At 45.0% G+C, this 42,495-nt stretch carries 46 protein-coding genes (1 of these 46 running past the window's edge); 16 read left to right on the top strand and 30 right to left on the bottom strand.

Annotation, left to right across the window (positions count from 1 at the left end; all coding sequences use genetic code 11):
* Positions 1-77: 77 nt before the first annotated feature.
* The 11 genes from DB520_RS20255 to rpmB form a co-directional block, all read right to left on the bottom strand.
* The gene (locus tag DB520_RS20255; RefSeq protein WP_114751589.1) at positions 78-536 is read right to left on the bottom strand and encodes a DUF4252 domain-containing protein; all 459 of its coding nucleotides are present in this window, start codon (positions 534-536) and stop codon (positions 78-80) included.
* Between the two features lie 4 nt (positions 537-540).
* Positions 541-1,086, bottom strand: a complete 546-nt coding sequence (locus DB520_RS20250; RefSeq protein ID WP_114751588.1) for a DUF4252 domain-containing protein — start codon at positions 1,084-1,086, stop codon at positions 541-543.
* Positions 1,079-1,513 (bottom strand): hypothetical protein, encoded by a 435-nt coding sequence (locus DB520_RS20245; protein WP_114751587.1) that lies wholly within the window; start codon positions 1,511-1,513, stop codon positions 1,079-1,081. The genes DB520_RS20250 and DB520_RS20245 overlap by 8 nt, the downstream gene beginning before the upstream one ends.
* A complete protein-coding gene (locus DB520_RS20240) occupies positions 1,503-1,994 on the bottom strand; it encodes an RNA polymerase sigma factor (protein WP_114751586.1) in 492 nt (163 codons plus the stop codon). Before DB520_RS20240 ends, DB520_RS20245 begins: the two co-directional genes overlap by 11 nt.
* A gap of 143 nt (positions 1,995-2,137) precedes the next feature.
* On the bottom strand, positions 2,138-3,205 hold the full coding sequence (locus DB520_RS20235; protein WP_114751585.1) for an agmatine deiminase family protein: 1,068 nt from the start codon (positions 3,203-3,205) through the stop codon (positions 2,138-2,140).
* Positions 3,195-4,070: a carbon-nitrogen hydrolase gene (locus DB520_RS20230; RefSeq protein WP_114751610.1), complete on the bottom strand. Its 876-nt coding sequence runs from the start codon at positions 4,068-4,070 to the stop codon at positions 3,195-3,197. The genes DB520_RS20235 and DB520_RS20230 overlap by 11 nt, the downstream gene beginning before the upstream one ends.
* 154 nt (positions 4,071-4,224) lie before the next feature.
* Positions 4,225-5,382, bottom strand: coding sequence for a hypothetical protein (locus tag DB520_RS20225; protein ID WP_114751584.1), 1,158 nt, complete (start codon positions 5,380-5,382; stop codon positions 4,225-4,227).
* A gap of 209 nt (positions 5,383-5,591) precedes the next feature.
* Positions 5,592-6,548 (bottom strand): signal recognition particle-docking protein FtsY, encoded by a 957-nt coding sequence (gene ftsY / locus DB520_RS20220; protein WP_114751609.1) that lies wholly within the window; start codon positions 6,546-6,548, stop codon positions 5,592-5,594.
* Between the two features lie 95 nt (positions 6,549-6,643).
* Entirely contained in the window at positions 6,644-6,796 is a 153-nt protein-coding gene (locus DB520_RS20215; RefSeq protein ID WP_114751583.1) for a DUF4295 domain-containing protein, read from the bottom strand.
* A 35-nt stretch (positions 6,797-6,831) separates the two neighbouring features.
* Positions 6,832-7,014: a 50S ribosomal protein L33 gene (gene rpmG / locus DB520_RS20210; protein WP_114751582.1), complete on the bottom strand. Its 183-nt coding sequence runs from the start codon at positions 7,012-7,014 to the stop codon at positions 6,832-6,834.
* A gap of 32 nt (positions 7,015-7,046) precedes the next feature.
* Positions 7,047-7,289, bottom strand: a complete 243-nt coding sequence (rpmB, locus tag DB520_RS20205; protein ID WP_114751581.1) for a 50S ribosomal protein L28 — start codon at positions 7,287-7,289, stop codon at positions 7,047-7,049.
* 235 nt (positions 7,290-7,524) lie between these two features.
* Here rpmB and rocD point away from each other — a divergent pair, with 235 nt between their 5' ends.
* Both rocD and DB520_RS20195 read left to right on the top strand, forming a co-directional pair.
* On the top strand, positions 7,525-8,802 hold the full coding sequence (gene rocD, locus DB520_RS20200; RefSeq protein WP_114751580.1) for an ornithine--oxo-acid transaminase: 1,278 nt from the start codon (positions 7,525-7,527) through the stop codon (positions 8,800-8,802).
* Positions 8,803-8,804: 2 nt separating this feature from the next.
* Positions 8,805-9,476 carry an HAD family hydrolase gene (locus tag DB520_RS20195; protein ID WP_114751579.1) on the top strand — a complete coding sequence of 224 codons (672 nt, stop codon included), beginning with the start codon at positions 8,805-8,807 and terminating at the stop codon, positions 9,474-9,476.
* A gap of 888 nt (positions 9,477-10,364) precedes the next feature.
* On the opposite strand, the gene DB520_RS20190 is transcribed toward DB520_RS20195, so the two are convergent.
* From DB520_RS20190 to DB520_RS20145, 10 genes are all read right to left on the bottom strand, one after another.
* Positions 10,365-11,006 (bottom strand): response regulator transcription factor, encoded by a 642-nt coding sequence (locus DB520_RS20190; protein ID WP_114751578.1) that lies wholly within the window; start codon positions 11,004-11,006, stop codon positions 10,365-10,367.
* Positions 11,007-11,031: 25 nt separating this feature from the next.
* Positions 11,032-11,790 (bottom strand): sensor histidine kinase, encoded by a 759-nt coding sequence (locus tag DB520_RS20185; RefSeq protein WP_114751577.1) that lies wholly within the window; start codon positions 11,788-11,790, stop codon positions 11,032-11,034.
* Positions 11,771-12,454 carry a hypothetical protein gene (locus tag DB520_RS20180; protein WP_114751576.1) on the bottom strand — a complete coding sequence of 228 codons (684 nt, stop codon included), beginning with the start codon at positions 12,452-12,454 and terminating at the stop codon, positions 11,771-11,773. Before DB520_RS20180 ends, DB520_RS20185 begins: the two co-directional genes overlap by 20 nt.
* A 14-nt stretch (positions 12,455-12,468) precedes the next feature.
* A complete protein-coding gene (locus tag DB520_RS20175; protein ID WP_114751575.1) occupies positions 12,469-12,819 on the bottom strand; it encodes a hypothetical protein in 351 nt (116 codons plus the stop codon).
* A 352-nt stretch (positions 12,820-13,171) separates the two neighbouring features.
* Positions 13,172-13,774 (bottom strand): alpha/beta hydrolase, encoded by a 603-nt coding sequence (locus DB520_RS20170; protein WP_114751574.1) that lies wholly within the window; start codon positions 13,772-13,774, stop codon positions 13,172-13,174.
* Between the two features lie 3 nt (positions 13,775-13,777).
* Entirely contained in the window at positions 13,778-14,725 is a 948-nt protein-coding gene (locus DB520_RS20165) for a ring-cleaving dioxygenase (RefSeq protein ID WP_114751573.1), read from the bottom strand.
* 80 nt (positions 14,726-14,805) lie between these two features.
* The gene (locus tag DB520_RS20160; protein WP_114751572.1) at positions 14,806-15,333 is read right to left on the bottom strand and encodes a YceI family protein; all 528 of its coding nucleotides are present in this window, start codon (positions 15,331-15,333) and stop codon (positions 14,806-14,808) included.
* 62 nt (positions 15,334-15,395) lie between these two features.
* A complete protein-coding gene (locus DB520_RS20155; RefSeq protein WP_198675400.1) occupies positions 15,396-15,845 on the bottom strand; it encodes a MarR family winged helix-turn-helix transcriptional regulator in 450 nt (149 codons plus the stop codon).
* 778 nt (positions 15,846-16,623) lie between these two features.
* Entirely contained in the window at positions 16,624-17,835 is a 1,212-nt protein-coding gene (locus DB520_RS20150; RefSeq protein WP_114751571.1) for a GTP-binding protein, read from the bottom strand.
* Entirely contained in the window at positions 17,807-18,265 is a 459-nt protein-coding gene (locus DB520_RS20145; RefSeq protein ID WP_198675398.1) for a hypothetical protein, read from the bottom strand. The genes DB520_RS20150 and DB520_RS20145 overlap by 29 nt, the downstream gene beginning before the upstream one ends.
* A gap of 246 nt (positions 18,266-18,511) precedes the next feature.
* Here DB520_RS20145 and DB520_RS20140 point away from each other — a divergent pair, with 246 nt between their 5' ends.
* The 6 genes from DB520_RS20140 to DB520_RS20110 all read left to right on the top strand — a co-directional run bounded on the left by DB520_RS20140 (position 18,512) and on the right by DB520_RS20110 (position 23,491).
* Complete coding sequence (locus DB520_RS20140; protein ID WP_114751570.1) at positions 18,512-20,275, top strand: MutS-related protein; 1,764 nt, start codon at positions 18,512-18,514, stop codon at positions 20,273-20,275.
* Between the two features lie 68 nt (positions 20,276-20,343).
* The gene (locus DB520_RS20135; RefSeq protein ID WP_114751569.1) at positions 20,344-20,496 is read left to right on the top strand and encodes a lmo0937 family membrane protein; all 153 of its coding nucleotides are present in this window, start codon (positions 20,344-20,346) and stop codon (positions 20,494-20,496) included.
* 192 nt (positions 20,497-20,688) lie between these two features.
* Entirely contained in the window at positions 20,689-21,831 is a 1,143-nt protein-coding gene (locus tag DB520_RS20125) for a 5-(carboxyamino)imidazole ribonucleotide synthase (protein ID WP_114751567.1), read from the top strand.
* Positions 21,832-21,834: 3 nt separating this feature from the next.
* Entirely contained in the window at positions 21,835-22,350 is a 516-nt protein-coding gene (gene purE / locus DB520_RS20120) for a 5-(carboxyamino)imidazole ribonucleotide mutase (RefSeq protein WP_114751566.1), read from the top strand.
* A 161-nt stretch (positions 22,351-22,511) separates the two neighbouring features.
* On the top strand, positions 22,512-22,886 hold the full coding sequence (locus DB520_RS20115; RefSeq protein WP_114751565.1) for a hypothetical protein: 375 nt from the start codon (positions 22,512-22,514) through the stop codon (positions 22,884-22,886).
* 53 nt (positions 22,887-22,939) lie between these two features.
* Complete coding sequence (locus tag DB520_RS20110; protein WP_232835070.1) at positions 22,940-23,491, top strand: Clp protease ClpB; 552 nt, start codon at positions 22,940-22,942, stop codon at positions 23,489-23,491.
* Here DB520_RS20110 and DB520_RS20105 read toward each other — a convergent pair.
* From DB520_RS20105 to DB520_RS20085, 5 genes are all read right to left on the bottom strand, one after another.
* Positions 23,454-24,521 (bottom strand): DUF3810 domain-containing protein, encoded by a 1,068-nt coding sequence (locus DB520_RS20105; protein ID WP_114751564.1) that lies wholly within the window; start codon positions 24,519-24,521, stop codon positions 23,454-23,456. The two genes, DB520_RS20110 and DB520_RS20105, sit on opposite strands and share 38 nt — an antisense overlap.
* A 31-nt stretch (positions 24,522-24,552) precedes the next feature.
* Positions 24,553-25,137: a NifU family protein gene (locus DB520_RS20100; protein WP_114751563.1), complete on the bottom strand. Its 585-nt coding sequence runs from the start codon at positions 25,135-25,137 to the stop codon at positions 24,553-24,555.
* Between the two features lie 71 nt (positions 25,138-25,208).
* Positions 25,209-26,540, bottom strand: coding sequence for a dicarboxylate/amino acid:cation symporter (locus DB520_RS20095; protein WP_114751562.1), 1,332 nt, complete (start codon positions 26,538-26,540; stop codon positions 25,209-25,211).
* Between the two features lie 32 nt (positions 26,541-26,572).
* Positions 26,573-27,649, bottom strand: a complete 1,077-nt coding sequence (gene aroC / locus DB520_RS20090; protein WP_114751561.1) for a chorismate synthase — start codon at positions 27,647-27,649, stop codon at positions 26,573-26,575.
* A 3-nt stretch (positions 27,650-27,652) separates the two neighbouring features.
* The gene (locus DB520_RS20085; protein ID WP_114751560.1) at positions 27,653-29,104 is read right to left on the bottom strand and encodes a BatD family protein; all 1,452 of its coding nucleotides are present in this window, start codon (positions 29,102-29,104) and stop codon (positions 27,653-27,655) included.
* 126 nt (positions 29,105-29,230) lie between these two features.
* On the opposite strand from DB520_RS20085, the gene DB520_RS20080 reads away from it, so the two are divergent.
* Positions 29,231-29,422, top strand: a complete 192-nt coding sequence (locus DB520_RS20080) for a hypothetical protein (protein WP_114751559.1) — start codon at positions 29,231-29,233, stop codon at positions 29,420-29,422.
* On the opposite strand, the gene queG is transcribed toward DB520_RS20080, so the two are convergent.
* Positions 29,411-30,382 carry a tRNA epoxyqueuosine(34) reductase QueG gene (gene queG, locus DB520_RS20075; RefSeq protein ID WP_114751558.1) on the bottom strand — a complete coding sequence of 324 codons (972 nt, stop codon included), beginning with the start codon at positions 30,380-30,382 and terminating at the stop codon, positions 29,411-29,413. The two genes, DB520_RS20080 and queG, sit on opposite strands and share 12 nt — an antisense overlap.
* 3 nt (positions 30,383-30,385) lie before the next feature.
* Positions 30,386-31,420 (bottom strand): Holliday junction branch migration DNA helicase RuvB, encoded by a 1,035-nt coding sequence (gene ruvB / locus DB520_RS20070; protein WP_114751557.1) that lies wholly within the window; start codon positions 31,418-31,420, stop codon positions 30,386-30,388.
* A 156-nt stretch (positions 31,421-31,576) separates the two neighbouring features.
* On the opposite strand from ruvB, the gene DB520_RS20065 reads away from it, so the two are divergent.
* From DB520_RS20065 to DB520_RS20035, 7 genes are all read left to right on the top strand, one after another.
* The gene (locus DB520_RS20065) at positions 31,577-32,659 is read left to right on the top strand and encodes an FAD:protein FMN transferase (protein ID WP_114751556.1); all 1,083 of its coding nucleotides are present in this window, start codon (positions 31,577-31,579) and stop codon (positions 32,657-32,659) included.
* A 9-nt stretch (positions 32,660-32,668) separates the two neighbouring features.
* Positions 32,669-33,406, top strand: a complete 738-nt coding sequence (locus DB520_RS20060; RefSeq protein ID WP_114751555.1) for a ZIP family metal transporter — start codon at positions 32,669-32,671, stop codon at positions 33,404-33,406.
* Positions 33,407-33,596: 190 nt separating this feature from the next.
* A complete protein-coding gene (locus DB520_RS20055; protein ID WP_114751554.1) occupies positions 33,597-33,860 on the top strand; it encodes a DUF4212 domain-containing protein in 264 nt (87 codons plus the stop codon).
* 10 nt (positions 33,861-33,870) lie between these two features.
* Positions 33,871-35,556, top strand: coding sequence for a sodium:solute symporter family protein (locus DB520_RS20050; protein ID WP_114751553.1), 1,686 nt, complete (start codon positions 33,871-33,873; stop codon positions 35,554-35,556).
* Positions 35,557-35,628: 72 nt separating this feature from the next.
* Complete coding sequence (gene acs, locus DB520_RS20045) at positions 35,629-37,527, top strand: acetate--CoA ligase (RefSeq protein WP_114751552.1); 1,899 nt, start codon at positions 35,629-35,631, stop codon at positions 37,525-37,527.
* Between the two features lie 94 nt (positions 37,528-37,621).
* Positions 37,622-39,571 (top strand): DUF294 nucleotidyltransferase-like domain-containing protein, encoded by a 1,950-nt coding sequence (locus tag DB520_RS20040; protein ID WP_114751551.1) that lies wholly within the window; start codon positions 37,622-37,624, stop codon positions 39,569-39,571.
* Positions 39,571-40,245 carry a 3'-5' exonuclease gene (locus DB520_RS20035; protein WP_114751550.1) on the top strand — a complete coding sequence of 225 codons (675 nt, stop codon included), beginning with the start codon at positions 39,571-39,573 and terminating at the stop codon, positions 40,243-40,245. The genes DB520_RS20040 and DB520_RS20035 overlap by 1 nt, the downstream gene beginning before the upstream one ends.
* A gap of 1 nt (position 40,246) precedes the next feature.
* Here the strand turns inward: DB520_RS20035 and DB520_RS20030 are convergent, their stop codons facing one another.
* Both DB520_RS20030 and DB520_RS20025 read right to left on the bottom strand, forming a co-directional pair.
* Positions 40,247-41,656, bottom strand: coding sequence for a DUF4403 family protein (locus DB520_RS20030; RefSeq protein WP_157972175.1), 1,410 nt, complete (start codon positions 41,654-41,656; stop codon positions 40,247-40,249).
* A gap of 256 nt (positions 41,657-41,912) precedes the next feature.
* A protein-coding gene (locus tag DB520_RS20025; RefSeq protein WP_114751548.1) for an FHIPEP family type III secretion protein crosses the window boundary here: on the bottom strand, positions 41,913-42,495 show its final stretch. It continues 884 nt past the right edge of the window; 583 of the gene's 1,467 nt are visible here — the last part of the coding sequence; its start codon lies off the right edge, out of view; its stop codon occupies positions 41,913-41,915.

Below are 42,495 nucleotides of genomic sequence, written 5' to 3'. Positions count from 1 at the left end.
CTTAAGCTTAGAGCCAGCACCTCTGCGGAAATCCGTGAAATCCGCGGGAGAGATTTTTACCCTACTTTAGAAAATTATCAATTCCCGAATTTGGACAACAACTCGGGATCAAAATCCCCCAACATTTCGAAAACCATTAACTCCTCGCTTTGGACCAGTAAAACCAAGTCCTTAATACGATTACCACCCTTGGCATAGATAGCGACTCCGTCCGATGGTTTACCTGCTTCCAACAACAACTCAAAATTTTCCCTCTTCAACCCTTTTACCAGGTTGTCGAGGTCTTTAGTGCTATTGGCTTTTGGGAATTTGTACATCATTACTTTTTCCATGGATTTTGTGAGGGATTGGCTCAGGTCCTTATCCAAGTTGAAATTGAAGGAGTTGGCTAATCCCAGGAAATTCCCCCCAAGATCCAAATGGAACAGCTCTGGGTGGTCCTTATATTGCTGATAGAGCTTGTCAACACTTTTGCTTTGGCAAAATGCCTGCTGCGAAAAGGTCAAAATGAGTAAAGAAATGAGTAACTTTTGCATATGTTTAGTTTTTGTTTTTTCCTTTATTGTATTCTTGCATACCCGGCATGTTCGTTTTATCGGCTAAGGTGTTTAGGTCCTCATAGGTAAAGCTGCCTATTAAACTGAGTAGGGCAAAACTGTCCTTAGAGCCCGTCAGCATCAAAAATTCACGGATTTTTCCTTTCTCCTCCCTTACCATAAATTTCACATTGGAGTCCTTGTCTTTTATGTCCATAAGATCTTCATAGCGCTGTATTTCTAGGGTGGACATTGCTTCCCGATAAAGCTTTTGGCCATCCACCTTTTCCCCGCTCAGGATGCGAATCCCGTTTACCTTGCTGATTAACTCCCCCAGCTTTTGGGCTTCCTCATCCGATACATCCCCGGCTGATCGGAGAAATCCGCCAGCCATTTTCATCATCTTTGGGCTGATATATACGCGGGAGAACCGCTCGTCTTCCATATGGTGGGAAAAGAAACTGGAAATGGCATCATCCTGTGCATAGAGGAGTGTGGGTAGCCCCAGGATGAAGGAGATCGCTGCTAAATAAATGCTTATCTTATTCATGATTGGATTCGATTAGGGGGAATATTTCGTTTGGTTTGTTAAGATGTCTGAATTCATCCATCAGATATAGGTTTTGAGTGCCTTTTTCCATGTTTTCCTGAATTAGCGAAAAGGCTTCCATCACTTGTTCATAGGCCTGCTTCTCTGCAATTTTCTGAAAATAATCTACGGTCAGCCAAGAAAGGGCAAGAAAGGCCAAGAGCACCGCTGCCCACCGATTCCAACTTTGGATAAGGCTTCCCTTGTTTTTTGGATGGACAAAGTCAGGGTTTTCCATTTTTGAAAGTTCTTCCAGCCCAAAAAAAAGTTCTCTTTCCGGAGAATGAACATCAGAAGCTGTCATTAGGGCCCTGAGCTCCCTTTCTTCTTCGAGACTGCTTTCGCCTTTCCAGTATTTTTCTAATAATTCATCTTTTCTATGTTGCATGACGGTAGTTGATAAGATGAGCTTTTAACTTTATTCTCGCCCTGTGTAGATTTACTTTTACCTGCTCAAGGGGGATGTCCATAAAGTGAGCGATTTCATCATAGGTTAGCCCTTCGATCTCCCTGAGCTGAAAAACCTCCTTTTGCTTTTCAGGCAGCTTTTCCATAAAGGCCAATACCTGCTTAATAGACTTCGAATGGTCTTCTCCTTCTTCTTGCGGAAGTGCTATGCTGTCAGCTATTTCCCCCAACTGCATTTTACGCATATGTCTAAAATGGCGAAGGGATTCGGTTTTCAGGCACTTGACCACCCATCCTGTGGGGTTGTCCATTTCCTGAAGCGAACGGCGTCTCTCCCAAGCTTTGGTCAAGACCTCTTGAACCGCATCCTGGGAAGCGGCCTTGTTTTTAGTCCATCCGTAGGCAAGTCGGTATAGCTTTTGCCTCAGGGGCCAAATATGTGCTTCAAAAAAAGACATCATCCATGAAGATGAGCATTGGAAAGATAAAAAGTTACAGATATTGTGTGTTTTTTTCGCTGATTTTTTTCACCCAGTTTTAGCAAGGGTCATTGGTATTTCTGGACAGCACTTCCTAGTAAATCTGTGCGATCCACGGGAGTTTTTTAAATCTCAGGTTCTTGCTGACTGAGGCAATGGAATGAACCCAATCCCCAAATGATGTCCAAGCTGTCAATCCCAATTGCATGTCTATTTGGGAAACAGGCCCCTAGGATTTCAATTGCTTTTTCGTCGTTGCTGTCCCTGAAGGTAGGGACTATTACGGCATGGTTACACACATAGAAATTGGCGTAGGAGGCAGGGAGTCTCGTGTCCTCATAAATCACAGGCGCCGGCATGGGCAGCTCCACGATGTTCACCTGCTTCCCTGAAAGCAATTTCATTCCTTTTAGGGAGGTGAGGTTTTCCTGTAGTGGTTGGTAATTTTCATCCTGGGGGTTGGTTTCCACCACGGTCACCACGGTATCCTCATTGACAAAACGGGTGAGGTCATCGATATGCCCATCAGTGTCGTCCCCCACAATACCGTCCTTGAGCCAGAGCACTTGGGAAATACCATAATAATCAAACAGGTACTTTTCGATTTGGTTTTTATCCAAATGTGGGTTTCGGTTGGGATGGAGTAGGCAGGACTCCGTAGTGATCAGAGTGCCTTGTCCATTGAAATCCACAGAACCCCCTTCCATAATGATTTCAGGATAAAAGCAGGGGAGGTCCAGGTATTTGGCTATTTGAACAGGTATTTCATTATCCAGGTCATAGGGGGGATATTTATCTCCCCAGGCGTTGTACATCCAGTTTACCACTGCTTTTTTGGGGCTGCCGTTTGCATTTACCACAAAGGCAGGGCCGTGGTCCCTACACCAAGCATCATTGGTGGGAAAAAAATGGAAATGTACCTGATCCATATTGACATCCGCTCTTATCAAGTGGTTTTCTGCATCAGATCGCATGGTTTCGTCCTTTACATGGATATGGACTTTTTCACCCATAGCAATGTACTTTACGAATGCAGCATAGGAGGGATAGATGCTGTCGATTTTTCCGGGCCAGGAGGCTTCTTTATGCGGCCAACTTAACCAGGTGGCGGCATGAGGCCCAAATTCAGCAGGGAAATGGTACCCAAGGCTAGCAGGGGTATTGATTTCGTTAATTTGAATGTTAGTCCTCATCGATTAGCCGTTTGAGTATGGGGGAATAGGAATCGATGCGCCTGTCTCTCAGGAAAGGCCAATGAGTCCGGTAACGGTCCGATTGCGCAAGGTCAATTGGGACTACTTTTACTTCTTCCTTTTCGTAATCGGCTTGGCAAAGCAGTTTACCAAAAGCATTGGTGACAAAGGATCCGCCCCAAAACTTCATTTCCCCTTCAATTCCCACCCTATTGACCGATATCACAGGGATGCCATTAGCCACTGAATGAGAGCGCTGAATGGTTTGCCAGGCTTGGTATTGCTCATCGTTGGTGGCACTGTCCTGGTCCTTATGCCAGCCGATAGCCGTAGGGTAAAAAAGCATTTCCGCACCCATCATGGCGGTAATCCTGGCAGCCTCCGGGTACCATTGGTCCCAACAAATCAGCACACCTATTTGCCCAAACTTGGTCTTGAAGGTTTTATAGCCGGTGTCACCGGGGGTAAAGTAAAATTTTTCATAATATCCGGGATCATCCGGGATATGCATTTTTCGGTATTTGCCCAGGTAGCTGCCGTCCGCGTCAATTACAGCGGTGGTGTTATGGTATAAACCCTCTGCCCTTTTTTCGAAAAGGGAGGCTATGATGACCACATCCAGTTCTTTACCAAGTTCACACAAAACCTCTGTGGTGGGGCCGGGGATTTTTTCCGCCAACAAAAAATTGTCATGATCCTCCACGTCACAAAAATAGAGGGATCTAAAAAGTTCTTGGAGACAAATGATCTGGGCACCCTGTTGGGCTGCCTCACGTATGCCCTCCTGGGCTTTCAGCAGATTTTCTTCCGGGTCTTTTGAACAGGCATGTTGTACAAGCCCTACGTTTATGGTTCTATTTTTCACAGGTAAATTTTGGTTAGGCAACGAAAATTCAGTATTAAAGGTAAAATTAAAACAAATTTTTTGAAATTTAATCCAGATTGAATTGTGCTTAGCCTTATTTTCAAAGTAAAGAATTGATGAGTAATATCTGGATTATTTTTAAGGGTTTAAATGCCTATTTTTTTAGTTCATAAAGGTAGATGGTATGAAAATCGTCTTCTTTTCCCAAATACTCTTGATTTTTTATCCCTGCGAGCTGGCCTTTATCCGTGAATTGGAACCCATATGGCAAAATTTCCTTGGGAAAAGGCTTATCTACCATTATTGGGTTAAAATCATGATCAAAAACCGCAAATAATTTAGGGATTTTTTCCAACAGTTTATCCCTTTCTATGCCGTCGTCAACATTGTATTGGGACATCACTTCCGAGGGGATTCCATTTGAATAATTTATTAGGGTATGTCTATTCATTTTTCCGAAGGAATTTACCCCAGGAATAAATCCTAGATTTCCATTTGCCTTAAAATAGCTTTCGTGCTCTTGAATAGGTACAGGCTTATTCAAAATAGGAGCTTTGACTGGGATTTCCACGCTATTTTGAAAACTCAGACCCGACTCCTCCTCTTTATACACATAAAACTCAAAAAGATTTGGCACCGTCATTAACCATGTGTTTTGATTTCTATAGATTATCGGAATAGGATAACCATTAAAAAATCCATTCTCAAAGTTGTTGTTTGATGGAAAGGCCATAGTTCCTTTCGTTTCCTGGGTTCTTGGGTCAAGTGTTTCTATAATGTGGCCCCCATTTATGATTTTTTGATAGTAGGCTATAAAATCCCTAGGGTTGGCTGAATTTTCTGGTTTGGGATATGCATATTTTCCATCTATTTCAAAAAGGATATTGGTGGAGCCCACTACATGGTGGTAAAAGTCATAAGGTAAAGATTGCTTCTTTAACAACTTTCCCTTCCTGTCCACTTCATATACCGCATCAGTAAACGCCCCTATGTTTCCGTTTATAAACCTTGGATTAAGTGCGTATCCGGTGACTGCATCAGGGCCATCATCGGAAATAGTGAACTGCTCCAAAATTGCTCCTTCCATATCGAAAAGTATAAGCTCCCGCTTACTGCCGTTGAAGGCCAAGAATACACCTGTTTCAGCGTCAAAATCATTGAGCACAAGATTATCCAGATAATCCACCTTTATGGAATCTACCAAGACTAACTGATAGTCGAAGGAGGAAGTGTCGTCTCCCCCCGTTTGGTTTTGACAGGCAGTATAAAGGAAAAACAAGAATGGGCAAATAAAATGGTGGGGACTTTTCATTGGACAAGTGCATTTTAACTTCAAAAATAGGTTAAAACCTTATCTTTAAATTAAAGTTAAAATTTTAGTTTATCAAGATCAGCTGGGGAAAAAATCCTTAAATCTTATTTTACAAAAAAGAGCTTTAGAAAGAAAGTATCGGGGAAGTTTACACGGAAAAAAACTAAAACAACATCAATCATCAACCCATCACTCCTTAATCAAAAAAATCACTTCTTCTTAAATAGCGAGTCCACAAATTCCTTGCGGTTAAATACCTGAAGATCAGTCATTTTTTCACCAACCCCTATGTATTTGACGGGGATTTTAAATTGGTCGGAAATGCCTATCACCACTCCTCCTTTGGCTGTGCCGTCCAGTTTGGTGATGCCCAGGGCCGTAATCTCGGTGGCCTTAGTGAATTCCTTGGCCTGGATAAAGGCGTTTTGGCCTGTGGATCCATCCAACACCAGGAGTATTTCATGTGGAGCTTCGGGGATGAATTTTTGCATTACTCTTTTGATCTTTCCCAGTTCATTCATGAGGCTCACTTTGGTGTGAAGCCGTCCTGCAGTGTCCACGATCACCACATCCGCATTCATTTCCACTCCTTTTTTCACCGTGTCGAAAGCCACCGATGCTGGGTCAGTGTTCATTCCATGCGAGATTACGGGTACATCCACCCTTTCTCCCCAAAGCAACAGTTGGTCTACCGCGGCGGCTCTAAAGGTGTCTGCTGCACCCAATACCACGGATTTGCCCGCCTGCTTGAATTGGAAGGCGAGTTTACCAATGGTAGTGGTCTTGCCCACCCCGTTTACACCTACCACCATGATGACATAAGGTTTCTTTTCCTTGGGCAAGTCGAAATCAGACAGGTCCTCGGTGTTGTTTTCGGCAAGCAAGGCCGTGATTTCCTCCCTGAGGATCAAATCCAACTCGGCGGCATTTACATATTTGTCCCTGGCTACCCGTTCTTCTATCCTGCGAATGATCTTGATGGTGGTGTCCACTCCCACATCGGAAGTGATGAGAATCTCCTCCAATTCATCCAGGATGTCGTCATCCACCCGGGATTTGCCCACAATAGCTTTTCCTAGTTTGGAAAAGAGGTTCTCATTGGTCTTCTCAAGACCCTTGTCTAATGTTTCTTTTTTCTCCTTGGAAAAAAAACCGAATATTCCCATTTCCTTGCTTGAATATGACCCCGAATATAACGAAAAATCCCTTTCGAAAAGCATCGAAAGGGATTTTATACTGTATCACCTAATTATTGTTGTGATTATTTTTTCAAGGTTTCCTGTACCATGACACTAGGCACCATCTCCTCCTTGAAGGAATAGGAACCCGTCTTTTCGTTTTTTACGGCTCTTATCACTTTAGCATAAGTGACTCCACCTTCTTTTTTCAGCGTTGCAACTACTTTCTTTGCCATAACTTAACTGTTTTTGCCGGGGTTTTCCGGGTAGTTTACTTGATTTCTTTATGAACGGTCATCTTTTTTAATATGGGGTTGAACTTCTTCAACTCCAGCCGCTCCGTGGTGTTTTTACGGTTCTTGGTGGTGATATACCTGGAAGTGCCGGGCATGCCGCTTTGCTTGTGCTCGGTGCATTCCAAAATTACCTGAACCCTGTTACCTTTCTTAGCCATTGCTTGGTAAATTTATATAATGAGGTAATTGCCTATTTGATTACGATGTTTCCTTTTTTCTGAGCCTCTTTCAACACAGCAGAGATCCCTTTTTTGTTGATGGTCCTGAGCGCTCTGGTAGATACCTTTAGGGTGATCCATGCATTCTCCTCAGGAACAAAAAAGCTCTTCTTCTGCAGGTTAGGGTAAAACTTACGCTTGGTCTTGTTGTTGGCGTGCGATACGTTATTCCCTACCCTAGGCCTTTTTCCGGTGATGTCACAAACTCTTGCCATGATTAAATGTATCCTGTGTTAGTAAAGACTTTTTAAAATTGAGTTTGCAAATATCGGAAGTTTTGCTGGAATTACAAAAATGCCCCCTCAAATATTTTTCTAAATCATTGAATTCCATCTTTTTGGTTTTCGTTAATGATTGCAAGGGGCTTTTCTTATATTTGCCTTTTATTAAAAAGAGGTCATTTCTCGGAACAGGCCAATTTAGTTTATTTATTTTAAAATACGTTGACGTATGTTGGATGCAATCACTTCAAGTGAACAAGCCATAGCTCTGGAAGACAAGCACGGAGCACATAATTACCACCCCCTTCCGGTAGTACTGACCCGGGGTGAGGGGGTTTACCTCTGGGATGTGGAGGGCAAAAGGTATTTTGATTTCCTTTCTGCCTATTCTGCAGTAAACCAAGGCCATTGCCACCCCAGGATAAAAGCTTCCCTGCTAGAACAAGCAGAGACGCTTACCCTAACCTCCAGGGCTTTTTACAATGATATCCTGGGCCCTTACGAAAAGTACGTTACCGAATATTTTGGCTTTGACAGGGTGCTTCCCATGAATACCGGGGTGGAGGCAGTGGAGACCGCCATAAAAATAGCTCGCAAATGGGGACATGAGGTAAAAGGAGTCCAAGAAAGCGAAGCCACTATTGTGGTGGCCAACAATAACTTCCATGGAAGGACCACCACTGTCATCTCCTTTTCCAGCGATGAGAATGCGAGAAGAAATTTTGGTCCCTACACCCCAGGATTTATTAACATCCCTTATGATGACGTGGAAGCCTTGGAGAAGGTGCTGGAAGAAAACCCCAACGTGGTAGGGTTTTTAATAGAGCCCATACAGGGAGAGGCCGGTGTGAACACCCCTGCCGACGACTATATTCCAAGGATATCCGAAGCCTGCAAAAAACACAATGCCTTGATGATAGCGGACGAAATCCAAACCGGCATAGGCAGAACGGGCTCCCTACTAGCGGTATGTGGGAATTGTAGCTGCGAGGGACATTGTGAAAAGCAAGATACCTATATTAAACCGGATATAGTGATCCTGGGTAAGGCCTTGTCCGGTGGCTTTTATCCCGTATCTGCCGTGTTGGCGGACAATCCCATCATGGAGGTGATAAAGCCAGGTCAGCATGGATCCACATTTGGGGGCAATCCCCTGGGAGCTAAGGTCGCAATGACTGCCCTAGAAGTGATAAGGGATGAGAAGCTCACCCAAAATGCCAGAAAATTAGGCCGGATTTTTAGGGAAAGAATGGAAAGCCTGGTAAAGAAATCAGAATGGGTGACCTTGGTAAGGGGAAAAGGCCTGCTGAATGCCATCGTAATCGACCAGCCCGAAAACGGGGATGTGGCTTGGAGGATATGCCTTGCGTTACGGGACAATGGACTCTTGGCAAAGCCCACCCATGGCAATATCATCCGGTTTGCACCTCCTTTGGTGATGACCGAGGAGGAGCTACATATCTGTTGCGACATTATAGAGACCACCATCCTAAACTTTAAGGCATAGCAATGGAACAGAAAGAGAAAGCGGTAATATTTGATATGGATGGGGTGATATGCCACACCAACCCCTACCATTCCCAGGCCTTTCAGGTGTTTTTTGGTAAGAGGGGCCTGAACCCCACTGAGGAAGAGTTTGCCCAGCATATGTATGGGAAAAGCAACAAATATATTTTCAGCCATTTCCTGGGCCGGGAGGTGGTAGGGGAGGAATTCGAAGCTTTGGAAAATGAAAAGGAGGGTTTGTTTCGGGAGATATATGCCGACGTAGCCATTCCCATAGAGGGTTATCTGCCATTTCTTTCTTCCCTTAAAGAAGCTGGCTTCCGCACAGGTGTAGCCACTTCTGCCCCCTATGCCAATTTGGCCTTGATTATGGAAAAATTGGGATTTGAGCCCCATATGGAGTCTGTATTGGCCAGTGAAAATGTGAAGAAACACAAGCCTGATCCCGAAGTTTACCTGACTTCCGCAGAGAACCTGGGTGTTTCCCCGGAGCACTGTGTGGTGTTTGAGGATTCCTACTCCGGGGTAAGCGCCGCCATCAATGCCGGCATGAAGGTGGTTGGTGTGCTTTCCTCCCATACCAAGGAAGAACTTCCCCCATGCAACCTTTATATCCGGGACTACCGAGAGCTTTCTGTGGACACCATTAGAGAGTTGCTTTTGCAGGAGGTGTAGAGGGTGTTGCGCGGCTCCGGAAGGTTTTAGCCACAAAGTACACGGAGGGGGCACAAAGGACACAGAGTGACGAAGTGACATCGGGACGAAGAGACACGTACGGATTATTTTGGACGGTGCCGTTAGGCACCTAATGCGGGTAGAAAATGGTAACCCGACAAATATCCCGTCCCGTACGGGACGGAACTTGGCCGCCGTGTTGCTACCCATCTTGTCCCTACGGGACAGGCTACCCACTATAACCTGCCCGCCTTAGTGATGGGTAAGGAGGGCGAGCCCTCAAGAAATTATACCTTTGGATCATTCTAGCGAAAGGCCAGACAGTGGGGTGGGGCAAATTCGCAGGCCATAGTAAACGTTAGAGTCTCGGCCAGTCCCTAAAAAGTTGGGGACGGAGTGGTTTGAAGGGACTACCACTAATTTTGTGCACGGGTTCAACCCCAGCCAGGGTTGTAGGCGAAATCACTTTCTTTGAATCCCGGGTCTATTTAGGATGATAGCCCTTTTGATATGGATAAGGCTCATCCCTTTCTTCCAATAATTCAGCTATTGTTTATTGACGAAAAAGCGAATTTGATCGTTCTTTTTGTTTATTGATAACCTAAAGGCTATACGTTTTGGAATTTGCAAATCTGTGTTTTGGCCAAAAATTGTATTTCGCACAAACACCAATCCCCAAGTCACTCAGTCACTCTGTCTCCAACCGATCAGCTCTAATCATCACCACAAAACTCTAAATTCCAAAACCCTCCGTGTCCTTAGTGCCTTCTTCGCGTCCTTTGTGACCAAAACCTTCCGGATTCCAATCTATAAATCGCACCAGCACCAATCCCCAAGTCTCTTAGTCCTTCAGTTTGTGACTTAAACCTTACGGAGATTAAACAACATTCACCCCAACCCCATGTCTATGGCTTTTTTGATCAGCTCGGCGGAGGTGGAGACCTTAAGCTTGGTATAAATGTGCTTTCTGTGGGTTTCCACCGTGTGTATGCTGAGGTGGAGCATATCGGCTATATCCTTGTTGCTCATGCCCTTGGCCAGGTACTTAAGGATTTCGAATTCCCTCTTGGAAAGCTTGAACTTGAGCTTGTACACGTCTAGGTCATGGTATATGTCGTCTTCGGCTTGTTCAAGGACACGCTGGAAATGGGCAACATGGCGATTTTCGATCACTTCCCGGATGGTGTAGATCAACTCATCGGGGTCTGCGTTTTTCAATACATAGGCATCCACGCCCTGCTTGATGCATTTCTTGAATATTTCCTCCTCGTCGTACATGGATAATACGATGATCTTCAGTGAAGTCTTCTCCTTTTTGATATGTTGGATAAGGCTAAAACCATCCATTCCCGGCATGTTCATGTCAGTAATCAGGAGGTCGACTGGTGCGTCAGTGAGTTGCTGAAGTACCTGTTTGCCATTGTTGAACACGCCTATCACCTTTAAATCCCTCTCTTTTTTGAGGAGGTTTTCTATGCCTTTCGCGAACATGCGGTGGTCATCCGCCAAAATTATCCTGATTTCCTTCATATGCGGGAAGTTACTGTATTGTGCCTTACATCTCCAAGGACATTTGTATGCTGGTGCCTTTTTCGGGTTGGGAACGGATATGGAGGTCCCCTGATATGGAGGTCATCCTGGACTTGAGGTTTCTCAGACCAAGACCTGCACTCTGGGCTTGGGTGTCAAAGCCCTGTCCGTCATCGGTGATTTTAAGGGACAATAGAGGTTTGTCATAGGTTAGGATAATATCTATATGTTCGGGTGCGGCATGCTTGATGGCGTTGTTGAGGCATTCCTGCACCAACCGGATCAAGATCAGCTTCTTGTTGTCGTCAGAAAAGGAAGGTAGTTCCCCTTGCACCTGTAAAGAAGTCTTGCAAAAGCCGCTTCCTTCAATTTTTTGGAGTTCCTCAGCCAAAAAGTCCTCAAACCCTACATCTTTGATGTAATCCCTGTTAATGGACTTGGATAATGCCCTTACTTCCTTGATGATCTGGTTAATGATTTTTTTGCCTTCTGCCACACTTTCAGGATCCGGGTTGTTCAGCACCAGTTTTGCCAGAGAGAGCATTTGGCCTACGTTGTCGTGTAATTCTTGGCTTACATAATGCAGGGTGTCCTCCCTGATTTCCTTCTCCACGTTCAATACGGTTTTTTCAAAGTCGGCCTTCATGATTTCCATCTTGTGCTTGTCCTTAACCTGCCTTTGTCGGTGGATCAGCACCATAGACACTACGAAAGTGGACATGATGATCATCAAAAATAGGCTTGCCGCCAGTGTAACAAATACCTCAAATGAGTTGCCTTCCATTTTTAGTGCTAAACAGAACTGTTGAAAAGTGAGAGAAGCCGATCACTACATACATGATCGATGCTATTGTACGATTGATACCTCCAAAGATATCCATGGTGCTTTGTTCCATAAGATTTGGAATGCCCAAAAAGAGGAAGTATATAAATCCAGAGGAATAAAACACAAGCAGTGCAGCGACTATCCAAAATTGAGGTAATCCCATCAATGACTCCGATGGATAGCTGTTTTGCCTAAGTAGGTTGTAAAAATAATAAACACAGCAAAGAATAATTCCCCCTGCTCCTACTATATAACTGTAAGTTTGTGGCAATTTGCCAATGGGTTGGAAAAGTACGCTGTTTATCGCCCCCCAAATCAAGAAAAACATAACATATCCTAAAAGAAGACTTTTTATGGGTTTTTCTTCAAATAAGCTGTGAAAAAAGTAATAAATCACTAAGGACTGAATATACACATAGAATACATTATAATACCCATTATTGTTAGGATATCCACTTTTGTAGAGATAGATGCAAAAATTTTCGAAGGCAAATACATAAGAAACCAAAAAAAACGTCAGGTAGAAGGTATGGGGATAGGGTTTGTCCTTCACCAAAACAAAATAGAGGAAAGCTCCAAGCACCCCCAGTCCTATGGTTCCTAAATAGACCTCTAAACCCATAACTCATTTTTGTGTTATCCGCAATCCGGGGGACAAGTTTTTCCGAAATTCACCAATTGGGATTCTTCCCTGGGGTCTTCATTATTGTTAGATGCCGCCAAAATAACAGTCAGCCTACCCTCATAATCTTCCTTCTTCACTGGGGATTCAAAGCCCTCTATCGTCTCTTCATCATATTGGCCAAAAAATAGTTTAATTCCACCTGTTCTTGGATCGGTTTGTTCTAGTAGTTTCTCGATCTTTTCCCTGTCTATCCAAACCGAACGGGTCTGTTGAATTGGAGAATCCCTATGAATCAACCTCTCGGCTTCCTCGATATAGGTGTCATAGGTCTTTTTAAGTCGCTCAAAAGTCTTGAAATCCATCTTTATAGAATTAAGGTGATGTAAGGATTTCAAAAATACGAATTAAAGTGGATTTCAAAAGATTTCAGAATAAAATTGGCCGGCAAACTTTAATGGAAGACGGGTTTTCGGAGCTGTTCGGGATTTTCAATCCCTAGCCACAATTAAAATGGATTTGCAATCCATGGAACAATATCCGGAACCTAACTCTCCGAAAAGGCAAGCAAACCAGTAAAACGGAGAGCCAAATAGCCAACTGGAATTGGCAGATCTCAAGCATGCTAAACACATCTTCGGAAGTGCGGTAGGCGTATTACAAATTCACACTATCTGTAAACGCAGTTACATTTTTCGAGACGCGGAGAAGCGGGAGTTAACAGAGTATATGCTCATTTACCCAACTGATTTCTTCCTCCCTGATGGTATGGTGTGGGTCTTTAAAGATCAGTGTATTTACCTTCGCTCCCATATCTTCCAGCATATTTGCGGACTCCTTTATTCGGGAAAGGGGCACATGTACATCCTCGTGACTGGCGCCAATAAAGATGGGGCTGCCATTAAAATTTCCATGATAGTGTTCCTGATAGATTTTCTCCCCAATCAGTCCACCGGTAAAAGCAATTACCCCTCCAAACTCACTGGCATTTCTTGCCGCGTATTCCAGACTTAAACAGGCACCCTGGGAGAAGCCGATCAAAAATATTTCGGACGTGGAAAAACCAGAAGCCTTACATTGCTGAAAAGCACCATCCAGGATAACTAAGGCCTTGTCCAGGCTGGGTTGGTTGTCCTTAAGAGGAGCCATAAAACTATAAGGATACCAAGAGCCTAAGGTAGCACTTGGAGCCAAAAGGGCAAAATCATCGAGAAGCAGATGGTCGCTGAGGGTAATTATCTGCTCTGCATGTGAGCCCCTTCCATGTACGAGGATGGCCACTTTTTTTGCTTTTTCAAAGGGTAGTCCTGCTTGAATCATTGCTTATTGGGTTTGACTTTTTACGGATACTTTGGGAAGTTTTTGTTCGATCTCCACCCTGTTGGGTTCCGCCCATTCCGGCAACCTAAGCGTGGTTCCAAGTTCTTCCACCGTTTCGTCGATGGCGAATCCCGGCTCATCGGTGGCCACCTCAAACAAAACTCCGCCAGGTTCCCGGAAATAAATGGACTTGAAATAGTTCCTGTCCTTTACTTCAGTTACCATCTGACCGGATTCCATCAATTTTTGCTGCACTTCAAGTTGACTTTCTTCATTGGCAGTGCGAAAGGCAATATGATGCACCGAACCTGCACTTTGCATGGACCTGGTGTTGGGTTGCTGGATGAGGATGTCCAAAATATCCCCGGCTTTTCCTTTGGTTCCATATCGGAACCTGCCGTTTTCCTCACCTATCCATTGGTAATCCAGCGATGCCAGCAACAACTCCTCCGTAGGGGCTTTATCCCGGAGGTTTAGGGTGGTACTGTGGAAACCCCTAATGGCTTCATCGGTACCCACATCTCCATTGGACCAGCCTTTTCTTTCATCATCTGAACTGGTGATCAATTCTATTCCCATGCCATCATGGTCCTCAAATCGCATAAGCTGCTGGCCAAAACGTTCTTGAATATCCGAAACTGGAAACCCGAAGCGGTTTATCCGCATTTTCCAAAATTCCAACGAGTCCTCAGGCACACTGAAGGCAGTGTGGGTGGCTTCTCCTATGCCTTTTTGACCCCTCCTTGCTCCCTTAAAGGGAAAAAAGGTAAGTATGGTGCCGGGGGATCCTACCTCGTCTCCAAAATAAAAATGATAAACATCCGGTGCGTCGAAGTTGATGGTTTTCTTTACCAACCTCAAGCCCAGTACCTCAGTATAAAAATCAATGTTCTTTTGAGGATCGCTTGCAATCGCGGTAATATGATGAATTCCTGTGATGAGTGCTGCCATGATAGGGTTAGCTTTTGGGAGTGTTACAAGATAACCCTAAGCCGCAAAATTACAAAGCGGCCTAGGGATTATATCCGCGCTTATTGTTTTACCAACTGCACACTGGCCAGGATGCGAACATCGTCACCTACCACCACGCTTCCGGCTTCGGTTACAGCGGACCAGGTGAGCCCAAACTCTTTCCTGCTGATCTTACCACTAAGCTCAAATCCAGCCTTGGTTTGTCCATATGGGTCTCCGGCCACTCCGCCAAAATCCACGTTAAGACTGGTTTTCTTCGTGTTTCCACGGATGGTTAGGTCTCCGGTAAGTTTGTACTCTCCATTAACCTCCTCCAAAACCCCATTGTCAAAGACCAACTGGGGATGGTTTTCGGCATCGAAGAAATCACCTGACTTGAGGTGGGCATCCCTGTCCGCCTGGTTGGTGTCAATGCTGTCGATGTTTGCCTTGAAGCTCACATTGGCCCCTTTGAAGTCTTTACTTTCGGAGCTTGCTTCTCCTTCGAACTTCTTGAAGTAGCCTGTTACTGTGGAGATAACCAAGTGTTTTACTTTAAAAGAAATTTCTGAATGTGTGGGGTCAATAACCCATTTCGTAGTGCTCATAATTTTAATTAATTTATTTGTTTAGACAATTTATGTTTATACATTAAAATAGATAAATTTTTTTACCCTCTCAATTTATCCAACAGTTCGTTAAGCTGCTCTACTTCCTTTTGATCTAGCCCAATGATTCTATGGTTAAACCTGTTTATCTCCTCTTCTAGGATTGCCAGTAGTTCAAGTCCCTTGTCGGTGATACTCACATCCACTTGTCTACGGTCAGACGGGCATTCCTTTCTTTCCACCAGTTCCTTTTGCTTCAATTTTTCCACCAGCCTGGATGCATTGGACATTTTGTTCAACATCCTATCCTGAATAGAGGACACAGTAATGGGGCTTGGGTGCTGTCCCCTTAAGATACGAAGTACATTATATTGCTCCGGAGAAATGTCGTGAGGCTTAAATAGCCTGTTTTGTCGGGTCACCACATAGCTATGGGTGTAAAGTATATTCACCACCGCCTTGTTGTAGGGATCATTGAACGCTTTCTGCTGTATGGCTTCCTCTAATTTCATCAACATATATTTCAGTTGTATATAATGTATATACATGTAAATGGATAAAAATGTTCATTTTTACCTGAATTTTTTTCATATACTTTTTAAGGTAAATGAACAAAAACATGTAAATAGCTCAAAATCAATAAGGTTAAACCCCTTCTTTGTTTGCGGAAATTATTTCATCTGTTTATAATTTCTTCTAAGCGGTCAGATGGAATGCCCAGAATAATCATCCCCCTGTGTGAGAATTCTTTCCCATGGGCATTTCATCTGTTTATAATTGTCTTTTCACCGGTCATATAGCCTGCCCCTGCCTGCCCCAAACTCGATTCGGGGAACTTGTTTCGGGGGAATCTCGCAGTCTAAAATCATCCCAGTGTGTGACGTGCTCGTCATGCCCTGACTGCCGTCAGGACAGGCTCGATTTCATCTGCTCATCTGCCTATTCCCAAGTAGTGGGCATGAGCTAATCGGTTTGTGACCTGCTAGGCTTTCTTGGTTCATAGCTCAAAGTCGTTACCCTTATCATGGATTTCCCCTCCTCACCATTTTAGGTTCATAGTTTTTCCTTTTCCCGCTATTTAATTGGGAATAAAAGAGCATTTTTTCTTACTAGGAGCAGGGAAATGGCAAATGCCATGAGCTTGGGATGAAAATTCGTTACATTTGGTTGAGCAAAGTCCAAAAACACGAGATTGGATACCTTTCCATTTGGTTTGGTTATGTCTGGTATGCAAATGTGTTTTTAAAAACTTCCATCCCTGGATTTATTGGAGTAAACACCGGAGTTTCTTTAAACCGGCCAGTTGTCGGTAAAGCGCTCCCCGTCCAAAAATGCCTGTGTCTCCAGCCCATTTAAAAGACATTCTCTAAGTTCTTTTGTGATATGCTCCGGATCCAAGTCCTGGCCGATGATTACCAACTCATTCATCCTATCCCCAAAATTCTTGTCCCACTTGGATTCTATCATTTTTTGGTTATCCAGGTAAGATGCATAGCGAATTCGCTGATTAAAAGGCATGCTGGCCCACCATACCCCAGCAGGTTCGGCCTTGAGGGATCCCCCTGCCTGGGACCAGGTCATGGCCACATCTTTTCTGGAGGCCAGGTAAAAGAGCCCCTTGCTTCTGATTATGGTGGCGGGCCAGTTTTCGCTGATATAGTTCCAAAACCTCTCAGGATGGAAGGGCTTCTTGTTACGGAAGACAAAGGAACTGATCCCGTAACTTTCCGTTTCCGGGGTATGTTCCTGCTCCAGCTCATCCAGCCAGGCCTGGGTCCCTGATGCCTCCTCCAAGTCAAACAAACCCGTGTTTATGATTTCTTTGGGTGCAATATTGCCATTGGTACAGGTGCGGATATGGGCCTTCGGATTGAGTTTTTTGAGTATGGCTTTTAGTTCCTCCAGTTCGGGTTTGCTTACCAAGTCTTCTTTGTTGATCAGGATAATATTCGCAAATTCAATTTGATCAGTAAGCAGGTTGACGATTGCCCTTTGGTCTGAGGGATCCTCGTTTAGGTTTTTGCTGAATACCGTTTCTGCAGTGCCAAAATCCCTGAGGAAGTTTTTTGCATCTACCACTGTGACTAAGGTGTCTAGTTGGCTGTATTTGGACAGGTCGATCCCGTTTTCCTCATCCACGAAACTGAAGGTTTGGGCTACTGGCAATGGTTCTGATATGCCCGTGCTTTCGATCAACAAATAATCGAATTTTCTCTCCTTGGCCAATTTCTCTACTTCCTGCATCAGGTCCTCCCTGAGTGTGCAGCAGATGCATCCATTGCTCATTTCTACTAGCCTTTCCTCGGTTCTGGATAGGGTGTTGCCACTTTTTATCAATTGAGCATCCACATTGATTTCGCTCATGTCGTTTACGATCACGGCGACCTTAAGGCCTTCTTTGTTGTGCAGAACGTGGTTCAGCAGGGTGGTTTTACCGGCTCCCAAGAAACCACTTAGTACGGTAACCGGCAGTCTATTTGTCGATTTTGAGGATATGGGCATTTCTAATTATAAAATTGAGTTCTTCTACATCGTTTTCGTTGAGCTCAAGTTTTCCTTTTACCTTCAGGATATCGTCCATCTTCAGTCTTTTCGAGGGTTTTTCCTTGAGGTAGACCACCGCCACACTTTCAGGCCCAGCCCCTCCGCAAAAAAAGCATTCTGCCATGGGGTACTTAGAAATCACCAACATACTCGCATTGCTTACTTCCAGTGGAATGTAAAAACCGCTTAGTTCTACCTCTTTTCCTTCTAGGGCTTCTAGTTCTGGGGGAAATGCGGGATATAGAAAGTACATGGAGAATTGCCGGTTCAGCTTCTCCACAAATCTGGTTTTGGAAAATAGTGCCCACAGATCAGGTTCCACAGGGGCAAAAGCAGTACCTAGGAACATAAGGATAATCAAGGAAAGTATTGCACCGATTTTCTTCATAGACCATTTTTACGGAAAAAGACTCCGGTTTCCCGGAGTCTCTGCTGTGTCAACCAACTTTTCTTATTGATAAGAAAAACTTGATGATGTAAATGTACGAAAGTTTTTTTTTAATATGCAACAATGTTGCAATAAAAACTTTTAGAAAAGTCCAGCCTTTATACGATCGGAACCCGAGACGAACCCTAGCTTCCCATTCAAATTTGCTATCTTTGGCATTACTATACTTCAATATAAAATAATTTCATGTTTGAAAACCTAGACTTTTCCCAACCTGAGGCAGGTTTGGTAAAGATCAGGAAAGTGACAACCGGCCTTTCCATTGCACGTTTTCTGGTATTTTTAGCATTATTGGCGGTACTCGTGGTCGGGATCTCAGACCAAAACGCGGTCTTTTTTTTATTTATCCCCCTAGCTTTCTTGTTTATCTGGCTAATCGTGAAATTTAATGAGAAAAAGGACGAAGAAGGTTTGCTAAAAAGTGTGGTTCTGATGAAGGAGGCAAGGGAAAAAAGAATGAGGAGAGAGCTGGCTGGCTTTGACAAGGGGGAGGAGTTTTTGGACAAAAGTCATCCTTATGCCAGTGACCTTGACTTATTTGGTGCCCATTCCCTTTTTCAGTTGCTGGATCATACGGTAAGCCCTGGGGGCAAGAGTAAGTTGGCGAATTTTATGCTTCATCAAGCCACCCCAAAGGTTGCCATGGAAAGACATGAAGCCTTAAAGGAATTAAGTGGGAAAGGTGAATTTTTATTGCTGTTTGAAGGTTTAGGAAAGGCCTTTTTGAAAAACGAAAAAGAAAAATCCCGATTTTTTGATTGGTTGGCCAAACCAAATGCCTGGAAGAAAGGATATTGGATCCCGGCAATTCTCGGTCCCACAGTTGGGCTTGCGGTATTGGTATATACTTTTCTTCTTGGGTATCCCTATGTTTACCTGAGCATGTTTATTGGTGTAGGGTTGCTCCTGCTGAGCTTGGTGTTTAGGCCATTGATGGAGGCCATGAAAAACCTTCCTAATGAGCAGGACCTTAAAACCTATCGGCTTTGGGCAAAACTCTTGGAAAACCAAAGTTTTAAGCATCCGTTGCTGCAGAAATTTCAAAAGCCCTATGTGAGTGATGGGTTTAAAGCATCCAAGGCTTTAAAGGCTTTGGAAGGGCAGATTTTTGTTGTCCAAAACCGGGCAAACCTGATGTATTTGGTGTTCAATCTCTTTTTTTGGCTGGATTTTTTGGTGTTATTCCGCCTGGAAAAATGGAAAAGAAGGTATGGGGAGCATTTCAGTAAGTGGCAACAGACTTTTGACACCTGGCAGGCCTTGGCATCCCTAGGGGCATTTACCGCCGAGGAACAATTGGACGGGGAAATTATCTGGGAGGAGGGGCAGGTTTGGGAAGGCAAGGGGATTAAGCACCCTTTGATCCGGGAAGAAAAATGTGTGGATAACGACTTTGAGTTACCTATGGGGAAGAAAATCATCCTTCTCACAGGATCAAACATGTCTGGCAAGACGACTTTTATGCGCACCATGGGCATCAACCTGGTGATGGTTCATATGGGACTTTCCCCCATGGCCCGTTCGTTGAGGATAGGGAATTTCAAATTATATACCAGTATGAGAAATACCGATAACCTTGGGGAGAGTGTAAGTTCATTTTATGCGGAATTGAGCAGGATCAAGGGGTTGTTGGAGCAAACGGATATGGGAGTGCCCGTTTTTTTTCTGCTCGACGAAATATTGAAAGGCACCAATACTAAGGACAGGATCATGGGTAGCGAGGCCCTGATCCGTCAGTTAATGGATAAGGAAGCAATGGGTATTATTTCTACCCATGACATTGAACTTAGCGAACTTGAGGCCAAATTGCCTGCCTTAGGAAATAGAAGCTTTCACCATCTTATAAAGGAAAACGAAATTCTTTTTGATTATAAAATAAAGCAAGGGCCTTGCCCGGACTTTAACGCCAACAAGCTGATGGAACTCATGGGGATCAATTTCAAACCTTGAAAATTGTATTTGGCATGGGAATTGGTTAAATTGAAGAAATCATGTATAAATTTTAAATTTTACCCACTATGAGTTCTTTATTATATATCATCGCAGTTATCCTTGTAATAGGATGGATTTTTGGAGCCTTTGTTTATAGCGTAGGCGGATTGATTCACATTCTGCTTGTACTAGCTGTCATTGCAGTGCTATTTAGGCTTATTGGAGGCCGAACGGTTTGACCTATGATGGATCAAATTGACCAAACCTAGCCCGGAAGGGCAGTTGACCAACTTTATTGCACATTTTGGGAAAGGGAACAGAAAACCAACTGTTCCCTTTTTCTATGCTTTCTGCCACCAGTTTTTGGTATGCTCGGGGTTCATATCTAAAAATATGCTTAATTTTGGCAACCAAAAGCTCACCCATCTGACATGACACAAGAAAACTACCAGCAAAAAAAACTCGGAATTTTAGGGGGAGGACAGTTGGGGCGCATGGTGATACAGGCGGCCATCAACTATAATTTGGAGATACACATCCTGGACCCTGACTCCAACGCTCCTTGTAAGCACCTATGTCAATCCTTTTCCCAGGGGGATTTAAAGGATTTTGATACCGTATATGCCTTCGGCAAAGCGTGTGACGTCATTACGATAGAAATTGAGCATGTCAATACCGAGGCATTAGAAAAACTACAGGAGGAGGGAAAAAAGGTGTTTCCCCAACCACATATCATCCGGCTAATACAGGACAAGCGCTTGCAAAAACAATTCTATAAGGATAAGGGAATACCCACAGCCCCATTTTTGCTTACCGCAGATAAAGAGGCAGTGCGGGAGCATTCCTCCTTTTTGCCTGCCGTGCACAAGTTGGGCAGGGAGGGCTATGATGGAAGAGGAGTGCAGCTTATTAAATCAGAAAGGGATCTGGATAAGGCCTTTGAGGCTCCCGGCCTTTTGGAGAAGTTTGTTGATTTCGAAAAAGAATTGGCCGTAATTGTGGCCAGAAACGAAAAAGGGGAGACCAAAACCTTTCCCGTGGTGGAGTGTGCCTTTCATCCTGTACATAATCTGGTGGAATTCCTGTTTTCACCAGCAGAAATAGCGCCTTCCCTTGAAAAAGAAGCCAGGATCCTTGCCGAGAGGGTGATTGACCAACTTGGGATGGTGGGGATACTCGCGGTAGAGCTTTTTCTAACAAAGGAAGGGGAGCTTCTGGTCAATGAAATAGCGCCCCGCCCCCACAATAGTGGGCACCATACCATAGAAGCCAACTGGGTGAGTCAATTTGAACAGCATTTCAGGTCAGTCATGAACATGCCACTGGGCCACACTGAGGCAAGATCTCCCGCTGCCATGGTGAATGTACTTGGAGAGGAAGGCTATACCGGCGAAGCCCTGGTGGAAGGCATGGATGAGTTACTTGCCTCGGAGGGTGTTTTCATACACCTTTATGGAAAGAAATTGACCAAGCCCTTCAGGAAGATGGGCCATGTGACTGTTTTGGATGAAAACCTTTCGTCTTTAAAGGCAAAGGCCCAATTCATCAAGAAAACTATAAAAATAAAAGCCTAAAACATGAAGATACAAGTGGGGATTATCATGGGAAGTCAGTCGGACTTGCCCGTTATGGCCGAAGCGGCTAAAGTATTGGAAGAACTGGAAGTGGGCTATGAAATTACCATCGTATCTGCTCACCGTACACCCTTGCGAATGATTACCTATGCTGAAAAGGCAAAGGAAAGGGGAGTTAAAGTGATTATAGCGGGAGCAGGAGGAGCGGCCCATCTTCCTGGTATGGTAGCCTCCCTCACCACCCTGCCTGTGATAGGGGTACCCGTAAAGTCCTCCAACTCCATTGATGGCTGGGACAGTATTCTATCCATCCTGCAGATGCCTGCAGGGATTCCCGTGGCCACTGTTGCACTAAACGGCGCAAAAAATGCGGGGATTTTGGCCGCATCTATGGTGGGTGCCTACGAAGAAAAGGTGGGAGAAAACCTTTCCAGGTTCAAAGAGGGGCTTAAAATTAAAGTGGAGGAGACCGCCCAAAACCTGGAGGAAAAGGGGTGGAAAAGCCTTCTTGGAGAATAAAAAATATCCTCGTTGTGTCCCTTTGGCTGTATAAAACTTTTAGCCTAAGAGACTGCAAGGGGTATGGATGGTTGATTATTTCAGATTAAAAATTCAACCTTTTTGTTAAATTGGTGTACTTGGTTTATCTTTTATGCAGATTAACTCAAAATACCCCCTCAATGAAAGAAAGAATAAACACATCCTTGCATTCCATTAGCCTGGCATTGGTTTTTGCCTTATGTGCTTGGTATTTTATCGCTGCGGACATCGCTTTTTCCTATTTGCTTGTCCTTCTGGTGGTGGGTCTGATTATCATAGAAATCATTAGCCTGAGTATTATCTCCAGGGTTTACCCAGAGAAACACACCTCATTTAAGATAGGGATCATCGCTACACTTTTTATCCTGTTGGGAATCAAGTCCATGTTTCCTTCGTTTTTTGTGCCTCTTACCATAACGGTGATAGCCATTAATTTTCTTTATAATTTCTATACCAACAATAAGCGCAGGAAAGGGGCATTTAAACGTAGAAACCCCAGACGTAAAAGGTTTTAGGCATGAAATTTGGAGAATGGTATTTTTTAGGTCGGAAAATTGTAATTATGCAGATGAAATCTTCTCTAAATTTTGGAATAAGGGTTAGTTTAGTTCCCTTATTTCTATTGCTTATAATGGTAGGTATGCCTACCTTCAGCCATGGGCAGGAAAAGCTGAATAGGTTGGTAGAAGAAAGGGAACAACTACATAGGTCTTGGCAAGCCTCCGAGGAGCAAAAATCCGGTATTTTTGGGAACCGCACCAAAAAAGACATGATTACAACCAACGAGTGGATGGAAAGGATCATTAAGAAGGACAATCAAATTATGGCGGAACTGGAAATGTTGAAAAACATAGAGACAGCCGAGATTAGCAATGAAAAGGAGGATTATAAATACATAGCGCAAAAGCAGCAACATGATATTGATGTGCTTAAACGATCTTTAGCCAATAAGGAACAGGTTATTGCTGAAATTAAAGCCTCCAAAAGAAGCTATGAATGGGCGGTTTTTTTGCTCTCCCTCGCCGTCTTGGCAATGGGGATCTTGCATTACAGAAAAGTGAGAAAATCCAGGGAAAGCGTAATTATTTCAACAAATTTTTCCAGGCATAAACAAGCATAGGAAGTTCAGCGTAACTTTTTACCCCGGACTTTACCCCCTGAGTTTTCAGGTAGAGGTCGTTGGATCTTTTGGTCAATTCCAGAAACAGGGGGCGTATGGAAAGTACATTTTCCCTGATGGAAAGCAAGTCGTTGCGAATTCCGGGAGGTATATTTTCCACAAACGCCAAATAGCTGTTCTCGTTAATCCGGTAAAGGTCGTTGAGCTGATACCTAAAGAGCCTTAAATGCCCCGTATATTGTAACAAGGTGGAAGAACTGTTGGTACAGATGATCCAGGCTATGAAATTTGCCTCACCTTCATCGGTAATGCCGTAACTGTGGGCCATTTCGTGGGCCACAGTAAAGGGTTTTTCCAGGGGATGCAAACTTGGATCAATGTAACTCTCACCCGTAAAGGGAAAATAGATGCCATATATCCCCATTCTTCTCATAAATCCCGATGGGAAAAATTCCCTGGCTCGAGGCGAACCTGTATGGTTTAGTCCCAAAATGAGTAAATTACTTCCCATTTCCTCTCTCACGAACCTTTCCAAATCCGGGTAGGGAAGTATGTCTTCTATGGGAAAGGTATCCCTTTTGATGATAGGCCTGAGTTGTGTGAGTTGCTGAAGGGTAAATTCGATTTCCTCCACAAGTTTTTCCTCCCCCAAAGGCTCTGGGAAAATCCCCACTTGTTCGTACACCGGAACACGCTGATAATTATATCCCCAGAGGATCAAGAAGAAAAATACCAACAAGCCCAGCCCGTTGAGGCAATTCCTAAGGGCAAAGACAGCCTTATTCCTGATATCTGGGAGGTTTGCCAGACGATTAAGGCACAATACAAAAACAGCGAGCACCGAAAATAGAAATAGGTACACCGTTGGAAAAGGGAGCTTTGCCAGGGTAGCGTCAATTACATTCCTAATTACCGGAAAAAATGTCCGTGAATAATAGGCCTCAGTTATTTCGGGATTAAGCCTTGCCAGCCAGCGTAACAGCAATGCAGCCAATCCCAGAAATGCCCAAGTCCAGTTTCCCTTCCACATACCCTCCTCTGCCTCTAACTATCTTTGTCCATCAGACACCCTCGGCTTCCACGCCTTTCACCTCGTCTGGTAACATACGGGTGAGCAAGTTCTCTATCCCTGCTTTTAAGGTGACAGTACTGGAAGGACATCCGGAGCATGCTCCCTGCAGCAAGACTTTGACAATACCATCTTGGAAACTATGGAAAACAATAGCCCCGCCATCCTGCTCTACAGCGGGTCGGATATATTCATCCAAAATACCCTTGATTTTCTTTACCGTTTCTGAATCACTTTCATCAAACAAGGGGTCTTTGTCAAAATCCGCATTCACCACTTCTTTCCCATCCTCCAGATAGGACTTGATGTGGTTTCGGATCACATCCTGAATCTCCTGCCAGCTTACCTCCTCGCTCTTTGTGACCGTCACAAAGTTTGCCGCAATAAAAACCCTTTCCACTGAGGCGAAATTGAATAATTCTTGGGCCAAGGGTGAGTTTTTGGCGCTTTCTTGATCCGGGAAGTCAAAACTAATCCCATCTTCGGCCAACATGAAATTGGCCACAAACTTCAGAGAGTTTGGATTAGGATTGGCTTCCATATAGAGGTGTACAGGTCGCTTCTGTGCTTGTAGCATGTCTCAGATTTTGATGATTAATATATGGGCTTAACGCACCTTTTGGGCTTTGGGTTCATTGATAGTTGGGATTATGCTTCTGTAGTGGTAAGGGGGTTGGATTTACGGATCAGGCCATCGGGTAACTCCCCCTCGGTGGAGGCAACCACAGTACATACCATCGCGTCTCCCGTCACATTTACGATTGTCCTGAACATGTCCAAAATCCTGTCTGGTGCCAAAATAAGTGCTATTCCTGCCGCCGGAACCGAAATGGATTCCAACACGATGATCAACATGATGATACCCGCACCGGGCACACCTGCGGTGCCTATAGACGCCAATGTTGCGGTAAGCACTATCATAAGCTGTTGGGTGAGGCTGAGGTCAAGCCCCAGTGCCTGTGCGATAAATACAGCGGCAACACCTTGATACAAACTGGTGCCATCCATGTTAATGGTGGCTCCCAGGGGAAGCACAAAGCTGCTTACCTCTTCCGAAACCCCTAGTTCTTCTTCCACTTGTTTCATCGTAACCGGTAGGGTTGCTGAACTGGAGCTGGTGGTGAAGGCCAATAATTGCGCGGGGCGTATAGCCTTAAAAAAATCAAGGTATTTCACCTTAGTGAACATTTTTAAGATTAAGGGATAAGTGATGAGGATCATAAAAAACAAGCCACCCAAGACCACCAGGCTGTATTTCAGCAAAGCCAACAGCAACTCTATAGCCGAATCCGGATTGTCCCCGGTGATTTCTACTATAAGTGAAGCCATCAGCGCAAATACACCGTAGGGGGCAAGGAGCATGATAAATCCCACAATTTTGATAATAATATCGTTCAGCCCATCAAAAAATGCGATTACGGGGCTTCCTTTTTCTTTTGGTACTTGCAAGAGGGCAATCCCCACCAATATGGCAAAGAACACCACTTGCAGCATACTTCCATTGTCGGCGGCGGCACCAAACACGTTTTCCGGCACCATATCTACCAAGGGTTTGAGAGGGCTTTGCTCCCGCAATTCTTCCACCTGTGAGGTTTTATCCCCTACATTGTCATCGTAAAGGGTCATCAAATTGTCCCTGGTTTCTGTAGGCAGGCTTTTACCGGGGTTAAAGATATTTACGGCGATCAGGCCAAGGCTTACCGCAATCACGGTGGTCACCATGTAGGTAAGTATGGTTTTGCCACCAATTCTACTTAGTTTGGAAATATCCCCCAGGTTAGATACCCCCACAATAAGGGAAGCCAATACCAGAGGCACGGCGATCATTTTGAGGGAATTGATAAAAATGGTGCCTATGGGTTTTACGTAGTCAATGATAAAACCTGCCCCAATCCTAAATTGCACTACTGCTAAGCCCAAAAGCAAGCCCAATACCAAACCAATAATGATTTGGGTGTGAAGGGGTAATTTTTTTTTCATAAGTCAGTGGTTGTGTCCGTGAAGTGGTTAAATTACAATTTGCTCAATCTGTTCAAAAGCAGGAAATCGGCCAGCACCAGTGCGCACATGGCCTCTACGATGGGCACAGCCCTAGGCACCACGCAGGGGTCGTGCCTGCCCTTTCCGGAAACCGTAGTGCTTTCTCCTGCCTCGGTTACGCTTTCCTGGTCTTTCATGATGGTGGCCACAGGCTTGAAGGCCACTCGGAAATAGATGTCTTCACCATTGGAAATTCCACCCTGTATGCCTCCGGAGTGATTGGTTCTGGTGCGTACCCGCTCCCCTTCCATGAAAAAGGCATCATTATGCTCAGAACCCCGCATGCTCACCCCTTCAAAACCGGAGCCATACTCAAATCCTTTTACGGCATTAATGCTAAGCATGGCATGACCCAATGCAGCATGCAACCGGTCAAATACGGGCTCTCCAAGCCCCACAGGTACCCCTTGGGCCACGCAAGAAACCACCCCACCTATTGTGTCTCGACTTTTACGGACCTCATCGATTAATTCGATCATTTTTTCGGCCATTTCCGGGTCGGGACAGCGGACGATGTTTTCTTCTGTCTTGGAAAAGTCGAGTTCTTGGTAGGGTTTTTCCAGTTTCAGCGCACCAGTTTGGCTTACATAGGCATGTATGTCCACTCCGTAGTTCTTCAGGAGCATTTTGGCCACGGCACCCGCTGCCACCCTGGCGGCTGTTTCTCGGGCGCTGCTTCTGCCACCACCCCTATAATCACGGACACCAAATTTTTCCTGATAGGTGAAGTCCGCATGGGAGGGGCGGAATTTATCCGCGATATGGCTGTAATCCTTGCTTTTCTGGTCGGTGTTGAGAATGACGATGGCTATGGGCGTGCCCGTACTTTTGCCCTCAAAAACCCCGGAAAGAATTTGGATTTCGTCCTCTTCCTTTCTTTGCGTGGTGATTTTGGACTGCCCGGGCTTGCGCCTTTGCATTTCCTGGCGGATAAACTCCTCGTCTATAGCCACCCCAGCAGGGCAACCGTCAATAATGACTCCTAGGCCTTTGCCATGGGACTCACCGAAAGTGCTGATAGTGAATGCCCTACCGAAAGTATTGCGCATGTATTAATTTTTCTTATATAACAAAACTCCCAACAATACCACTGCTCCAAAAAGCAATAGATTGATAAAAACCGAAAAATAGTATTTATATTTTTGGTTTGAAAGTTTATTGTCCTCTACTTCTATCAGGTCATAGATGCCCCCCAGTCTGGAGGAGGAGATGGCTTGGTTGATCTTGCTCTCCCCAGAAACCGTAAGTAGGGCATTGGGTCTGAGGGTGTCGTACTTCTCCAGTGTAGGATTAAAATAGATCCACTCAAAATGATTTTTTAAGGCAACTTCTTCGGGTTCATTGATGGTGATAAAATAGCTAAACTCCTTCCTACCTGTTACTTTGCCCCTTCCCTTGTTGATTTGGATTTTCTCGTTGGGGTCAAAGGTGTTCAATCTTTGTACGTTCTTTTTCCTAGGCTGCCTGATGGAGCTGATGTTACCTTCTCCGGTAATGCCAAATTGATAGGTAATGCCCTCGCCAGTGGCCACTTCCTTTTCAGTAAAATTTTCCCTCAATTGGAAGCTCCCCACACTTACTTCGTTTTTAAGCGGATGCGGGGGAAGGGACTTCACCTTGATGGTTTTGGGTTGTGAGTAAAATGTCTTGAAATCCTGTAGCCTGTTGCTCCCAAAAAAGCTTGGGTTTCGGGCTACCTTGTATTTGATCATCTCCCATTCCACGGTGGGGAAGCTGATCTCCCCGGCATTGAAGGGAAAGAATGTGGCTTGGTACACCTTTAACTTAGTCCATCGCTTGCCGTTGAAATCCACCTTTTCGGGTTGAATGCTTGTGATGTTGAAGTTTTCCTCCCAGGCGTTGGAGGGCTTTATTTCGTTGATAATTTTTTCCAGTTGTTTACCGGGCTCATGAAAAGTAAAAGGGGCTTGGTTGGTTTCGGACATGTAGAAGGCCATGCTTACGTTAAACCCTTCTCCCACATAAACCTCGTCCTTGTCCACACTCAACGCAAAAAAGGCATCGTCCTCTACTTCCACGAATTCCGGTTCATCATTTCTATTGCCATTGCCAAAAAAATCGTCAAAAGGATCCAGAGCCCTCCCCCTGCTGGCCTGACCTCCCCTGGCATCCACCACATTGAGGGTTTGTCCGGAGGAGCTGATTTCCTTACCGTTTACGCTGATGGTAAAATCCTCCAGTTTAAATTGGCCTTTCCGGAGAGGTTTGTAATATTGGATGACACTGTTGGTGCTGCTCATCTGCCCATTTACAATGTTCATGGAAGAGCTTTGAGAGACACCTTGTTTCTGAAAACCGGGTATTTCTGGCAGTTGGTCGTAAGACCTGATTTTCTCCTCAGCTACAGTAATTTTTATGTTGAAGGTCTCATTAAGAGCCACTTCATTGGGTCCGAGTTCGATTTTGATCTGTTGAGCCTGGGTATGCAGGCAAACAGAGAGAGTGAACAATAATAAAAGAGGTAGGCTTTGCGTTAAAGACATATACGATCTTTGACAGAAGATTTGCAAATAAACAAGTTATTTTAAAACGAAACAAATCTAGTAAAGTATCGTAAATAGTGTTAAAATTATTTAAACTTAACTAAACCAAACTTAAACCAATGAACCATGATTGAATATGTTAAGACCATTTTGCTAAAGGTGAGTTTTGACAAGAAACTTTTCGAGAAGGAGTTGCGCAAGGGCCTAAATCTTTTGGTCCCCTCTGAAGTAGAGGAATTTAGAAATTGGTGTTATCAGACTTTTTCAAAAGTCTATAAACCAGTACTCAATAAGTATTTTGTGAAATTAGCTGGATAGTCCAGGACCCTCTTCTTCGGAAGGGGGTTTTTCCTTTAGGAACCTGATGTTCCTTTTTAGTCCCTCCCATTTTGTCCGCTTCAAGGCAGATTTTTGGAAAACCCTTCCGAATGTTTCCTCGGTAAGCTCTACCCAATCTTCGTTTTTCATTTCCCTCAAGTCTGGATGGGGCTGGAATTCCGGCTCATTGTGGGGTTTGGAAAACCGGTTCCAAGGACATACATCTTGGCAAATGTCGCATCCAAACATCCAGTTTTCGAATTTCCCTTTCATTTCATTGGGTAATTCCTCCTTCAGCTCTATGGTGAAATAGCTGATGCATTTGGATCCGTCGACCACCCCAGCCTGAGGGATGGCATCCGTGGGGCAAGCCTCTATACATTTGGTGCAGGTGCCACAATAATCCCCAGCAAAGGAAGCATCCGGAACCAGCGGCAGGTCAATGATTATTTCCGCCAGAAAAAAAAAGCTGCCCATATCCCGATTCAGAAGCAGGCTGTTTTTGCCCTGCCAACCTAAACCCGCCCGCTGGGCCCATTGCCGTTCCATTACCGGTGCACTATCTACAAAAACCCTTCCCCCGAAGTCCCCAATTTCCTCTCTTAGTACCTCAAGGAGTTTTTTGAGCTTGTCCTTGATGACAAAATGGTAATCCTTGCCATATGCATATTTGGCCAGTTTTAGGTCGTCTTTTTCTTCGGGGAGCTTATTATCCGGATAATAGTTATAAATTAAGCTTACCACGGATTTGGCACCCTCCACCAGCTTGCGAGGATCAAGACGCTTTTCAAAATGGTTGGCCATGTAGGCCATTTTTCCCTGATAGTTTCTGCTGAGCCACTCCTCTAGCCTTGGTGCCTCTTCTTCCAAAAAGGTAGCCTGGGCAATACCGCAGTGGTCAAAACCCATTTCCTTAGCTCTGGATTTAACGATTCTCGCGTATTTTTCTGCAGAAGACATGAATTAACCAAAAAGGGTTCCGGTACTTCCACCCGTTTCTGGCCGGATGTTTAGGTGTTTGTAGGCCAATTCTGTAGCCGTTCTTCCCCTGCTGGTTCTTTTTAAATAGCCTTCCTGGATCAAAAAGGGCTCGTACACCTCCTCAATGGTTTCTGCTTCCTCCCCACAGGCTGTGGCAATGGTGGAGAGCCCTACAGGGCCTCCTCTGAATTTCTGGATTATGGTATTCAAGATGCGGTTATCCATCTCATCCAGTCCATTTTCGTCTACGTCCAAGGCGTTCAAGGCAATTTTTGAAATGGGTAAATTGATGTTGCCATCCCCCTTAATTTCCGCAAAATCCCTAGTCCTGCGCAATAGCATGTTGGCGACTCTGGGGGTGCCCCTGCTTCTGCGCGCAATTTCGAAGGCCGCCTCCTCCGTAATGGGGGTGCCCAAGATACTTGCTGACCGGATTACAATGTCCGTCAATAATTTAGCATCGTAATATTCCAACCTGGCGTTTATGCCGAATCTGGCCCTCAAAGGGGAGGTCAGCAAGCCTGAGCGCGTGGTGGCTCCGATAAGGGTAAAAGGATGCAGGGATATTTGTACGGAGCGGGCATTGGGCCCCGAATCCAGCATTATGTCTATCCTGAAATCTTCCATTGCGGAATAAAGGTATTCCTCCACGATGGGGTTAAGCCTGTGTATTTCATCTATGAAAAGTACATCCCCATCCTCCAGGTTGGTAAGCAACCCAGCCAAGTCGGATGGTTTATCCAGCACTGGGCCGGAGGTGATTTTAAGGCTTGAACCCAGCTCATTGGCGATGATGTGGCTGAGTGTGGTTTTTCCCAGCCCAGGGGGGCCGTGCAAAAGCACATGATCTAGGGATTCTGCCCTTTTTTTTGCAGCCAATACATATACTTTGAGGTTGTCCACGATTTTTTGCTGACCCGTAAAGTCGTCAAAACTTAGCGGGCGAAGTGCTTTTTCCACTTCCTTGTCCGCATGGCTCATGCCTTCATCGTCTCCACTCAGATAATCTTCTCTCATACCTTGGGGGTTACTGGCACAAATATAGGGAATTCATCCATGGGATAAACGGGTTTTGGAATTGACACTTTTGCACATGGGTATATAGGGCGTTTTTCCGAGGAATTAAAAAATTTAGGTTTAACTTTCGGGAAAATTATAATCAGCCTAGGGAACATGCATTCAAACGCCAGAAAGAACATCATTTACAGTATTATCTTACTAATTGTGGTGTTTTTAGTTTACCTATACCGACAACAAGATTCAAGGCCCAAAGAGTCAATTACTCCCCAACAACAAAGAATGGTGGTTACCGGGAGCACCATGGGGACCACTTATAGGGTGGTGTATCTTGACGAACAGCGGAGGGACTTTAAAAAGGGCATTGATTCCTTACTAAGGGTATTTAACCAATCCCTTTCTACCTATATTCCAGATTCCGAGCTCAGCAGGTTTAATATGGAGGATTCCATACGCTTTAACTTGCCATACTTTTACCCGGTACTGAAAGTCAGCAAAGAGGTGTATGAGCAAACGGAAGGTGCCTTTGACCCGACTGTTGGGCCGTTGGTAAATACCTGGGGATTTGGGCCGGACAGTGCCAGCAGAAAGGACAGTACAGCCATAAGAGAACTCCTGAAGGTGGTGGATTTTGACCTTGTGGAATTTGACAGCCTGGGGGCAAAAAAGCGCAACCCCGAAGTTTATCTTGATTTCAGTGCCATCGCAAAGGGGTATGGGGTGGACGTGCTGGCTGCATACTTGCAAGAAAAAGGCATTTCTGACATGCTGGTGGAAATAGGCGGGGAGCTGGTAGCAAGGGGTGAAAACGAAAACGGGGAACTCTGGCGCGTAGGTGTTTCCCAACCCGACGAAAAAGGGAAGGCAGAGGAACTATACAGCATCATAGCTTTGGATAACCAGGCCTTGGCTACTTCCGGGAATTACCGCAACTTTTATGTGGTGGATGGACAGAAATTTTCCCATACCATAAACCCAATTACCGGATATCCGGTGCAGCACGGATTGCTTTCTGCCACTGTATTGGCCAAAGACTGCATGCTAGCAGATGCTTATGCCACGGCCATGATGGTGATAGGCACTCAAGCTTCCATAGAACTACAAAAAAAGGTTGCAGACTTAGAAATCCTATTAATTTACAATGACGAAGAGGGGCAGGTAAAATCCTTTGTTAGCCCCGGCTTGGAGCCCTTTATCACCATGGTAAAGGAGGATAAAGAAAATAGCGAAGACAACTAGCCAATTATTATGACCTGGAACTTTATCATTCTTTTTTTCACTTCACTGGCGGCAGGTAGCTTGGCGGTCTTTATTCCCCAATGGAAGGAAAAGGACTTTAAAATGGCCCTGATTTTTGCAGGTGCCTATTTGTTTTCCATCACTATACTGCACTTGCTTCCCGAGTTGTTTGCCGACCACGAATCGGCTTACTTTATGGGGCTTTATGTTCTCTTGGGGTTCCTGTTACAGCAGGTATTGGATTATTTATCCTCCGGGATTGAACATGGGCACATCCATCATCCTGGTGGCCACGGTATGGGGAATTCAGTTTGGACCTTGATGATAGGCTTGTTTCTTCATGCTTTTTTGGAAGGAACCCTTTTGTCCAAGCAACCTACCCTGCTGCACCACCATCACGGGAGCGAGACCCTGTTAATAGGTATTCTGCTTCATAAAATGCCAGAAGCTTTTGCCTTGGTGGCCGTACTGCTCACCAGGCTTAACAAAAAAAAGACCTTTATCCTTTTGGTGTTGTTTTCATTGGCCTCACCGCTTGGGATGTTATCCACGGACTGGCTTTATGGCAACGCAGTAATTGGGGCAGGAGCCATCAACGTTTTGTTTGGATTGGTGGCAGGAGGGTTTCTGCATATTTCTACCACCATATTTTTTGAAAGCAGCCCCCAGCATAAGTTTCAGTTAAGAAAACTCCTGATCATCCTGCTTGCTTCCGGATTGGCAATCCTTTCGGAATATATTATTTGAATTAAGTGAAAGCGATGGTTATTCTGGAACTTGGAGTTATTTCTTTTCTTTGTTGGATTTATTTAACTAGCTTAAAATTTAATGTTAAATTCAACTTTCAACTGGACCTTTCAATTTAAATTAGAGGAGATGATTAATTGTGCTTAATTTGTGGTCTTGTTTATTATTTCAATGACTTTCCCCATAAACCATGGATGAACACAAACAACGAATGAAGTACTATTGGAAAAGGAACATTAGGATAGTACTTTCCCTGCTTGCCGTCTGGTTTCTAGTTTCTTTTGGCTTCGGTATTCTTATGGTAGAACCATTAAATGCCATCAGAGTCGGAGGCTTCAAGTTGGGGTTTTGGTTTGCCCAGCAGGGATCCATTTTTTCTTTTGTAGTCCTCATCTTTATTTATGTTTACAAGATGAACAAATTGGATGAAGAGTTTGATGTAAACGAAAAGTAACCCCAAAATCATGGATATATTAACCTGGACCTATCTTTTGGTAGGGTTTTCTTTTGCCATTTACATTGGCATTGCCATTTACACGAAGGCTTCTTCCACCAAGGAATTTTATACCGCCGGAGGAGGGGTTTCCCCCCTTGCCAACGGCATGGCTACGGCGGCGGACTGGATGTCTGCTGCCTCCTTTATTTCCATGGCCGGGATCATAGCCTTCTCAGGATATGATGGGTCGGTTTACCTGATGGGCTGGACCGGGGGCTATGTTTTGCTTGCCCTACTGCTCGCCCCCTATCTCCGGAAGTTCGGGAAATTCACGGTTCCTGACTTTGTGGGAGACAGGTACTATTCGAACAAGGCCAAAATAGTGGCAGTGATCTGTGCGCTCTTCATTTCATTCACCTATGTGGCCGGACAAATGAGAGGGGTGGGCATCGTGTTTTCTAGGTATCTGGAGGTGGATATCAACACTGGTGTGATCATAGGGATGACCATAGTGTTTTTCTATGCGGTTCTTGGGGGCATGAAGGGGATCACCTATACCCAAGTTGCCCAATACTGTGTGCTGATTTTTGCTTTTATGGTCCCTGCTATCTTTGTGTCCATGCAGTTGACCAGCAATCCCGTGCCCCAACTGGGCTTAGGAGGTACTGTGGAAGGTGGGGAATACCTATTGGATAAACTGGACGGAGTGCTTACGGACCTCGGCTTTCATGAATATACCACAGGTCGCAAACCAACTGCTGATATTTTTGCTATCACCCTGGCCCTGATGGTGGGTACTGCTGGCTTGCCACACGTGATCGTTCGTTTCTTTACGGTACCTAGGGTGAAAGATGCCCGTTTATCAGCGGGATATGCATTGGTTTTTATTGCCATCTTATACACTACGGCACCTGCGGTGGCTGCATTTGGGATTTATAATGCTATTGACACGGTGGCAGGCCAACCTGTTGACCAACTTCCAGAGTGGGTGGGTAATTGGCAAAAAACCAACCTGATTACGGTGGAGGACAAGGATAGGGATGGGTTTGTCCAATATACCCCCTATCAAGACACCAATGAACTTAATATCGACAAGGACATCATGGTGCTGGCAGCACCAGAAATTGCCAACCTGCCCAATTGGGTGGTTGGTTTGGTGGCAGCTGGAGGGATGGCCGCTGCCCTTTCCACGGCCGCAGGTTTACTTTTGGTCATCTCCACTGCGGTATCCAGGGACCTTTTTAGGACCTTTTCCCCCTCCATGACCGAAAAAAGGGAATTGTTGATCGCTAGGATAGCTGCGGCCACAGCGGTGGTCATTGCCGGTTATTTTGGGGTAAATCCCCCTGGTTTTGTGGCGGAAGTAGTGGCATTTGCCTTTGGGCTTGCTGCGGCATCCTTTTTCCCAGTAATCATCATGGGAATATTCTCCACCCGCATGAACAAGGAGGGGGCCATAGCCGGGATGCTTTGTGGTTTAATTTTCACTCTGAGCTATATCATCTATTTTAAATTCATTCATCCTGAGCTTAACACCATGGAGCATTGGTGGTTTGGTGTTTCCCCGGAAGGTATAGGCTCTTTGGGGATGGCGATCAATTTCCTGGTTTGCTATTTGGTTTCAATGGTCACACCGGCTCCTCCCCAAAAGGTACAGGATATCATACAAGATATCAGGATTCCAAGGGGGGCGGGATCCGCCCACGACCACTAGTCTAGATACATGCCTGATTTATGGAAAAAATAAGCTATTTTAACGTTATCAAAACCTAAAATAAATTGAGTTATGAGTGATAGGATTCACACCCTTAGTGGTTATTTTCATGAATATCAGAAAAGTATTGCACAGCCTGAGGAATTTTGGGCCAGAGTAGCCGATTCCTTTCATTGGAAAAAACGCTGGGATAAAGTGTTGGAGTGGGACTTTGACGGACCGGATGTAAAATGGTTCCAGAACGCCAAACTTAACATCACCGAAAATATCTTAGAGCGACACCTTTATACTTTGGGAGATAGGCCTGCTATTATTTGGGAGCCTAATGAACCGGATGAGGAGGGCAGGACATTGACCTATAAGGAGCTTTACTTGGAGGTCTGTCGGTTTGCCAATGTACTTTTGGGGAAAGGTGTCAAGAAAGGCGACAAAGTAATCATTTATATGCCTATGGTCCCAGAGGCCGCAATCGCAATGCTGGCCTGCGCTAGGGTAGGGGCGGTCCACTCAGTGGTGTTCGCCGGGTTTTCCAGCACCTCCCTTTCAGACAGGATCAATGATTGCGAGGCTAAGATGGTACTCACCTCCGACGGCAATTTTAGGGGTTCCAAATCTATACCTGTAAAGGCTGTGGTGGATGAGGCCTTGGAGAAAACCTCGACGGTGGAATCGGTAATCGTGTATCAAAGGACCAAAACAGAAGTGGATATGAAATCCGGTAGGGACTACTGGTGGCATGAAAGCCTAGAGGGAGTCTCAGCAGAAAACGAGGCAGCCGAGATGGATAGCGAGGATTTACTTTTTATCCTTTATACCTCCGGCTCCACCGGTAAACCCAAAGGCGTGGTACATACTTGTGGGGGATACATGGTCTATTCCAAATACAGTTTCGAAAATGTCTTCCAGTACTCCCCTGGGGATGTGTATTGGTGCACCGCGGATATTGGCTGGATCACAGGCCACTCCTACATTGTGTACGGGCCTCTATTGGCAGGAGCCACCTCCATCATGTTTGAAGGGGTGCCTACCTATCCGGATGCAGGACGGTTTTGGTCCATTGTGGACAAATATAAAGTAAACCAGTTTTATACAGCACCCACTGCCATTCGAGCCCTACAGGCAAAGGGTACAGACCCCATCAAACCCTACTCCCTGAAATCACTAAAAGTTTTGGGATCAGTGGGGGAACCTATCAACGAGGAAGCCTGGCACTGGTACCATACCCATATAGGCAAGACCCGATGCCCTATAGTAGACACTTGGTGGCAGACGGAGACGGGAGGGATAATGGTTTCACCCTTAGCGGGGATCACCCCAACCAAACCCGCTTATGCTACCTTGCCCTTACCAGGAGTGCAACTGGCCATTATGGACCCCGAAGGCAACGAACTTACCGGGAATTCTGTGGAAGGGAACCTCTGTATTAAGTTTCCATGGCCAGGCATGATCAGGACTACCTATGGGGATCATGAGCGATGCAAGCAAACCTATTTTGCCACGTACAAAAACCATTATTTCACTGGTGATGGAGTGAAGCGTGACCACGACGGCTATTACAGGATCCTTGGCCGCGTGGATGATGTGATCAATGTCTCTGGCCACAGAATGGGAACTGCAGAGGTGGAAAATGCCATCAATGAGCACCCCCTTGTGGTAGAATCCGCTGTGGTAGGATACCCTCACCAAGTCAAAGGTCAAGGTATTTATGCCTATGTGATCTGCGATATGAAAAACAGAACAAAGGAAAACTTGGTTGGAGAAATAAAGGATACCGTTACCAAGATTATTGGCCCCATAGCCAAACCGGATAAAATCCAGATAGTATCAGGTCTGCCCAAGACCAGATCTGGAAAAATCATGAGGAGGATATTGAGAAAAGTAGCAGAAGGTAACATGGACAACCTTGGCGACACTTCTACCCTTTTGGACCCAGAAGTTGTGGAACAAATTATTGAGGGAAGAGTAGAGTAATCTTATCAGGAGAACAGACCTATGGCGGGATTTCAGGGGCATTTTTGTCCTTGGGTTCCGCCTTTTATGCCTTTACGCTGAAACCACTATTAGTATGGCAAAAAACGTCATTGTCAATCGGGTTAAGGAGTTTTTGCAAAAATACCCCCCTTTTAGTTTCCTAAAAGAGGAAACCTTGTTTGCTGTGGCCACAGGGGTGGAAGTGATGTACTTCGAAGAGGGGGAATACCTCTTTAGAAAGGGAGACCCTGCCCGGCCTCATTTTTTTATTGTGAAGGAGGGAGCCATCAGCCTCAATGAAGAAAGGGAGGGACAGGCCACCACTGTAGAATATTGCGATGAAGGGGATGTTTTTGGGGTTTTGGCACTCCTTGGAAAGCGGCCTTATATCCTTCATGCCCAAGCCAATGAAAACAGTTTGGTTTATGCCATTCCCGTTCAGGTGTTTGAGGCTATTCTAAAGGAAAACAGCAGGGTAGCCACTTATTTTGCTGCGGGTTTTGCCTCTGGGCAGGTGGTGGTACGTTCAGACCTTTCTTCCTCCAAAAAGGCCAGGACACTTTTTAATGATCCCACCAAGGACACGGGATTGTTGATGTTTTCTGGCCAATCCGGACTTAAGTTCTCCTCCCCCGTGATTTCTTGCCTCAAGGGAACTTCCGTTGGGGAGGCAGCCAGGACGATGAGTGAAAAAAGCATAGGATCCATTGTGGTGAGAAATGAACAAAACTATGCCTTGGGAATTGTCACGGATAAGGATTTAAGAAAAAGGCTTATCGCTAAAGGACTTCCTTATACCACTAAGGTGGAGTACATCATGAGTAGTCCCGTGATCACCATTGCACAGCAGGTGGATTTTGCCCAGGCATATCTGAAAATGGTCAAGAATCGGGTTCACCATTTACTTATCACAGAAGATGGTTCAGTCGCCAGTCCCATGGTGGGTCTTATCTCCAACCATGACATTTTGCTTTCACAGGGTAACAGCCCAGCAGTAATCATCAATACCCTCCAACATAGCCTAGAGGTAAAGGAAATTGCCCAGTTAAGGCAGCAGTCTGAGGCCTTATTGAAGTATTATTTGGAAAATGAGGTGAGTATAGACTTTGTGGCAGGCATTATCACAGAGATCAATGACGTAATCGTACAGAGGGCCATGAGTATGGCTCAATCCATCCATAAAGAGGAATTTCCTGAAATGCAGGATGTTGGGTTTTGCTTTTTGGGCTTGGGGTCGGAGGGAAGAGGGGAGCAATTGCTCCGGACTGACTTGGACAACGCCATCATCTTCGAAGACGTTCCGAAAGCCTTGGAACAAACAGCTTCCAATTATTTTCACCTGATCGCCAGGGATGTTATTGACGTGTTACTTGCATGTGGTTTTCATACTTGCCCCGCAGAAATGATGGCCAATAACCCGCGTTGGTGCCAGCCCCTGTCGGTATGGAAGGGCTACTTCAGCAAATGGATTAGAGAACCCGACCAGCCCTCCCTTATGATGGCCACCGTCTTTTTTGATTTCAGGCCTGTGGCGGGAAAATCTGAATTAGCAGAGGCCTTAACCTCGCACATTTACGGGGAAATAGAAAAACACAAGTTGTTTCTCAATTTTTTGGCTAAAAATGCCTTACTTAATCCTCCTCCATTGGGGTTTTTCAGGAATTTTCTGGTGGAAAAATCAGGAGAACATAGAGATAAGTTCGATATTAAGTTAAGGGCAATGATGCCCTTAGCAGATATGGGTAGGCTCTTAGTACTTAGCCATAGGGCGGTGGGGATCAATAATACCTTCAAGCGCTATGAAATGCTGGCTACCCTAGAGCCAAAACAGGAGGCTTTGTTTCTAGAAGCTGGCCAGGCCTATGAGATATTCATGCGAATAAGGGCTATAGAAGGATTGGAAACACAATCCTCAGGAAGGTATATACAACCCGAAAAGCTGGGGAAATTGCAGCGACAACTACTTAAAAACGCCTTTTTGCCCATTGAGGAATTGCAAAAGATGATAAGGGTAAGGTTTCAGTTGGATTACTTTGGTAGCTGATGGATTGGTCTTCACTTTTCGGTATCAGGAGAATCAAACCCAGGGATTTTGTGCTGAGGTTCAAAGAGCATTCGGAGAGAAAAATACCAAATAGCAGGCGGATTGAGGAACTCAGCTTTCTGGTGGTCGACACGGAAACCACGGGACTGGACCCTAAAAGGGATTTTATTCTTTCTTTTGGTTCTATAGAGGTACGAAGGTTGACCATTCCTGTGCAATCAGCAAAAGAATACTACCTGAAAACCAAAAAACTGGGCAAGGAGGCCATAAAGGTACATGAGATCGTAAACCAATCTCTTACAGTAAGTAGGGAAAGGATGGTTAGGGAGTTTTTGGCTGATGCGGAAGGAAAAATCCTTGTGGGGCATCATCTGGGATTTGACCTTTCCATGATGGAGAAGGCAGGTCGCTCCTTTGGCCTCAGAAAAATCAACTCACCTCGTCTGGACACCATGGATTTGGCCATAAGGTTGGATATGGGGCCTCACTTTGACCCCAGGATGGTGGAGTACAAACGCTATTCTTTGGACAAGCTTTGTAGCCGATTCCGAATTCCCTTAGAGGATAGGCATACGGCCGCGGGGGATGCACTGCTTACCGCACAATTATTAATAAGACTGTTAAAGTCGGCTAGAGGAGCAGGTATTTTGACTTATGCTGACCTTATGGGGTAAGTTATGGTTTCAGTTGCACCTGAATATCTCCGCTGGATTTCACGTACATGCGGATGTCCTCCTCCGTAGGATAGATCCCTGCCACAGAAAGGATGGGGTTTTGAAGACCGATATTGGCAAAGGCAGTTTGCCAGGTGCCTATTTGTTCCAGTTCTTTTTTTGCTTCGGCCATATATTCCCCGATGGGGAAAACGGCCTGCTTTTCAATAGCATTGAGTATTTTTCTCCGCTTTAACCAATTAGCGGAATTGGTAAGAAAGTTGGCGGTATTGATCTCAAATTCCACCTCTTCGAAAACGATGGCTTCCCTTTCGGGATCAAAGACGGGCTTGCCCACCAGGTGCAGCACCCCTTCAATGTCTCTTTTATTTTCCCGAATGGCATTGAACTCCATGCTTACTAAGGCCTTGCTGCCGTAGGGTTGGGTGGAAAAAGAGGCTGGGATCAATTGGGTTTTGCTATCCACCCTGAAGCTTTTTCCCACCATCTCCTGGTTGAGGTAGTTGGAAATGGTCTTGTAAGAAAGAGCTAAGGGAAGGGTGATTTCCATTTGGCTGGAAGTGGAGGAGTTGGGGCTGACATCCGGGAGCCCGTTTTTGCCCATGGCCGGAGGGCTGCCTACCTGGCTGAGTACTTCCCCCTCCATGCCGATGTTTAAGACCAAATGCTGGTCCATTGTAAACTCCTCTTGAATCCTCATTTTTTCCGGGATAGTCACCATGAACAGGTCCATCTGGTCGTTTTTAAGGTGGATAGGCTGGCCATAGGCTTGCCAAGTTTGCTCAGCCAGCTTTTTGAGGCTAAGTCTATTTAGGCCCTGGCTTACCAGCTCCTGCTCAATCAAGGTCTTAAGTTGTTTTTTTATCAGGGGTTCTAGGTTCACCTCATATCCCAGTAAGTTATAGGTAAGGGGTTTTCCCCAGCTTTCTAGCTCTAGATCCATAATGGTGACATTCCAATTTTTATCTATTCCGGGTTTGAAGCTGACTTGGGGGGTCAGATTTTCTTCAAAAGGCAGGGAAGCGGAAACAGGTTGGCCGAAGATCTTTTTTTCTAGTTTGACCTTTCCATCCAGATGCACAGGCATTGAAAGCCGGAGTCTTCCCCCTTCTATTGCCCTTAGGACGATTTGTCCGGTTTTGTCCACATCCACGTCCGAAAAAAGCCCTGATGCGATTTCCAGGCCCCTTTCCGAAAAGAGCCTTCCTTGCAGGTTTTGGTTGAGCTCTTTCTCCAGTTTTGCCAATGGGATGCTGAGCGATAGGTTGACCTCCGAGGAGGCCTTTGGCAGTTGGTGGCTTTCCCCGGCTAGTGGAGGTTTATCCGGATTGATCCTTTTACAGGAAAAAAGAAGTGAAAGGCCTGTGCTGACAAGTAAGACCAAAAGGGTTCGACTGAAATTTTTATTCATAATGGAATAACGAATATACCTCCAAATAAAGTTGTGAAACAAAATAATTTCTTTTCCAAGGGCTGTTGGTGCCCGCAAAGGTAATTTTTATTCCTCCTACTCAAAAGCCCAATACTAGTCATCCCTATAATAATGCACAGTATAAAACTCAAAAACTTCTCCCGCAGATAACGCTGATTTTACTGTTTACCCTACGTTCCAATTCATGATAAAATCGAGAAAACCTTACTTTCCGAAAAAGTCTTTGGTTAGCAATTCATGGAAAGCCAACTTTGCTCAGAAGAACAACTTGTTTATTTAATGGCACCTCCTGAAAAGATAGCACATAGACATTCGGAAAACGATGCCATAGTAAATTTTGCAAATACCTTCGATGTTCGGCTGGCACCAGAAGGATAAAAAATTCCCTCCCGGTAGCAAATCGGTGCAGTTCCTCTCCTAAGGCGACTATTAACATATCTTCGGTTTTAGGACTTGTTTCGAAAAGGGAAGCTTCCACTTCTTCACCCAGCGTAAACACCTCCAAGGTGCCAGTACTGCTTTGAAAGGTGTTGAAAATTTCCCTTCCCAAACGTACCCTGATTTTTTCCATAGCCGAAAAGGAGGCATTGCTTTCGGAGGCAAGTTTGGCATTCTTAAAATGGGCACTCCACTGATAGGGAAGAAAATAAAAGCGGCTTGGTACACCTATAGAGAATTCCCGATCCGTTTCCAATAAGGTTTCAAAAATTGATGCGAGGTTCCTGATCGGGACACCCTCCCAGGTTAGGTTCCGCAAGAGCTGTGCAAGGAAAGGCAGGTCAAACTGGTGAAGAATTGCTTTTGCCAGATCCGGTTGG

This window comes from Pleomorphovibrio marinus, assembly GCF_003347495.1.
In the GTDB taxonomy this organism is placed as follows: domain Bacteria; phylum Bacteroidota; class Bacteroidia; order Cytophagales; family Cyclobacteriaceae; genus Pleomorphovibrio; species Pleomorphovibrio marinus.
This window is presented reverse-complemented; position numbering and strand designations above follow the sequence as displayed.

Excerpts from the sequence above, each read along its gene's own strand:
- DB520_RS20255 (WP_114751589.1), bottom strand. The coding sequence starts at position 536 with ATGCAAAAGTTACTCATTTCTTTACTCATTTTGACCTTTTCGCAGCAG.
- DB520_RS20250 (WP_114751588.1), bottom strand. The coding sequence starts at position 1,086 with ATGAATAAGATAAGCATTTATTTAGCAGCGATCTCCTTCATCCTGGGG.
- DB520_RS20245 (WP_114751587.1), bottom strand. The coding sequence starts at position 1,513 with ATGCAACATAGAAAAGATGAATTATTAGAAAAATACTGGAAAGGCGAA.
- DB520_RS20240 (WP_114751586.1), bottom strand. The coding sequence starts at position 1,994 with ATGATGTCTTTTTTTGAAGCACATATTTGGCCCCTGAGGCAAAAGCTA.
- DB520_RS20235 (WP_114751585.1), bottom strand. The coding sequence starts at position 3,205 with ATGAGGACTAACATTCAAATTAACGAAATCAATACCCCTGCTAGCCTT.
- DB520_RS20225 (WP_114751584.1), bottom strand. The coding sequence starts at position 5,382 with ATGAAAAGTCCCCACCATTTTATTTGCCCATTCTTGTTTTTCCTTTAT.
- ftsY (WP_114751609.1), bottom strand. The coding sequence starts at position 6,548 with ATGGGAATATTCGGTTTTTTTTCCAAGGAGAAAAAAGAAACATTAGAC.
- DB520_RS20215 (WP_114751583.1), bottom strand. The coding sequence starts at position 6,796 with ATGGCAAAGAAAGTAGTTGCAACGCTGAAAAAAGAAGGTGGAGTCACT.
- rpmG (WP_114751582.1), bottom strand. The coding sequence starts at position 7,014 with ATGGCTAAGAAAGGTAACAGGGTTCAGGTAATTTTGGAATGCACCGAG.
- rpmB (WP_114751581.1), bottom strand. The coding sequence starts at position 7,289 with ATGGCAAGAGTTTGTGACATCACCGGAAAAAGGCCTAGGGTAGGGAAT.
- rocD (WP_114751580.1), top strand. The coding sequence starts at position 7,525 with ATGTTGGATGCAATCACTTCAAGTGAACAAGCCATAGCTCTGGAAGAC.
- DB520_RS20195 (WP_114751579.1), top strand. The coding sequence starts at position 8,805 with ATGGAACAGAAAGAGAAAGCGGTAATATTTGATATGGATGGGGTGATA.
- DB520_RS20190 (WP_114751578.1), bottom strand. The coding sequence starts at position 11,006 with ATGAAGGAAATCAGGATAATTTTGGCGGATGACCACCGCATGTTCGCG.
- DB520_RS20185 (WP_114751577.1), bottom strand. The coding sequence starts at position 11,790 with ATGGAAGGCAACTCATTTGAGGTATTTGTTACACTGGCGGCAAGCCTA.
- DB520_RS20180 (WP_114751576.1), bottom strand. The coding sequence starts at position 12,454 with ATGGGTTTAGAGGTCTATTTAGGAACCATAGGACTGGGGGTGCTTGGA.
- DB520_RS20175 (WP_114751575.1), bottom strand. The coding sequence starts at position 12,819 with ATGGATTTCAAGACTTTTGAGCGACTTAAAAAGACCTATGACACCTAT.
- DB520_RS20170 (WP_114751574.1), bottom strand. The coding sequence starts at position 13,774 with ATGATTCAAGCAGGACTACCCTTTGAAAAAGCAAAAAAAGTGGCCATC.
- DB520_RS20165 (WP_114751573.1), bottom strand. The coding sequence starts at position 14,725 with ATGGCAGCACTCATCACAGGAATTCATCATATTACCGCGATTGCAAGC.
- DB520_RS20160 (WP_114751572.1), bottom strand. The coding sequence starts at position 15,333 with ATGAGCACTACGAAATGGGTTATTGACCCCACACATTCAGAAATTTCT.
- DB520_RS20155 (WP_198675400.1), bottom strand. The coding sequence starts at position 15,845 with ATGAAATTAGAGGAAGCCATACAGCAGAAAGCGTTCAATGATCCCTAC.
- DB520_RS20150 (WP_114751571.1), bottom strand. The coding sequence starts at position 17,835 with ATGCCCATATCCTCAAAATCGACAAATAGACTGCCGGTTACCGTACTA.
- DB520_RS20145 (WP_198675398.1), bottom strand. The coding sequence starts at position 18,265 with ATGAAGAAAATCGGTGCAATACTTTCCTTGATTATCCTTATGTTCCTA.
- DB520_RS20140 (WP_114751570.1), top strand. The coding sequence starts at position 18,512 with ATGTTTGAAAACCTAGACTTTTCCCAACCTGAGGCAGGTTTGGTAAAG.
- DB520_RS20135 (WP_114751569.1), top strand. The coding sequence starts at position 20,344 with ATGAGTTCTTTATTATATATCATCGCAGTTATCCTTGTAATAGGATGG.
- DB520_RS20125 (WP_114751567.1), top strand. The coding sequence starts at position 20,689 with ATGACACAAGAAAACTACCAGCAAAAAAAACTCGGAATTTTAGGGGGA.
- purE (WP_114751566.1), top strand. The coding sequence starts at position 21,835 with ATGAAGATACAAGTGGGGATTATCATGGGAAGTCAGTCGGACTTGCCC.
- DB520_RS20115 (WP_114751565.1), top strand. The coding sequence starts at position 22,512 with ATGAAAGAAAGAATAAACACATCCTTGCATTCCATTAGCCTGGCATTG.
- DB520_RS20110 (WP_232835070.1), top strand. The coding sequence starts at position 22,940 with ATGAAATCTTCTCTAAATTTTGGAATAAGGGTTAGTTTAGTTCCCTTA.
- DB520_RS20105 (WP_114751564.1), bottom strand. The coding sequence starts at position 24,521 with ATGTGGAAGGGAAACTGGACTTGGGCATTTCTGGGATTGGCTGCATTG.
- DB520_RS20100 (WP_114751563.1), bottom strand. The coding sequence starts at position 25,137 with ATGCTACAAGCACAGAAGCGACCTGTACACCTCTATATGGAAGCCAAT.
- DB520_RS20095 (WP_114751562.1), bottom strand. The coding sequence starts at position 26,540 with ATGAAAAAAAAATTACCCCTTCACACCCAAATCATTATTGGTTTGGTA.
- aroC (WP_114751561.1), bottom strand. The coding sequence starts at position 27,649 with ATGCGCAATACTTTCGGTAGGGCATTCACTATCAGCACTTTCGGTGAG.
- DB520_RS20085 (WP_114751560.1), bottom strand. The coding sequence starts at position 29,104 with ATGTCTTTAACGCAAAGCCTACCTCTTTTATTATTGTTCACTCTCTCT.
- DB520_RS20080 (WP_114751559.1), top strand. The coding sequence starts at position 29,231 with ATGATTGAATATGTTAAGACCATTTTGCTAAAGGTGAGTTTTGACAAG.
- queG (WP_114751558.1), bottom strand. The coding sequence starts at position 30,382 with ATGTCTTCTGCAGAAAAATACGCGAGAATCGTTAAATCCAGAGCTAAG.
- ruvB (WP_114751557.1), bottom strand. The coding sequence starts at position 31,420 with ATGAGAGAAGATTATCTGAGTGGAGACGATGAAGGCATGAGCCATGCG.
- DB520_RS20065 (WP_114751556.1), top strand. The coding sequence starts at position 31,577 with ATGCATTCAAACGCCAGAAAGAACATCATTTACAGTATTATCTTACTA.
- DB520_RS20060 (WP_114751555.1), top strand. The coding sequence starts at position 32,669 with ATGACCTGGAACTTTATCATTCTTTTTTTCACTTCACTGGCGGCAGGT.
- DB520_RS20055 (WP_114751554.1), top strand. The coding sequence starts at position 33,597 with ATGGATGAACACAAACAACGAATGAAGTACTATTGGAAAAGGAACATT.
- DB520_RS20050 (WP_114751553.1), top strand. The coding sequence starts at position 33,871 with ATGGATATATTAACCTGGACCTATCTTTTGGTAGGGTTTTCTTTTGCC.
- acs (WP_114751552.1), top strand. The coding sequence starts at position 35,629 with ATGAGTGATAGGATTCACACCCTTAGTGGTTATTTTCATGAATATCAG.
- DB520_RS20040 (WP_114751551.1), top strand. The coding sequence starts at position 37,622 with ATGGCAAAAAACGTCATTGTCAATCGGGTTAAGGAGTTTTTGCAAAAA.
- DB520_RS20035 (WP_114751550.1), top strand. The coding sequence starts at position 39,571 with ATGGATTGGTCTTCACTTTTCGGTATCAGGAGAATCAAACCCAGGGAT.
- DB520_RS20030 (WP_157972175.1), bottom strand. The coding sequence starts at position 41,656 with ATGAATAAAAATTTCAGTCGAACCCTTTTGGTCTTACTTGTCAGCACA.